Annotated in this window: 53 protein-coding genes and 1 riboswitch (1 of these 54 only partly in view); of the genes, 39 read left to right on the top strand and 14 right to left on the bottom strand. The window is 44.6% G+C overall.

Annotated features, from left to right (window positions below):
• Window positions 1-8: 8 nt before the first annotated feature.
• From uvrB to luxU, 3 genes are all read left to right on the top strand, one after another.
• Entirely contained in the window at window positions 9-2,039 is a 2,031-nt protein-coding gene (gene uvrB / locus MSG33_RS14915) for an excinuclease ABC subunit UvrB (RefSeq protein ID WP_065646646.1), read from the top strand.
• A gap of 292 nt (window positions 2,040-2,331) precedes the next feature.
• On the top strand, window positions 2,332-3,738 hold the full coding sequence (luxO, locus tag MSG33_RS14920) for a quorum-sensing sigma-54 dependent transcriptional regulator LuxO (RefSeq protein ID WP_005396653.1): 1,407 nt from the start codon (window positions 2,332-2,334) through the stop codon (window positions 3,736-3,738).
• Window positions 3,735-4,079: a quorum-sensing phosphorelay protein LuxU gene (gene luxU, locus MSG33_RS14925; protein ID WP_012841577.1), complete on the top strand. Its 345-nt coding sequence runs from the start codon at window positions 3,735-3,737 to the stop codon at window positions 4,077-4,079. The genes luxO and luxU overlap by 4 nt, the downstream gene beginning before the upstream one ends.
• 110 nt (window positions 4,080-4,189) lie before the next feature.
• Here the strand turns inward: luxU and MSG33_RS14930 are convergent, their stop codons facing one another.
• Window positions 4,190-5,086 carry a YvcK family protein gene (locus MSG33_RS14930; RefSeq protein ID WP_074191595.1) on the bottom strand — a complete coding sequence of 299 codons (897 nt, stop codon included), beginning with the start codon at window positions 5,084-5,086 and terminating at the stop codon, window positions 4,190-4,192.
• Window positions 5,087-5,261: 175 nt separating this feature from the next.
• Window positions 5,262-5,396, top strand: a riboswitch (molybdenum cofactor riboswitch).
• Between MSG33_RS14930 and moaA the strand changes: the two genes are divergently transcribed.
• From moaA to MSG33_RS14985, 11 genes are all read left to right on the top strand, one after another.
• The gene (gene moaA, locus MSG33_RS14935; RefSeq protein WP_005396649.1) at window positions 5,385-6,374 is read left to right on the top strand and encodes a GTP 3',8-cyclase MoaA; all 990 of its coding nucleotides are present in this window, start codon (window positions 5,385-5,387) and stop codon (window positions 6,372-6,374) included. Its footprint overlaps the riboswitch before it by 12 nt.
• A gap of 105 nt (window positions 6,375-6,479) precedes the next feature.
• Window positions 6,480-6,992 carry a molybdenum cofactor biosynthesis protein B gene (moaB, locus tag MSG33_RS14940; RefSeq protein WP_005396648.1) on the top strand — a complete coding sequence of 171 codons (513 nt, stop codon included), beginning with the start codon at window positions 6,480-6,482 and terminating at the stop codon, window positions 6,990-6,992.
• Between the two features lie 26 nt (window positions 6,993-7,018).
• Window positions 7,019-7,498: a cyclic pyranopterin monophosphate synthase MoaC gene (gene moaC, locus MSG33_RS14945; protein WP_005396647.1), complete on the top strand. Its 480-nt coding sequence runs from the start codon at window positions 7,019-7,021 to the stop codon at window positions 7,496-7,498.
• On the top strand, window positions 7,495-7,752 hold the full coding sequence (gene moaD / locus MSG33_RS14950) for a molybdopterin synthase sulfur carrier subunit (protein WP_005396646.1): 258 nt from the start codon (window positions 7,495-7,497) through the stop codon (window positions 7,750-7,752). The genes moaC and moaD overlap by 4 nt, the downstream gene beginning before the upstream one ends.
• Window position 7,753: 1 nt before the next feature.
• Window positions 7,754-8,209 (top strand): molybdopterin synthase catalytic subunit MoaE, encoded by a 456-nt coding sequence (gene moaE / locus MSG33_RS14955; RefSeq protein ID WP_048625774.1) that lies wholly within the window; start codon window positions 7,754-7,756, stop codon window positions 8,207-8,209.
• Window positions 8,210-8,741: 532 nt separating this feature from the next.
• Window positions 8,742-10,418, top strand: coding sequence for an ABC transporter substrate-binding protein (locus MSG33_RS14960; protein ID WP_005396644.1), 1,677 nt, complete (start codon window positions 8,742-8,744; stop codon window positions 10,416-10,418).
• A 128-nt stretch (window positions 10,419-10,546) separates the two neighbouring features.
• Window positions 10,547-11,467 (top strand): oligopeptide ABC transporter permease OppB, encoded by a 921-nt coding sequence (oppB, locus tag MSG33_RS14965; RefSeq protein ID WP_006742810.1) that lies wholly within the window; start codon window positions 10,547-10,549, stop codon window positions 11,465-11,467.
• A 15-nt stretch (window positions 11,468-11,482) separates the two neighbouring features.
• A complete protein-coding gene (oppC, locus tag MSG33_RS14970) occupies window positions 11,483-12,385 on the top strand; it encodes an oligopeptide ABC transporter permease OppC (RefSeq protein ID WP_005396642.1) in 903 nt (300 codons plus the stop codon).
• Window positions 12,386-12,412: 27 nt separating this feature from the next.
• Entirely contained in the window at window positions 12,413-13,384 is a 972-nt protein-coding gene (locus MSG33_RS14975) for an ABC transporter ATP-binding protein (RefSeq protein WP_005396641.1), read from the top strand.
• The gene (gene oppF, locus MSG33_RS14980; RefSeq protein WP_006742812.1) at window positions 13,363-14,376 is read left to right on the top strand and encodes a murein tripeptide/oligopeptide ABC transporter ATP binding protein OppF; all 1,014 of its coding nucleotides are present in this window, start codon (window positions 13,363-13,365) and stop codon (window positions 14,374-14,376) included. The genes MSG33_RS14975 and oppF overlap by 22 nt, the downstream gene beginning before the upstream one ends.
• Before the next feature lie 167 nt (window positions 14,377-14,543).
• Window positions 14,544-15,491 (top strand): glutathione S-transferase family protein, encoded by a 948-nt coding sequence (locus MSG33_RS14985; protein WP_248381363.1) that lies wholly within the window; start codon window positions 14,544-14,546, stop codon window positions 15,489-15,491.
• Window positions 15,492-15,605: 114 nt separating this feature from the next.
• Here the strand turns inward: MSG33_RS14985 and MSG33_RS14990 are convergent, their stop codons facing one another.
• Window positions 15,606-15,863: a hypothetical protein gene (locus MSG33_RS14990; RefSeq protein WP_248381364.1), complete on the bottom strand. Its 258-nt coding sequence runs from the start codon at window positions 15,861-15,863 to the stop codon at window positions 15,606-15,608.
• Complete coding sequence (locus MSG33_RS14995; RefSeq protein ID WP_248381365.1) at window positions 15,857-16,024, bottom strand: hypothetical protein; 168 nt, start codon at window positions 16,022-16,024, stop codon at window positions 15,857-15,859. Before MSG33_RS14995 ends, MSG33_RS14990 begins: the two co-directional genes overlap by 7 nt.
• A gap of 286 nt (window positions 16,025-16,310) precedes the next feature.
• Here MSG33_RS14995 and MSG33_RS15000 point away from each other — a divergent pair, with 286 nt between their 5' ends.
• Window positions 16,311-17,588, top strand: coding sequence for a DUF4010 domain-containing protein (locus tag MSG33_RS15000; protein ID WP_248381366.1), 1,278 nt, complete (start codon window positions 16,311-16,313; stop codon window positions 17,586-17,588).
• Window positions 17,589-17,699: 111 nt separating this feature from the next.
• Here MSG33_RS15000 and pta read toward each other — a convergent pair whose 3' ends face one another.
• Together pta and MSG33_RS15010 are read right to left on the bottom strand one after the other, a co-directional pair.
• Window positions 17,700-19,844, bottom strand: coding sequence for a phosphate acetyltransferase (pta, locus tag MSG33_RS15005; protein WP_005396636.1), 2,145 nt, complete (start codon window positions 19,842-19,844; stop codon window positions 17,700-17,702).
• Window positions 19,845-19,980: 136 nt separating this feature from the next.
• The gene (locus tag MSG33_RS15010) at window positions 19,981-21,177 is read right to left on the bottom strand and encodes an acetate kinase (protein WP_005396635.1); all 1,197 of its coding nucleotides are present in this window, start codon (window positions 21,175-21,177) and stop codon (window positions 19,981-19,983) included.
• Between the two features lie 346 nt (window positions 21,178-21,523).
• Between MSG33_RS15010 and yfbV the strand changes: the two genes are divergently transcribed.
• From yfbV to MSG33_RS15040, 6 genes are all read left to right on the top strand, one after another.
• The gene (yfbV, locus tag MSG33_RS15015; protein ID WP_005380809.1) at window positions 21,524-21,976 is read left to right on the top strand and encodes a terminus macrodomain insulation protein YfbV; all 453 of its coding nucleotides are present in this window, start codon (window positions 21,524-21,526) and stop codon (window positions 21,974-21,976) included.
• A 329-nt stretch (window positions 21,977-22,305) separates the two neighbouring features.
• Window positions 22,306-23,271 carry an ABC transporter substrate-binding protein gene (locus MSG33_RS15020; protein WP_248381367.1) on the top strand — a complete coding sequence of 322 codons (966 nt, stop codon included), beginning with the start codon at window positions 22,306-22,308 and terminating at the stop codon, window positions 23,269-23,271.
• 173 nt (window positions 23,272-23,444) lie between these two features.
• The gene (locus tag MSG33_RS15025; protein ID WP_005396632.1) at window positions 23,445-24,380 is read left to right on the top strand and encodes an ABC transporter permease; all 936 of its coding nucleotides are present in this window, start codon (window positions 23,445-23,447) and stop codon (window positions 24,378-24,380) included.
• On the top strand, window positions 24,377-25,171 hold the full coding sequence (locus MSG33_RS15030; protein ID WP_248381368.1) for an ABC transporter ATP-binding protein: 795 nt from the start codon (window positions 24,377-24,379) through the stop codon (window positions 25,169-25,171). Before MSG33_RS15025 ends, MSG33_RS15030 begins: the two co-directional genes overlap by 4 nt.
• A gap of 141 nt (window positions 25,172-25,312) precedes the next feature.
• On the top strand, window positions 25,313-27,139 hold the full coding sequence (gene malZ, locus MSG33_RS15035; RefSeq protein WP_248381369.1) for a maltodextrin glucosidase: 1,827 nt from the start codon (window positions 25,313-25,315) through the stop codon (window positions 27,137-27,139).
• Window positions 27,140-27,313: 174 nt separating this feature from the next.
• Entirely contained in the window at window positions 27,314-28,789 is a 1,476-nt protein-coding gene (locus tag MSG33_RS15040) for a GGDEF domain-containing protein (RefSeq protein ID WP_248381370.1), read from the top strand.
• Window positions 28,790-28,824: 35 nt separating this feature from the next.
• Here the strand turns inward: MSG33_RS15040 and dusC are convergent, their stop codons facing one another.
• Window positions 28,825-29,784: a tRNA dihydrouridine(16) synthase DusC gene (gene dusC, locus MSG33_RS15045; protein ID WP_006742820.1), complete on the bottom strand. Its 960-nt coding sequence runs from the start codon at window positions 29,782-29,784 to the stop codon at window positions 28,825-28,827.
• A 170-nt stretch (window positions 29,785-29,954) separates the two neighbouring features.
• Here dusC and MSG33_RS15050 point away from each other — a divergent pair, with 170 nt between their 5' ends.
• Window positions 29,955-30,572, top strand: a complete 618-nt coding sequence (locus MSG33_RS15050) for a YecA family protein (RefSeq protein WP_248381371.1) — start codon at window positions 29,955-29,957, stop codon at window positions 30,570-30,572.
• A 91-nt stretch (window positions 30,573-30,663) separates the two neighbouring features.
• Here the strand turns inward: MSG33_RS15050 and dsbB are convergent, their stop codons facing one another.
• Both dsbB and nhaB read right to left on the bottom strand, forming a co-directional pair.
• Window positions 30,664-31,200 carry a disulfide bond formation protein DsbB gene (gene dsbB / locus MSG33_RS15055; protein ID WP_005396949.1) on the bottom strand — a complete coding sequence of 179 codons (537 nt, stop codon included), beginning with the start codon at window positions 31,198-31,200 and terminating at the stop codon, window positions 30,664-30,666.
• An 83-nt stretch (window positions 31,201-31,283) separates the two neighbouring features.
• Window positions 31,284-32,870 (bottom strand): Na(+)/H(+) antiporter NhaB, encoded by a 1,587-nt coding sequence (gene nhaB / locus MSG33_RS15060; protein ID WP_005396952.1) that lies wholly within the window; start codon window positions 32,868-32,870, stop codon window positions 31,284-31,286.
• A gap of 639 nt (window positions 32,871-33,509) precedes the next feature.
• Here nhaB and fadR point away from each other — a divergent pair.
• Window positions 33,510-34,349: a fatty acid metabolism transcriptional regulator FadR gene (gene fadR / locus MSG33_RS15065; RefSeq protein ID WP_005396954.1), complete on the top strand. Its 840-nt coding sequence runs from the start codon at window positions 33,510-33,512 to the stop codon at window positions 34,347-34,349.
• A 119-nt stretch (window positions 34,350-34,468) separates the two neighbouring features.
• Here fadR and MSG33_RS15070 read toward each other — a convergent pair whose 3' ends face one another.
• Window positions 34,469-35,278, bottom strand: a complete 810-nt coding sequence (locus tag MSG33_RS15070; RefSeq protein ID WP_005396956.1) for a hypothetical protein — start codon at window positions 35,276-35,278, stop codon at window positions 34,469-34,471.
• Window positions 35,279-35,591: 313 nt separating this feature from the next.
• Between MSG33_RS15070 and MSG33_RS15075 the strand changes: the two genes are divergently transcribed.
• The 3 genes from MSG33_RS15075 (at window position 35,592) to MSG33_RS15085 (ending at window position 37,029) form a co-directional block, all read left to right on the top strand.
• Window positions 35,592-35,969: a hypothetical protein gene (locus MSG33_RS15075; protein WP_248381372.1), complete on the top strand. Its 378-nt coding sequence runs from the start codon at window positions 35,592-35,594 to the stop codon at window positions 35,967-35,969.
• A 468-nt stretch (window positions 35,970-36,437) separates the two neighbouring features.
• Window positions 36,438-36,605 (top strand): hypothetical protein, encoded by a 168-nt coding sequence (locus MSG33_RS15080; protein WP_248381373.1) that lies wholly within the window; start codon window positions 36,438-36,440, stop codon window positions 36,603-36,605.
• Window positions 36,606-36,675: 70 nt separating this feature from the next.
• A complete protein-coding gene (locus MSG33_RS15085; RefSeq protein WP_074191586.1) occupies window positions 36,676-37,029 on the top strand; it encodes a hypothetical protein in 354 nt (117 codons plus the stop codon).
• 482 nt (window positions 37,030-37,511) lie between these two features.
• On the opposite strand, the gene metG is transcribed toward MSG33_RS15085, so the two are convergent.
• Entirely contained in the window at window positions 37,512-39,587 is a 2,076-nt protein-coding gene (gene metG, locus MSG33_RS15090; protein ID WP_046874415.1) for a methionine--tRNA ligase, read from the bottom strand.
• 162 nt (window positions 39,588-39,749) lie between these two features.
• Between metG and apbC the strand changes: the two genes are divergently transcribed.
• The 3 genes from apbC (at window position 39,750) to MSG33_RS15105 (ending at window position 43,924) form a co-directional block, all read left to right on the top strand.
• On the top strand, window positions 39,750-40,826 hold the full coding sequence (apbC, locus tag MSG33_RS15095; protein WP_065646636.1) for an iron-sulfur cluster carrier protein ApbC: 1,077 nt from the start codon (window positions 39,750-39,752) through the stop codon (window positions 40,824-40,826).
• Window positions 40,827-41,006: 180 nt separating this feature from the next.
• Window positions 41,007-41,648: a uridine kinase gene (gene udk / locus MSG33_RS15100; RefSeq protein ID WP_005396962.1), complete on the top strand. Its 642-nt coding sequence runs from the start codon at window positions 41,007-41,009 to the stop codon at window positions 41,646-41,648.
• Between the two features lie 188 nt (window positions 41,649-41,836).
• Window positions 41,837-43,924 (top strand): AsmA family protein, encoded by a 2,088-nt coding sequence (locus MSG33_RS15105; protein WP_248381374.1) that lies wholly within the window; start codon window positions 41,837-41,839, stop codon window positions 43,922-43,924.
• Between the two features lie 62 nt (window positions 43,925-43,986).
• On the opposite strand, the gene cobO is transcribed toward MSG33_RS15105, so the two are convergent.
• Entirely contained in the window at window positions 43,987-44,592 is a 606-nt protein-coding gene (gene cobO, locus MSG33_RS15110; protein ID WP_005396966.1) for a cob(I)yrinic acid a,c-diamide adenosyltransferase, read from the bottom strand.
• Between the two features lie 117 nt (window positions 44,593-44,709).
• Between cobO and MSG33_RS15115 the strand changes: the two genes are divergently transcribed.
• Window positions 44,710-45,159, top strand: a complete 450-nt coding sequence (locus MSG33_RS15115) for a low molecular weight protein-tyrosine-phosphatase (RefSeq protein ID WP_248381375.1) — start codon at window positions 44,710-44,712, stop codon at window positions 45,157-45,159.
• Window positions 45,160-45,219: 60 nt separating this feature from the next.
• Here MSG33_RS15115 and MSG33_RS15120 read toward each other — a convergent pair whose 3' ends face one another.
• Both MSG33_RS15120 and rne read right to left on the bottom strand, forming a co-directional pair.
• Window positions 45,220-46,779, bottom strand: coding sequence for a SulP family inorganic anion transporter (locus MSG33_RS15120; RefSeq protein ID WP_005396973.1), 1,560 nt, complete (start codon window positions 46,777-46,779; stop codon window positions 45,220-45,222).
• Between the two features lie 332 nt (window positions 46,780-47,111).
• Window positions 47,112-50,177 (bottom strand): ribonuclease E, encoded by a 3,066-nt coding sequence (rne, locus tag MSG33_RS15125; protein ID WP_248381376.1) that lies wholly within the window; start codon window positions 50,175-50,177, stop codon window positions 47,112-47,114.
• Between the two features lie 639 nt (window positions 50,178-50,816).
• Here rne and rluC point away from each other — a divergent pair.
• Window positions 50,817-51,761 carry a 23S rRNA pseudouridine(955/2504/2580) synthase RluC gene (rluC, locus tag MSG33_RS15130; RefSeq protein ID WP_005396975.1) on the top strand — a complete coding sequence of 315 codons (945 nt, stop codon included), beginning with the start codon at window positions 50,817-50,819 and terminating at the stop codon, window positions 51,759-51,761.
• Between the two features lie 59 nt (window positions 51,762-51,820).
• On the opposite strand, the gene MSG33_RS15135 is transcribed toward rluC, so the two are convergent.
• Window positions 51,821-52,402 (bottom strand): nucleoside triphosphate pyrophosphatase, encoded by a 582-nt coding sequence (locus tag MSG33_RS15135; protein ID WP_005396976.1) that lies wholly within the window; start codon window positions 52,400-52,402, stop codon window positions 51,821-51,823.
• Between the two features lie 149 nt (window positions 52,403-52,551).
• On the opposite strand from MSG33_RS15135, the gene yceD reads away from it, so the two are divergent.
• The 8 genes from yceD to fabF all read left to right on the top strand — a co-directional run.
• Window positions 52,552-53,076, top strand: a complete 525-nt coding sequence (gene yceD, locus MSG33_RS15140; protein WP_005396977.1) for a 23S rRNA accumulation protein YceD — start codon at window positions 52,552-52,554, stop codon at window positions 53,074-53,076.
• A 59-nt stretch (window positions 53,077-53,135) separates the two neighbouring features.
• Complete coding sequence (gene rpmF / locus MSG33_RS15145; RefSeq protein WP_005396978.1) at window positions 53,136-53,306, top strand: 50S ribosomal protein L32; 171 nt, start codon at window positions 53,136-53,138, stop codon at window positions 53,304-53,306.
• Window positions 53,307-53,316: 10 nt separating this feature from the next.
• Window positions 53,317-54,342, top strand: a complete 1,026-nt coding sequence (gene plsX / locus MSG33_RS15150; protein WP_012841590.1) for a phosphate acyltransferase PlsX — start codon at window positions 53,317-53,319, stop codon at window positions 54,340-54,342.
• A gap of 5 nt (window positions 54,343-54,347) precedes the next feature.
• Window positions 54,348-55,298 carry a beta-ketoacyl-ACP synthase III gene (locus tag MSG33_RS15155; RefSeq protein WP_005396980.1) on the top strand — a complete coding sequence of 317 codons (951 nt, stop codon included), beginning with the start codon at window positions 54,348-54,350 and terminating at the stop codon, window positions 55,296-55,298.
• A 75-nt stretch (window positions 55,299-55,373) separates the two neighbouring features.
• Window positions 55,374-56,297 (top strand): ACP S-malonyltransferase, encoded by a 924-nt coding sequence (gene fabD / locus MSG33_RS15160; RefSeq protein ID WP_145532884.1) that lies wholly within the window; start codon window positions 55,374-55,376, stop codon window positions 56,295-56,297.
• Window positions 56,298-56,343: 46 nt separating this feature from the next.
• Complete coding sequence (gene fabG / locus MSG33_RS15165) at window positions 56,344-57,078, top strand: 3-oxoacyl-ACP reductase FabG (RefSeq protein ID WP_031780596.1); 735 nt, start codon at window positions 56,344-56,346, stop codon at window positions 57,076-57,078.
• 246 nt (window positions 57,079-57,324) lie between these two features.
• Window positions 57,325-57,558 (top strand): acyl carrier protein, encoded by a 234-nt coding sequence (gene acpP / locus MSG33_RS15170; RefSeq protein ID WP_004406112.1) that lies wholly within the window; start codon window positions 57,325-57,327, stop codon window positions 57,556-57,558.
• A gap of 93 nt (window positions 57,559-57,651) precedes the next feature.
• Window positions 57,652-57,671: the 5' portion of a beta-ketoacyl-ACP synthase II gene (gene fabF / locus MSG33_RS15175; RefSeq protein ID WP_005396984.1), read on the top strand. The gene runs 1,231 nt beyond the window's last position; 20 of the gene's 1,251 nt are visible here — the first part of the coding sequence; the start codon lies at window positions 57,652-57,654; the stop codon falls past the right edge of the window.

The raw sequence follows: 57,671 nt of genomic DNA on the forward strand, positions 1-57,671 counted from the left end.
GGAAGGGTATGAGTAAAGTCTATGAATTGGTCTCCGATTATCAGCCATCGGGTGACCAGCCGGGAGCGATCAAGCAGCTGCTTGAGGGGCTCGATGCTGGACTGGCACATCAAACACTATTGGGGGTAACGGGATCGGGTAAAACGTTCACACTAGCGAATGTTATCGCTCAAGCCCAGCGACCTGCAATATTACTTGCTCCAAACAAAACGCTCGCAGCGCAATTATATGGCGAGATGAAATCATTCTTTCCCAATAATGCGGTGGAGTACTTTGTTTCCTACTACGATTACTACCAGCCTGAAGCTTATGTCCCGACGACGGATACTTTCATTGAAAAAGACGCATCGGTTAACGCTCACATAGAGCAAATGCGCCTTTCCGCAACGAAAGCACTATTGGAACGTAAAGACGCGATTATCGTTGCGTCTGTTTCTGCTATCTATGGTTTGGGTGACCCAGAATCTTACTTGCAAATGATGTTGCATTTACGTCGTGGTGACGTGATTGATCAACGGGACATGCTACGACGTTTGGCAGAGCTACAATATTCGAGAAATGACGTGGCATTTGAGCGAGGACAGTTTCGGGTTCGTGGCGAAGTGATTGATATCTTTCCAGCGGAATCTGACCAAGACGCAGTTCGTGTCGAAATGTTTGATGATGAAATTGACTGCATCAGTGTTTTTGATCCATTGACTGGTGTGGTGAAACAGCGAGATTTACCACGCTACACCATTTATCCTAAGACGCACTACGTGACACCAAGAGATCGTATTCTTGAAGCGATTGAAAATATTAAGGTTGAATTAGAAGTACGCAAAAAACAGCTTCTAGACAACAACAAGCTACTGGAAGAACAGCGTATTAGCCAGCGGACTCAATTCGATATCGAGATGATGAATGAGTTAGGTTTTTGCTCAGGTATCGAAAACTATTCTCGCTATCTCAGCGGACGATCGGAAGGCGAGCCGCCACCGACATTGTTTGATTACTTGCCTCATGACGGTTTGTTGATCATCGATGAATCCCACGTGACTGTGCCGCAGATTGGTGCCATGTATAAAGGTGACCGCTCTCGTAAAGAAACGCTGGTGGAGTTTGGTTTTCGCTTACCTTCTGCGTTAGATAATCGTCCGCTCAAGTTTGAAGAGTTTGAAGCGTTAGCACCGCAGACGATTTTTGTCTCTGCGACGCCAGGAAATTATGAACTAGAAAAATCTTCAGGCGATGTGGCGGATCAAGTTGTTCGTCCAACAGGCTTGCTTGACCCAGAATTGGAAGTTCGCCCAGTAGCGACCCAAGTAGACGACTTGTTATCTGAAATTCGTCTCCGTTCTGCTAAAGATGAGCGAGTTCTAGTGACAACATTGACCAAACGGATGGCCGAAGATCTCACTGAGTACTTGCACGAACATGATGTTAGGGTACGTTACTTACATTCAGATATTGATACCGTAGAACGTGTGGAGATCATCCGCGATCTTCGTCTTGGCGAGTTTGACGTGCTGGTGGGAATTAACTTGCTACGAGAAGGTTTGGACATGCCTGAAGTTTCGCTGGTTGCAATATTGGATGCAGATAAAGAGGGCTTCTTGCGCTCCGAGCGTTCACTGATTCAGACCATTGGTCGTGCTGCGCGAAATCTTGAAGGTAAGGCGATCTTGTATGCTGACCGAATCACCAACTCCATGAAAAAGGCGATGGATGAAACCAACCGCCGCCGCGAGAAGCAGAAAGCGTACAACGAAGAAATGGGCATTTCGCCGCAAGCACTCAAACGAAATATCAAAGATATTATGGAATTGGGCGATATTACCAAGTCTAAACGTCAGCGTAATACTAAACAGGTACCGTTGTCGAAAGTGGCGGAGCCTTCGCAAACATACGAGGTCATGTCTCCTCAACAGTTGGAAAAAGAAATCAGTCGACTTGAGGCGGCAATGTATCAGCACGCGCAAGATTTAGAGTTTGAATTAGCGGCGCAAAAGCGTGACGAGATTGAAAAACTAAGAGCGCAGTTCATCGCAAATAGTTAAGTAAGCTTAATGATCTAGCTTAGCAAAGTGTTTTAGATTGCTTGCAAAAAAAAGAAGCCAATAGGCAGTCGGGTCTATTGGCTTGTTTTGTGAACATCTCGTTCACTAACAACGTCAGTTGGCTAGGTGACCCGAGGGGTCACTAAACTATCAGCATGGTTTATGCCATTTTTTAAATAATTGATATTATTTTTGAATTCTTTCTCTTACCCATAATTTAGCTAATGTTATTTGCAAAATGCAAAGCGTAATGCGATTATTGTTTAAAACACAACAAAATATTAGCTAGGTTATGCAACAAAAATCTGAAGGTCCTAAATCTCGTTACCTTTTAATGGTTGAGGATACCGCATCTGTTGCGGCACTGTACCGCTCATACCTGACACCGCTTGGTATAGATATCAATATTGTCGGTACAGGTAGGGATGCCATTGAAAGTCTCAACCATAGAATTCCAGATCTTATTCTGCTCGATCTTCGTCTACCAGATATGACGGGGATGGACGTTTTACACGCTGTAAAAAAGAGTCATCCAGACGTACCTATTATTTTTATGACCGCTCACGGTTCTATTGATACCGCGGTAGAAGCAATGCGTCATGGCTCTCAAGACTTTTTGATCAAACCGTGTGAAGCTGACCGCTTACGTGTCACGGTTAACAATGCGATTCGTAAAGCGACTAAGCTAAAAAACGAGGCTGATAACCCGGGAAATCAAAGTTATCAAGGCTTTATTGGCAGTAGTCAAACAATGCAACAGGTTTACCGCACGATTGATTCAGCAGCGAGCAGTAAAGCGAGTATCTTCATCACTGGTGAAAGTGGTACGGGTAAAGAGGTATGCGCCGAGGCAATCCATGCGGCAAGCAAGCGTGGTGACAAGCCTTTTATTGCGATTAACTGTGCTGCAATTCCAAAAGATTTGATTGAGAGTGAACTGTTTGGTCACGTGAAAGGTGCTTTTACCGGCGCAGCAAATGATCGTCAGGGTGCAGCGGAATTAGCGGATGGTGGCACACTTTTCCTTGATGAACTGTGTGAGATGGACTTAGATTTGCAAACCAAATTGCTGCGATTTATTCAAACCGGCACGTTCCAAAAAGTGGGCTCATCAAAAATGAAGAGCGTGGATGTTCGCTTTGTTTGTGCAACTAACCGTGATCCATGGAAAGAGGTACAAGAAGGTCGATTCCGTGAAGATTTGTACTATCGTTTGTATGTCATTCCTTTGCATTTGCCGCCTTTACGTGAACGAGGTGAAGATGTCATTGAAATTGCATACTCACTGTTAGGCTATATGTCGCACGAGGAAGGAAAAAGCTTCGTGCGTTTTGCGCCTGATGTAATCGACCGATTTAATAGCTATGAGTGGCCAGGCAACGTTCGTCAGTTACAAAACGTGCTGCGCAATATCGTTGTTCTAAACAACGGTAAAGAAATCACGTTGGATATGTTACCGCCACCGCTGAATCAACCGCTTGACCGTCCGTCTTCTGTGGCGAAATTTATTGAGCCGAAAGTGATGACTGCGTCTGAGATTATGCCGTTGTGGATGACAGAAAAAATGGCGATAGAGCAAGCGATTGAAGCGTGTGATGGCAATATCCCCCGAGCGGCGGGATACCTTGATGTCAGTCCGTCGACGATTTACCGCAAGTTACAGGCTTGGAATGGCAAGGAAGAGCGGCAAAAAGTATGAGTGTGAATGTATTAAATCAGCAAAAAATCGATGAACTGTCGATGGAGATTGGCAGTGACAATGTTCCTGTTTTACTCGATATTTTCTTGGGGGAGATGGATACCTACATCGAGAATTTATCTCAGTTTCAAGGGACAGAGCGATTGCGTTACCTAAAAGAAATCAGTCACGCGTTAAAAAGCAGCGCAGCGAGCTTTGGAGCAGACCGTCTTTGTCAATTGGCGATGTCGATAGATAAAAAAGCCAAAGCAGGTGAGTTAGCTGAAGAGTCAGACGAGTTAAAAACGATGTTCGATCTTTTGCACGAAACACGCGACGCTTACCGTGATTGGCAGCAGTAATGCGCTGTTCTAATGAGGCTCTTACACAAAACCCTTCACTTGAGTGAAGGGTTTTTTCATTGCTGACAGCGAGTAAACTTGAAGCTATCCCCTAGCTTTAGAGGGCTTTTTTAAATTGAAAGCCTTAGCTGGCTTTCAATAGCGAGCTTGAGTTTATCTCGGTCGTGACGCCAATCTCGGTTCGACGAAGCTAACGATTCCGTCACTACATTCCACTGGCTCAATACTTCTTGCTCGGTTTCCTCTGCTAGAACCACGTCTATCTTCCTACCTTGGCAGGCACGCTCACACCATTCTAATTTTTGTGCCATGGTCATTCGTCCGGCTGGGCCGTACTCCGGGCTCAAGTTGGCAACGAAAATGACTTTTGCTTTCTCATTGGCGGCAATGGCTTTGCCGAGCTCAGGCAACAGCAAAGGAGGCATGATGCTGGTTAAAAAGCTGCCAGGACCAAGAATAATAGCGTCTGCCTCTGCCAGTGCAGTTACTGCTTCTTTAGTTGCAGGGACTTCTGGTGATAGATCGAGACGGCGTAAATCGGTGTTCATCTCGTCTACATTCGTTTCTCCCGTGACCCACTTCCCATCCACGGATAACGCGGAAAGATCGGAAGGGTGTTCAGACATAGGAAGAATGTTAACGTCGACTTTTAACATGTTTCGAATCAGATTGATGGCATCTAACGGTCTGACCGATAAGTTATCGAGCGCCGTAAGCATCAAGTTACCGAGGTTATGACCATCAAGCTCGCCAGTACCTTTGAAGCGATATTCAAACATCATTGAACTGATCGACGGCTCTGTGATCAGCTGATTAATGCAGTTCCGTGTGTCGCCCCAGGCGATTCCACCTTGGCAGTGACGAATTCTTCCTGTTGAGCCACCATTGTCTGTTGTGGCGACAATGCCAGTTGCATTGCCGCCAAAATCCCGTAGTGCGGCCAACATTCGACCTAAGCCATGACCACCGCCAACAGCGACCACTTTTTTATCCGTGTAGATATTCATTACGTTCTTCTAATAATCTTGTAAAAAACGGCTACAATTTATCTCAAGGAGTGCTTGAAAGGTACTCACTTAGCGGTAAATTGTGTCTCTAGAGAGTTTTTTATCACTCAAGTCTGGATTCCAGTACAAATATTAAGTATTTTACACCGCAAAGCTATCAGAGGTTTCATATCTCTGGTTGCCATAACTCCGAGCTCACTATTGCTAAGTCCGAGGATAAGCGTTTTGAGCCAGTGGCGTACTGTCACAAGGGCATGATTGGAAATGGCCATGCCTCCCGTGTTTGGAAAGGTGTTCCGTGGCGCAACAATTCGAAGACAAATTTCATCGTAAGTTCTATTACTTGCGTCTGTCTGTGACCGACGTATGTAATTTCAAATGTACCTATTGCCTTCCTGATGGCTATAAGCCTTCGGGCAATAAAAACTCGTCTTTTTTATCTCTTCCTGAAATCAAACGGGTCGTAAAAGCGTTTGCTGATTGTGGCACGTCAAAAGTGCGCATTACTGGCGGTGAACCAAGTTTACGCAAAGATTTTACCGACATTATCCACTCAGTGGCGACGACGCCTGGTATCCAAAAAGTTGCAACGACGACCAATGGTTACCGCATGGCGAAGCAAGTCGCAGACTGGCGTGAAGCGGGCTTAACTCACATCAACGTTAGCGTGGACAGCCTTGATCCGCGCATGTTCCATCAAATCACGGGTGAAAATAAGTTCACTGAGGTGATGAATGGTATCGAGCGTGCGTTTGAAGTTGGTTATGAGCAAGTCAAAGTTAATGTGGTTTTGATGAAAGATCTTAACCATCAAGAACTGCCAGCATTTCTCAACTGGATAAAAGATCGTCCAATCCAACTGCGCTTCATCGAGTTGATGCAAACGGGTGAGATGGATGATTTATTCAATAAGCATCATGTGTCCGGCGTAGCAATTCGTAATCAGTTGATTGCGAACGGTTGGCTGCTTAAAGTGCGCTCTCATAATGACGGCCCCGCGCAAGTGTTTGTTCATCCAGATTACAAGGGTGAAATTGGTCTAATCATGCCTTATGAAAAAGACTTTTGTGAGAGCTGCAACCGACTACGCGTCTCTGCGATGGGTAAGCTGCATCTGTGTTTGTTTGGAGACCACGGTGTAGAACTGCGTGATCTATTGGAACGTGATGAGCAAGAAAGCGAGCTTATTGAACGCATCCAAGCGCAGTTACAAACTAAGTCGGTGAGCCACTTCTTGCACGATGGTAATACGGGTATGACGCCACATCTGGCGTCTATCGGCGGCTAAATCAACTCAAATTTTGTAGGGAAAGCTTATTTATAGGCTAGCTTTCCCTCGCTTTTCTAGAATCGATACCAAACGTATCAAAGTTAAAAGAGAATAGGTGAACACATGGGTCACGCTGAAAGCAAATTTCAACCTGCAAATATTGCCGTTCTAACGGTATCTGACACTCGTACCGAAGAAAACGATACCTCTGGTCGCTACCTTGTTGAACACGCTCAAGAAGCGGGTCACAATGTTGTCGATAAGCAAATTGTTATTGATGACATGTACAAAATTCGCGCAATTGTTTCTCAGTGGATTGCGGACGACAATGTTCAAGCGATCATGATTACTGGTGGTACAGGGTTCACGTCACGTGACAGCACGCCAGAAGCGCTGAAGCCTCTGTTTGATAAAGAAGTAGAAGGTTTTGGTGAGTTATTCCGCATGGTGTCTTACGAAGAAATTGGTACGTCAACGATCCAGTCGCGTGCAATTGCAGGTTTTGCTAACCATACAGTTATCTTCGCAATGCCTGGTTCAACAGGTGCGTGCCGCACTGGCTGGACGAAGATCATCAAGCAGCAGTTAGATGCAAGCCATCGCCCTTGTAACTTCATGCCGCACCTATCTGTATAACCTTTCCTAAAAGCGAAGGAAAAACAATGACTCAATTTACCCATATCAACGCGTCTGGCGAAGCTAACATGGTCGACGTGTCTGCAAAAGCTGAAACGGTTCGTGAAGCACGTGCAGAAGCATTTGTTCACATGGCCCCAGAAACCTTGCAACTGATTGTTTCCGGGCAGCATCACAAAGGTGATGTGTTCGCGACGGCTCGAATTGCTGGTATCCAAGCTGCAAAGAAAACGTGGGATTTGATTCCACTTTGTCATCCTCTGTTGCTTTCTAAAGTCGAAGTTCAGTTGGAGGCTATTGAGTCAGAAAACAAAGTTCGTATTGAATCTGTTTGTAAGCTTGCAGGTAAAACGGGCGTAGAAATGGAAGCGCTCACGGCGGCTTCTGTTGCTGCACTGACGATTTACGATATGTGTAAAGCGGTGCAAAAAGATATGGTTATCGGTCAAGTTCGTCTCCTAGAAAAGACGGGTGGAAAATCTGGACACTTCAAGGCGGAATCATGATTAAAGTACTTTTTTTTGCTCAGACTCGTGAGCTGATTGGTATCGACAGTGTCGAATTAGATGATCAATTTGAAACGGTTGAAGCGATTCGCGCGCATCTCGTGGAAGAGGGCGCTGATAAAAATGGCAAGTGGGATTTGGCTTTAGAGCCAGGAAAGCTACTTGCTGCTGTTAATCAATCTATTGTCCCACTTGACACCGAAGTAAAAGCGGGGGATGAAGTTGCATTTTTCCCACCGGTAACTGGAGGTTAAGATGGATCCTCGCGTCTCTGTACAAGTTGAAGACTTTTCCGTTGATCACGAATATCAACGTTTATCCGAAGGTACGGCTGCTGGTGCTGTCGTAACATTCATTGGTAAAGTTCGAGATATGAACCTTGGCGATAATGTTGTTGGTTTGCACTTGGAACACTACCCAGGCATGACTGAGAAGAGCTTGAGCGACATTTGCGATCAAGCTGAATCACGTTGGCCATTATTGGGCGTACGCGTGATTCATCGCGTTGGTGACATGGATAGCGGTGATCAAATCGTCTTTGTTGGTGTTTCAAGTGCACACCGTGGAGCAGCATTTGATGCTTGCGAGTTCATTATGGACTACTTGAAAACCAAAGCACCATTTTGGAAGAAAGAACGCACGACGAGTGAAGATCGTTGGATTGAGTCGCGCGATACTGATCACCAAGCTGCGCAGCGTTGGGAAAAATAGAACCCACTCCTCATTCTAGTGAAAAAAGCTAAGTGTCAATGGCACTTAGCTTTTTTTGTACTTATCTTCATAATTCTGCTCATTTGACTTCAACACAACCCGTGCTCGCTCTGGTGATATTCTTCACAATAAAAGTTTTTAGCCCAATATATAAACAATTATTTGTTAGACTTCATTTGTCATAAATGTTAAATAATGTGTAAATATCTAGCATAAGATGCTATCAAATGGTTTAAATGTAGATTAATCGAAAGTTTTGTCTGTGGAATGTCGCTTCTGGTCTCCATTTGGCTGGTGAATACTTTTTGATTAGAGTTTACTGCTAGATATGTGTGGTTTAGTCAGGATTATTGGTTTTTTTGCTACATTTTTATGGCAAATTACTTCAATGATTGCTAATGTGTGCCGCAGTCTTTGTAAGGTTTTAGGCTTTTGTGCTCAGAAAATGCACTAAAAAAATCTAAAACTCTGACCGTTCCAGGCCCTTACAAAGAAGTCATGGATGCTAACGAAAAAATTTGGAGTTTTACGCATGTATAAGAATAAAATCACGCGCGCTTTATTTATTGGTGCTGGTCTTTCTCTCGCTTTAGCTGGTTGTGGCGAAAAGCCTGCAGAGAAACAAGCTGCAGAGCCTGCTCCGGCTCCAGCCCCTGAAGCTAAATCTGATTCTAAAGAGCCAAAACTTGCTGCTGTTCAAGAATTGGTGCGTGGTAACGGTACAGAAGTTGCGACAATAGACCCTCATAAATCTCAAGGTGTTCCAGAATCCCACGTGATTCGCGATCTTCTTGAAGGCCTAGTAAACCAAGATGCGGACGGTAACACTATCCCTGGTGTTGCAGAATCTTGGGAAACTGAAGACAACAAAACATACACTTTCCACCTACGTGAAGACGCAAAATGGTCTAACGGTGATCCTGTTACTGCAGGTGATTTTGTATACAGCTTCCAACGCGCAGTCGACCCAGCAACCGCTTCTCCATACGCTTGGTACATGGAATACACCAAGATGAAGAACGCAAAAGACATTGTTGCGGGTAAAAAAGACAAGAGTGAGTTGGGTGTTAAAGCGGTTGACGACCACACGTTAGTGGTTGAGCTAGACACTGCTGTACCATACTTTGTGATGATGATGGGCCACACAACAGTGAAGCCTGTTCACCAAGCAACCGTTGAAAAGTTCGGCGATCAATGGACGAAGCCTGAGAACTTTGTAGGTAACGGTGCTTATGTTGTTGACAACTGGGTTGTAAACGAGCGTTTAGTTCTAAAACGTAACGAACAATACTGGGACAACGAAAACACGACGCTTGATCAAGTTACTTTCCTACCAATCGAAAACCAAGTAGCGGAAATGAACCGCTTCCTAGCAGGTGAAATCGACTTCACGAATGAACTGCCTACAGAGCACTTCAAGCGTTTGAAGCAAGAGCATCCAGAAGACGTGTCTGTATCGGGTAACTTATGTACTTACTACTACATCTTCAACACGAAGAAAAAGCCGTTTGATGATGTTCGCGTACGTAAAGCGATTTCTTATGCGATTGACCGTAATATCGTGACTGATGCGATCCTAGCACAAGGTCAAAAGCCAGCTTATTTCCTAACGCCTGAAATCACGGCGGGTTTCAACCCAGAAATCCCTGCATACGGCAAAATGACGCAAGAAGAGCGTAACGCTGAAGCGGCGCGTCTATTGGAAGAAGCGGGTTACGGCGCAGACAACCCTCTTGAATTTAACCTTCTATACAACACGTCAGAGAACCACAAGAAACTTGCGGTTGCACTGGGTTCAATGTGGAAGAAGACGCTTGGTCTAGACGTTACGCTAGAAAACCAAGAGTGGAAAACTTACCTATCTACCAAAGATTCTGGCAACTTTGAGGTTGCTCGTGCAGGTTGGTGTGGCGACTACAACGAAGCTTCATCTTTCCTAACGCTGATGATGAGTAATAACACTACTGGTGGTATTCACTACGACAGCAAAGAGTACGATGCAATCATGAACAAAGCATTTGCTTCAACTTCTGACGAAGAGCGTCAAGCGCTTTACCTAGAAGCAGAGAAGTTGATGGCAAAAGATATGCCAATCGCACCTATCTACCAGTACGTGAAATCACGTCTACTATCACCGAAAGTTGGTGGCTTCCCAGTCAATAACGCGGAAGACAAGATTTACTCTAAAGATCTCTACATCACAGAGTAATTCGTAACTCGATAGAACTATAAAAATGAGGCTCTACATGTGAGAAATTGCATGTAGCGCCTATCTTTAGTCCAAAAGAATTGGACGACTTCTTTAATTTAACTGTCACAGACTGAAAGAGTGAGTTTATGCTTAAATTCATCGCAAAAAGGATATTTGAGGCGATCCCAACAATGTTGGTTTTGATCACCGTATCTTTCTTTCTTATGCGCTTTGCACCGGGAAACCCTTTCTCGACAGAGCGTCCATTGCCACCCGAAGTTATGGCAAATATCGAAGCTAAATATGGCTTGGATAAACCTGTATTTGAACAATACACCACGTATTTGACCAATGTTATCCAAGGGGATTTCGGGCCGTCATTTAAATACCTTGATTACTCGGTTAACGAGCTGATCGCGGTAGCCTTACCGGTTTCGGCTAAAGTGGGCTTCATCGCCTTTATCTTTACCCTGATTATGGGGGTTACCGTCGGTACCATTGCTGCGCTCAAGCAGAATACTTGGATTGATTACACCATCATGTCGACAGCGATGCTCGGCGTGGTAATGCCTTCTTTTGTATTGGCACCTGCGCTTATCTATCTATTCTCGCTTCACTGGAATATCTTCCCTGCGGGCGGTTGGCAAGATGGTAGCTGGCAGTATTTAGTGCTTCCTGTCATTGGTATGTCACTACTGTATGTTGCAACCTTCGCTCGTATTACGCGTGGTTCGATGATCGAAACCCTAAACAGTAACTTTATTCGTACGGCTCGTGCTAAAGGTCTAAGCTACCGTTACATTATCATCAAGCACGCTCTTAAGCCGGCACTTCTCCCTGTTGTTTCTTACATGGGTCCTGCTTTCGTAGGTATCATCACCGGTTCTGTTGTTATCGAAACCATTTTTGGTCTACCAGGTATTGGTAAGCTATTCGTTAATGCTGCGTTTAACCGTGACTACTCGCTAGTAATGGGTGTAACCATCCTGATTGGTTTCCTATTCATTTTATTCAACGCGATTGTAGATATTCTACTTGCAATGATTGACCCGAAAATTCGCTACTAACAGGGACGTTTGGTTATGTTAACGAAAAAAGAAAACCTAGAAGCGATTGAGAAGTTCTCCGAAAACTTGGAGATTGAAGGTCGCAGTCTTTGGCAAGATGCTCGTATCCGTTTTATGCGCAACAAAGCGGCAATGGTGAGCTTATTCCTTCTTGTTCTAATGACGTTGGCGGTGATTATTCTGCCAATGATCGCACCGCACACCTTTGATGATACTGACTGGTACGCGATGCACGTTGCACCGAATGCTGACCATTGGTTTGGTACTGACAGCCTAGGCCGTGACTTATACGTGCGCACGCTAATCGGCGGTCGTATTTCGTTGATGGTGGGGGTCATGGGTGCCTTTGTAGCCGTACTGATTGGTACGCTCTATGGCGCAGCATCTGGTTTTATCGGCGGTAAAGTTGACCGTGTGATGATGCGTATTCTAGAAATTTTATACGCGGTACCGTTTATGTTCCTAGTTATCGTACTTGTGACATTCTTCGGTCGTAACATCATGCTGATCTTTGTCGCGATTGGTGCTATCGCATGGCTAGATATGGCGCGTATTGTACGTGGTCAGACACTCAGCTTACGTAGCAAGGAGTTCATCGAAGCTGCACACGTGTGTGGTGTTAGCAACTGGAAAATTATCACTCGTCATATCGTGCCGAACGTACTGGGTATTGTAGCGGTATACTCCACGCTGCTTATCCCAAGTATGATTCTAACTGAATCATTTCTATCATTCCTTGGTCTTGGTGTTCAGGAACCAATGACAAGTTGGGGCGCTCTTCTACAAGAAGGTGCACAGACAATGGAAGTAGCAATCTGGCAGCTGGCATTCCCAGCAGTGTTCATGGTTGTGACGCTATTCTGCTTCAACTACGTTGGTGACGGCCTGCGCGATGCGCTGGATCCAAAAGACAGATAATTAAAAGATAAGATTAAGGAAGCAATGATGAGCTTATTAGATGTCAAAGATCTGCGCGTCGAATTCACCACGCAAGATGGTATAGTAACCGCAGTAAACGATTTGAACTTCTCTCTCAACCAAGGCGAAACCTTAGGTATCGTTGGAGAATCGGGATCAGGTAAATCTCAAACCGTATTCGCAATCATGGGCCTGTTGGCTAAGAACGGTATTATTTCTGGTAGCGCAAAGTTTGAAGGCAAAGAAATCCTAAACTTACCAGAAAAAGAACTGAACAAAGTGCGTGCGGAACAGATCGCAATGATCTTCCAAGACCCAATGACATCACTGAACCCTTACATGAAAGTAAGTGATCAGTTGATGGAAGTGCTTATGCTGCACAAAGGCATGGGCAAAGCGGAAGCATTTGAAGAATCAGTACGCATGCTGGAAGCGGTGAAAATCCCTGAAGCGCGTAAGCGTATCACGATGTACCCGCATGAGTTTTCAGGCGGTATGCGTCAGCGTGTAATGATCGCGATGGCGTTGTTATGTCGTCCTAAACTGCTTATTGCCGATGAGCCAACAACAGCACTTGATGTGACGGTTCAAGCACAGATAATGGACCTGCTTAATGAGCTTAAAGACGAGTTCAACACTGCGATCATCATGATCACGCACGACCTTGGTGTTGTTGCAGGTTCGTGTGACAAAGTGCTGGTGATGTATGCAGGTCGTACGATGGAGTACGGCAACGTAAACGAAATCTTCTATAATCCAAGCCACCCTTATGCAGAGGGTCTGCTGAAGGCGATTCCTCGCCTTGATACGGAAGGTGAAATTCTGCCAACCATTCCTGGTAATCCACCAAACTTGCTTCGTCTACCACCGGGCTGCCCTTATCAAGAGCGTTGTCACCGAGTGATGGATCGTTGTAAGCGTGAAGCGCCAATTCTGACTCCATTTGGTGATGGCCGTCAGCGCGCATGTTTTTCTGAATGGGAGGCTTGGAACAAATGAACGCAGTAGATAAAAAGCTAATTCTGGACATTTCAGAGCTGAAAGTTCACTTCAGCATTGCGTCAAAATCGGCATGGCCTTGGTCAAAGCCTTCAAGCCTAAAAGCGGTTGATGGGGTGAACGTTCGACTATACGAAGGGGAAACACTTGGTGTAGTAGGCGAGTCAGGTTGTGGTAAATCGACGTTTGCGCGCGCCATCATCGGTCTTGTTGAAGCGACGGATGGCGAAGTAGTTTGGTTGGGTCAAGATCTAACTAAGATGAAAGACGTCCAACGTCGTGAAACGCGTAAAGAAATCCAAATGATTTTCCAAGATCCTTTGGCATCTCTTAACCCACGTATGACGGTTGGCGACATTATTGCTGAGCCTCTTGAAACGTTCTACCCAGAACTGTCTAAGCAGGAAGTGAAAGACCGCGTTAAAGAAATGATGGCGAAAGTGGGTCTACTACCAAATGTGATCAACCGTTATCCGCATGAATTCTCGGGTGGTCAATGCCAGCGTATCGGTATTGCGCGTGCGCTTATCCTTAAGCCTAAGATGATCATCTGTGATGAACCCGTATCGGCGCTTGATGTATCTATTCAAGCTCAGGTTGTTAACCTGCTTAAAGAGATTCAAAAAGAACTAGGCCTTTCTCTGGTATTCATTGCGCATGATTTGTCAGTGGTTAAACACATCTCAGATCGTGTTTTGGTCATGTACTTGGGTAATGCTGTCGAGCTCGGTGAGGCGGAGGCGCTGTTTGCTGATCCTAAGCACCCATATACACGCGCATTGATGTCAGCGGTTCCGATTCCGGACCCGAACATTGAACGCAGTAAGAAAATCCAAATGCTGGAAGGCGACCTTCCTTCGCCGATCAGCCCACCATCGGGTTGTGTGTTCCGCACTCGTTGCCCACAAGCAACCGAAGAGTGTGCGAAGACAAAGCCAACGATTCAAGGCAACGACGTTCACGCGGTATCTTGTTTGCACGTCAGTGTATAAATTCAGCCTGTGACGGGCTTAAGCGCGACACCTTCATCGGGTCGCGCTTTTTTTATGCATCTGATTTATACATTCGAATTTCTTGAACATGATGTCCTAAGTTCAGTGATTTTCTGTTTGATAGGAAACGCTAATATAGACATAAACAGAATGAGAGGAGCGCAATCATGGGTAAGTTAGTCGAAGGTGTTTGGCATGACGTCTGGTATGACACAAAATCAAATGGTGGCAAATTTGTGCGTGAAGATGCCGGATTCCGTAACTGGGTTAAAAACGAACCTGATGCGGAGTTTAAACCAGAGTCTGGTCGATACCATTTGTATGTCTCTCTTGCTTGTCCTTGGGCACACCGAACGCTCATCTTCCGCAAGCTGAAAGGCTTAGAGCCCCATATTGATGTCACGGTTGTTTGCCCTGATATGTTAAGCCAAGGCTGGCAAATGGGGCTTCCTGAGCCACTATTTGGTCACACTCGTATGCACCAAATCTACACGCAGGCCAAACCAGATTACACAGGCCGTGTAACTGTGCCTGTGCTTTGGGATAAAAAGACCAATACGATAGTGTCGAATGAGTCGTCAGAAATTATTCGTATGTTTAACTCGGAGTTCAATGCGTTAACAGGAAACCACGATGACTATTATCCAGAACAGCTAAAGCATGTTATTGACGAGTGGAACGATTTTGTTTATCCAAACGTCAATAATGGAGTGTATCGCTGTGGTTTTGCGACCACGCAAGAGGCATATGAAGAAGCATTCGATTCTTTATTTGCTGCGCTAGATAAAATCGATTCGCACCTAGCGACGCATCGTTATTTAGCGGGGAATACTATTACTGAGGCTGATTGGCGTTTGTTTACGACTCTGATCCGTTTCGATGTCGTGTATGTGGGCCACTTCAAATGTAACAAGCAGCGCATCGCAGACTACGAAAATATTCAAGGATACTTAAAAGAGCTGTATCAAGTCGAAGGCGTCGAAGAAACCACGGATTTCTACCATATTAAACGTCACTACTATTTCAGCCACACCGGGATTAACCCGACGCAAGTCGTACCCAAAGGGCCTGATTTAGACTTAAACTCTCCTCATGGAAGAGAAATAATTAGCTAGTTTGCTGCCTCCATCAGAAATGAACAAGTACTTAACGGTAAGCAATGTCGTTAAGTACTTTTATGCCAACTAAATACTAGGAGTAGGAGAGTGACTTTTAAGTGTGCGCTCGTCTTACTTAGCGCGCACGACGTCCATCACTAATTTTCCGTCGACTTTTACAGGTCCATCTTCTTTGGCTCCGAGTGTATATTCAAATACGCCAGTCTTCATTCCCCCGTTTTCTCCGTGGACCATTAGCATCAGCATGTCGCCAGACTCAACCGGTTCCATCAAAATTGCATTCACGTTCTCATTCTGTCCCATCTTTAGTGGGGCATAGCCGATAACAGGGCCAGGCTTCATTGATTCGTCTGTTCGGTGGACTACCATCCATTGTCGTCAGCATGAGCCATTTTTGCGGTTACCGTTCCTCCGGACATATCTTGATCAACGCCTTTAATGCTTGGGGCAGAAAAGCTGAATGAAGAAAAACTGAACAGAATTGCAGCTAAACCAAGCTTTAGCAGTGAGTTGTTGATGGAGTTGTTCATATGTATTCCTTACTTATGTGTGAGTTTGCGTAATTGCAGTCCATCTTCGTTACGTAGTTCTAGTAAGAAAGTTCAGTTGAAATGTAAATAATGCTGATAAATTGAACAGGGAGGATCGCTTCGTTCTATTACGTTTTGGTGGTAGATAAAAGAATAATGAAATTATAAGACGCAATGGTAAGCAGGGAACCGGGGCCATTTTCTGATTATCCTCTCATCGTCACAGCTTCTTACCCATATTCAAATAAACTAATGATATAACAACCGCTTTTTAACGGGGTGATGCATGGATATCAATGAGTTTGTCAGTGGCGAGCATCTAATTTGGAATCTGCTTATTGCTCTATTACTAGGGGCAATTGTTGGCACCCAACGTGGCTGGGTGATGCGCAATAGCGTAGAAGGCAGTCGTGTAGCAGGCATTCGTACTTTTTCTTTAGTCGGTTTACTCGGTGGTTTAGTTGGCATTCTCGCCAACATCTATACACCTTTACTCATTGGTTTTGCGCTTATCGCTTTAGTCATCCTCACTTGCATCGCTTTTGTTATACAGCAGAAAAAGAGCGGAGATGTGAGCATCACTGGCGTGGTTAGTATCATGGTGGTGTTTGTTCTGGGTAACCTTGCCGTGTCGGGTGAGGCTGTTTTAGCTGCAGCAGCGGCCGTCATAACCGCTGTGGTGCTCGATAACAAAAGAGAGCTACATCAAGCACTACAAAAACTGCAAGAGTATGAGTTAGACGCAGCACTGCGTTTATTACTTATCTCGATAGTCATGTTACCACTGTTACCAAATCAATCTTACGGCCCTTGGCGTGCACTTAACCCGTATGAGATTTGGTGGATGGTTGTGCTGATCGCTAGTATCTCTTTTGTCGGTTATTTTGCGATAAAGATCGGCGGGGCGAAGCGAGGTATTTTGTTTACGTCTGTATTTGCGGGGCTTAGCTCTTCGACAGCATTAACATTGCAGTTTTCCCATCTTTCTCGTGAGCAAGCGAGCATCAGCCCGTTACTCGCTAGTGGTATTCTTTTGAGCTGCGGAACCATGTTCCCTCGTTTACTTATCGTACTGTCTGTTATCAATCCACAATTAGTGAAACTGCTTTGGCCAATTGTGATGGCGATGATGGTTGCGCTGTACATTCCGGCATGGTGGATTTGGCGCAGAAGTGAAGTTGAGCAGATTGAGCAATCAAATAAGCAAACGAACCCTCTTGCTTTGCAGTCGGCACTGTTCTTTGGCCTCGTGTTGGCGGTGATTATGCTGCTTGCTCATGCTTTGTCTGACTGGTTCGGCAACGCGGGTGTGTTGATCCTTTCTGCTTTATCAGGGATTACTGACGTTGATGCGATCTCGTTAACCCTCGGACGTCAAAGTACGCAAACATTAAGCGTGACCACTGCTGCGTTAGGCATTTTGATCGCCGCTTCGGTTAATACCATTGTGAAAATGGGGATGGTCATCGCGATAGGGGATAAGAAGCTTTGGCACCGAATCGCACCAGTGATGACAGGTGGTGTTGTGGTTGGGGCTGGGGTATTTATGGCGCTGTATTCGTAAGAGCGTATTAGTACTATTGCTCATAGCCTCTTTGCTGTGTGGCCAACAAGAGAAAAAGCCCTCGACGAATCGAGGGCTTTGGATAGTTGTCCAACTAGATGTCAGAAGCGATTATTTAGCTTCTTGGTCTGCTTGGATTGCTGTTAGAGCGATTGTGTACACGATATCGTCTACTAGCGCGCCACGAGACAAGTCGTTTACAGGCTTGCGCATACCTTGCAACATTGGACCGATAGAAACTAGGTCAGCTGAACGTTGTACCGCTTTGTAAGTCGTGTTACCCGTGTTTAGGTCTGGGAATACGAATACTGTCGCTTTACCTGCTACTGGAGAGTTAGGCGCTTTAGACGCTGCCACGTTTTCCATGATAGCTGCGTCGTACTGTAGAGGACCGTCGATCACTAGATCAGGACGCTTCTCTTTCGCGATGCGAGTTGCTTCACGTACTTTATCAACGTCTGCACCCTTACCAGATTCACCAGTAGAGTAAGAGATCATAGCAACGCGAGGGTCGATACCGAATGCTGCTGCAGAGTCAGCAGATTGGATAGCGATTTCAGCAAGCTGTTCAGCAGTTGGATCTGGGTTGATCGCACAGTCACCGTAAACCAGTACTTGATCAGGCAGAAGCATGAAGAATACTGAAGATACGATAGACGCATTTGGTGCAGTCTTGATGATTTGGAACGGAGGAACGATAGTGTTCGCCGTAGTATGAACAGCACCAGAAACTAGGCCGTCAACTTCGTCGTTCTCAAGCATCATTGTGCCTAGGAATACTGAATCTTGTAGCTTCTCACGAGCCACAACTTCAGTCATGCCCTTCGCACCGCGCAGCTCAACTAGACGAGCAACGTAGTTTTCACGAACAGCATCGGCATCGATGATGGTTACGCCAGTACCTAGCTCAACGCCTTGTTGAGCTGCTACGCGACGGATTTCATCTGGGTTACCTAGAAGCACACAGTCTGCAATGCCGCGTTCAGCACAGATTGCTGCCGCTTTAACAGTACGTGGTTCGTCACCTTCTGGAAGAACGATACGCTTGCCTGCTTTACGAGCAAGTTCAGTTAGTTGGTAACGGAACGCTGGTGGGCTTAGACGACGAGACTTCTGAGTACCTTCAGTCATTGACTCGATCCAGTTACCGTCGATGTGACCAGCAACGTGCTCGTTGATGAACTCGATACGCTCTTTATCGTCTGCAGGTACTTCGATGCTGAAGCTCTGTAGGTTTAGAGATGTCTGCCAAGTGTTACCTTGTGCTTTGAAGATAGGTAGACCAGTGTCGAACGCTGGTTTACATAGACCTTCGATTTCGCGAGGGATGTCGTAACCGCCAGTTAGCAGTACAGCACCAATATCCACACCGTTCATTGCAGCAAGAGAAGCAGCAACGATAACATCAGGACGGTCTGCAGAAGTAACAAGTAGAGAGCCAGGTTTGAAATGCTCAATCATGTTTGGCAGAGAACGTGCACAGAAAGTGATGCTCTTGATGCGACGAGTGTTGATGTCACCTTCGTTGATGATATCTGCTTTCAGGTGCTTAGCCATGTCGATTGCACGAGTCGCAATCAGATCAATGCTCCATGGCACACAACCTAGTACACGAATTGGAGAAGTGTTGAAAATTTCCATCACTTTCAATTCGTTTTGTTTCGCGCTGTCTGCATCGTCAAAGATTTCAGATAGGTCAGGGCGAGTACGGCCAGCTTCGTCAACAGGAGCGTTTAGCTTGTTGATGATAACGCCAGAGATGTTTTTGTTCTTAGTGCCGCCGAAGTTAGAACATGCTACTTCGATACGCTCTTTCAGTTGCGCAGGGTTATCAGTACCTGGAGTCGCAACTAGCACGATTTCTGCACCAAGTGTTGCTGCGATTTCCGCGTTTACTTGGTTTGCAAATGGGTGCTTACGAGTAGGTACAAGACCTTCGATTAGCGTAACGTCTGCGTCTTTGTTGATTTGGTTGTAACGTTCAACAACGGTTTCTAACAGCTCGTCCATGTTGTCGTTACCGATTAGGCTTTCAGCAACAGACATCGCCATTGGTTCACCGATCTTCATATCGCTGTTGTGGCCAACGATAGTTGAAGTCAGATCTGGCTGATCACCACCTGAACGTGGCTGACAGATTGGCTTGTAGAAAGAAACTTTAACGCCTTTACGCTCCATAGCGCGAAGAACACCCATGCTAACGCTTGTTAGGCCAACGCCTGCGCTAGTAGGGATAAGCATAATAGTACGAGACATTCGTAGAGTACCTTTAGCTATTTGGGGGATAAAAGCTCAACTCTTATTCCATGAAGCTCGAAGAATAGGAGTTGAGCCCCTAAGAAATTCGTTTGAATGAAAATCTGGCTAGCCGAGTGGCTAGCCAGTAATTCAATTAAAGACCTGTCAGGCGTGCAGTGTCTTCAGCGATGACTAGCTCTTCGTTAGTAGAGATAACCATTGCAGGGATACGGCTGTTTTCAGTCGTGATAACGCCTTCGCCGCCGAAGCGAGCTTTAAGGTTAGCTTCGCTATCTACTTCGATACCGAAGATGCCAAGACGGTTTAGAACCATTTCACGGATAGGGCCAGAGTTCTCGCCGATACCGCCAGTGAAAGTGATTGCGTCTAGACGACCGTCCATTGAAGCAGTGTAGCCAGCTACGTACTTAGCTAGACGGTGGCAGAACACGTCCATTGCGCGTGTTGCTTCTTCTTTCTCACCGTAGTTGTCTTCAACGAAACGACAATCAGAAGTCACTTCAGTTAGACCTTGAAGACCAGACTCTTTAGTTAGCATCGTGTTGATTTGATCAACAGAGTAACCTAGAGCGTCGTGCAGGTGGAAGATGATCGCAGGGTCGATGTCGCCACAGCGAGTACCCATTACTAGACCTTCAAGTGGAGTAAGACCCATAGAAGTGTCTACAGATTGACCGTTCTTGATTGCACATACAGACGCGCCGTTACCTAGGTGACAGTTGATGATGTTTACTTCTTCAACTGGTTTGTTTAGTAGGCCAGCAACTTCACGAGTGATGAACAAGTGAGAAGTACCGTGCATACCGTAACGACGGATACCGTGTTCTTTGTATAGGTTGTATGGAAGAGCGTATAGGTAAGACTCTTCAGGCATAGTTTGGTGGAACGCAGTGTCAAATACAGCAACGTTTTTCAGCTCTGGGAAGTTTTTCTTAGCCGCTTCGATACCGATGATGTGGGCAGGGTTATGAAGAGGTGCAAATGTTGCAGCGTCTTGAATACCTTTTAGAACTTCATCAGTGATTAGTGCAGATTGAGTGAACTGCTCGCCGCCGTGAACGATACGGTGACCGATTGCGCCTAGGTTAGCTTTAAGCTCTGGCTTAGAAGCAAGAATAGTTTCTACCATAAACGCTAGTGCTTCTTCGTGAGCTGCACCATTGCCTAGTTGAGCTTCGTGCTTGCCATCAAGTTTCCACTTGATGCGAGCTTCAGGAAGGTGAAGACACTCAGCAAGACCTGATAAGTGCTCGTCGCCGTTCTCGGCATCAACAACGGCAAATTTAAGAGAAGAACTACCGCAGTTTAAAACTAAAACTAGCTTAGACATGTATGACTACCTGTTATTCGTCTGATAAAAAATCAGTTAAAGAATGAAAAATTAATCACAAGAATAGCCGATACCCAGAAGGCTGCGTACTAATCCTGGTCAAAAATTGTTCTAATTCCATATAAAGAAATAGTGATGAACCCATCCATCACTATGATGCGATCCGTGCAGATAGATATCTCGGAGTTGCTTAAATTGTAAATAACAGCAACAATGAGATTGAGGGTCTGCAAAGGATAGCGATAATAAGCAATGATAACAAAAAAAATTTGAAAGAATATTAACTTTCATCAATTTTTTGTACCTTCAGTTGAAATGTTCAACTATTTTTTAGTGAGAGAGCGGTATGAGTAATAAAGTCGGATTGATCCATAGCCTGAAAGATGGCCAGAATTACATGGAGATCTGGCCGGTTCGTAAAGAGCTAAGCGCCATATTTCCGGAACAGCGTATCATTAAGGCGACTCGCTTTGGCATTAAAGTCATGCCAGCCGTCGCTGCGATCAGCGTACTCACTCAAATGGCATTCAACAATTACCACGCGTTACCTCAGTCTATTGTTGTCGCCTTGTTTGCGATTAGCTTGCCACTCCAAGGGATTTGGTGGCTTGGTGCTCGATCCAACACGAAATTGCCGCCTTCTCTGGCGTCTTGGTATCGGGAGCTGCATCAAAAAATTGTGGAAACAGGTTTTGCACTAGAGCCTGTTAAAGCTCGCCCTCGTTATAAAGAGCTTGCGATAATACTGAACCGAGCGTTTCGCCAGCTCGATAAGTCGTCACTAGAGCGTTGGTTCTAATTTAAATTGTTTGAAATGGAGTGTGCACTAGCCGCTCCATTTTTGATCCTGCCTCTATTACCTACTTTGACGGTCGTTGATGAAGCGAGCGAAGCTTTGTTTACCAAAGATTCTTTCCGGATGAAGAAGTCCCCCGATCACAAATGTTGCTTTAGTGTTAAATCTTTCTTTTCTTTACTAAGACTTAGTAGTAATAATAAAAACAAGATGCGCAAGAAGTGCACAGTTATACGAACACAACATTACCCCCTTCAAACATTTGAATTCACGAGTCGATATTCATGTTGAATGCTCGCGAAACAAGGACGAAGTCACATCAAGGAGTTATGATGAAAACGAAACGTTTATTAGCCACTGCCGTTCTATCTGCTACTGCTATTTTCTCTTCTGCCAATGTACTGGCCGCCACTGCAACCGTTGCAGTTTCACAAATTGTCGAACACCCCGCGTTAGACGCGACGCGTCAAGGATTGCTTGATGGTTTAAAAGCGAAAGGCTACGAAGAAGGCAAAAATCTAGAATTTGATTATAAGACCGCACAGGGTAACCCTGCGATTGCAGTGCAAATTGCCCGTCAGTACGTCGGCGAAAATCCTGATGTGTTAGTGGGTATCGCGACGCCTTCGGCACAAGCCTTGGTGTCGGCAACGCGCTCTATTCCTGTTGTCTTTACTGCGGTAACAGATCCGGTCGGTGCGAAATTGGTTAAGTCGATGGAACAACCAGGCAAAAACGTAACTGGCCTGTCTGATCTTTCACCCGTTGCTCAGCATGTCGACCTCATCCAAGAAATTCTCCCTCAGGTGAAAAGCATCGGGGTTGTATTTAATCCCGGTGAAGCTAATGCCGTGACTTTGGTTGAACTGCTAAAAGAAAGCGCAGAAGCAAAAGGCATACAAGTGGTTGAAGCGACCGCACTAAAAAGTGCTGATGTTCAGTCTGCGACTCAAGCGATTGCAGCGAAATCAGACATTCTTTACGCCCCAACAGACAATACAGTTGCAAGTGCGATTGAAGGGATGATTGTGGCAGCGATTCAAGCGAAAAAACCTGTCTTTGGTGGTGCGACGTCATATGTCGAAAAAGGAGCAATTGCAGGCTTAGGTTTTGACTACTACCAGGTTGGTGTGCAAACCGCTGATTACGTGGCGGCGATTCTTGATGGTCAAGAACCAGGCAAATTGGATGTAAAAGTCGCGACGGGATCTGACCTCGTAATTAATGAAAGCGCGGCATCTAAGCTCGGTATCAAGCTGCCAAGTTCTGTGGTTGAACGTGCGACAAGCATGCAATAAGTAACGCTTTTTTGGGTTAAGCCTGTCACATTGGTTGGTAGATGCTTGCCCCAAAATTGATACTCGCCGGACTTCTCGTGCAGAGCACTCTGCTAAAGAAGAAGGGAGTATACGTTAGAAGTCTTAAGTTCAGGTTGGTATTAGCCAGCCTGAACATGCAGAAAGGAGCAGTTATGTCTGCATTTGCTTTTTTTGGCGCACTCGAAATTGGCTTAATTTATGGCCTAGTTGCCTTGGGTGTGTATCTTACGTTTCGTGTTCTCGATTTCCCCGATTTGAGTGTGGATGGCAGCTTTCCAATGGGAGCGGCGGTGGCTGCAACGGCGATTGTCGCAGGTATTAATCCTTGGCTTGCGACAATAATGGCGATGATAGCCGGTAGTATGACGGGTTGGATAACCGCTTTTCTGGCTGTTCGATGTGGTATTTTGCACCTGTTAGCTTCCATTCTTACCATGATCGCGGCATTTTCAATCAATATTCGTATTATGGGCAAACCTAATATGGCGTTGCTTGGAGAGGATACGATTCTCACGCCGTTTGAAGCCTTGGGCGATCCGATGTTCATTCGTCCTCTGGTTGTTGGGGTCTTAGTTCTTTTGTCCGCTTTCTTTGTGATTCGCTTGCTCAACAGCGACTTTGGTCTTGGTTTACGAGCCACGGGCGTGAATGCGCGTATGGTTTCTGCGCAAGGGGCGAGCACTGGTTTTTATACCTACTTTGGGTTGGCTTTATCCAACGGTTTTGTCGGATTCGCAGGCGCGTTGTTTGCACAAACGAACAGCTTTGCAGATGTGACCTCTGGCGTGGGCACCATTGTGGTTGGTTTGGCTGCTGTGATTTTGGGCCAGACCCTTATTCCCGGGCGAAAAATTTGGGTTGCGGTATTTGCTGTCATCATCGGTTCGGTACTTTATCGTCTTGCAGTGGCTTTCGCTTTGAGCTCTGGCATGTTTGGTTTACAAGCTTCAGACCTCAACCTGGTTACCGCAGTATTGGTGGCTGTGGCGCTTATTGCTCCAAAGCTAAAACAGAGCATGAGAGCGAAACAACGCGTTACTGATGCTAAACAAGCGGCATCAAAAAATGGTTCTGGGGAGGCGTTATGATTGAACTTAATAACATTCAGGTCACGTTCAACCCTGGGACGATTTTAGAAAATCGTGCATTGAAAGGCGTCTCTTTAGAGGTTCCAGAGCATCAATTTCTTACCGTGATTGGTTCTAATGGCGCAGGAAAATCGACGTTGCTTGGTGCGGTGACAGGTGAGACGCCGATGATAGGTGGTCAGGTGATCATTGATGGCAAAGACGTCACCAAGCAGACGGTAGCCCAGCGTGCGACGCAATGCGCACGAGTGTTTCAAGATCCATTGGCCGGAACCTGTGGAGAGCTAACGATAGAAGAGAACATGGCTTTAGCGTACATGCGTGGTAAAAAACGCAGTTGGGGTTTGGCGCTTTCAACTAAACGTCGCAAGCTGTTCCAAGAGCGAATTAGCATCCTAGGGCTTGGCTTAGAAGATCGTCTGGGCGATAGCATTGGCTTACTGTCCGGTGGACAACGACAAGCTGTTAGCCTTGTGATGGCGACGTTATCGGAGAGTAAGTTGTTACTGCTTGATGAACACACGGCTGCGCTTGATCCTCGTATGGCGGCGTTTGTTATCGACTTAACTAAACGTATTGTCGATGAGTTCGATTTAACCGTGATGATGGTGACGCATTCGATGAAAGACGCATTAGCATGTGGCGATAGGACCGTAATGCTTCACCAAGGTAAAATTGTGCTTGATGTGGCTGGAGAGCAGCGCGCTAACATGCAGGTACCAGACTTGTTGGATATGTTCTCCAAAGTGCGTGGTGAAGAGCTTGCAGATGACAGTCTCTTGTTGAACTAAGCGGTATCCGACAAGTCACTACGCCTACTAAGTGTGATCCTCCTTGGGAAAATTGGCTTATATGTCAACTCGCAAGGAGGATTTCTTGTCTCTCATTCTTCAATAACATAGTGGCATATCCGATGACGAGGAGTGCCCATAATGAACCTGCCATTTATTTTTCATAGTCAAACCATTGATGGTTTAGCTTTTAATCACGAGCAAGTCACAGTCAGACTGAAAACCGAGACATTGGATTTTGATTCCGTATATGTGCGTCTTGAGCCGGACAATGAAGAATGTCTGGTCGACATGACTCAAGTAGGAACTGCTGGGGAATTGTTACTATGGGAAGCATCGTTCCGCCCAAATCGAGATCGAGATGTCACACATTATGTGTTTAAGCTTCTCAAAGATGGACAACAATACTGGCTCGATGCACGAGGCATACAAAAGCGTATTCCACCCAAAGAGTTCCACTTTAAGTTGAATGTAAACCATCAACCACCAAGCTGGGTCCAGGAGCAAGTGTTCTATCAAATATTTCCTGACCGTTTTTCTGCTAGTAAAAGTGAATCTGACATTCGTAAAGCTTATGTTCAGCATGATTCAGAAGCGATCATTAAATCGTGGGGAGAAGCGGTAGGCTCTCACCAAAATACCGGGGCACGTGAATTCTTTGGCGGCGACCTCAAAGGTGTGGAACAAAAGTTGGACTATCTTGAACAGCTCGGCGTTACTGCGCTTTATTTTAATCCGATCTTTTCTTCACCAAGTAATCATAAATACGACACCACCGATTACTTCACTGTTGATCCTATGTTTGGAACCAATGCTCAGTTTGCGGAACTGTGTGAGAAGATTCGCGGTAAGAATATGAAGATTGTCTTAGACGCGGTGTTTAACCACACGTCAGTCCATCATTCTTGGTTTGATATCCAACAAAAAGGAGAGGGGGCGTATGGTCATCCGCAGTCAAAGTTCCGCGATTACTACTTTTTCGAAGACGAAACCAATCATTATATCGGTTGGAAGGGTATTGGTAACTTACCGGTTCTGAACTTCGAAAATGAACAAGTGCGTGACTATATCTATCAAAGCGAAGCATCTGTCATTAAGCACTGGCTTAAGCCTCCATACTCAGTCGATGGTTGGCGATTTGATGTTATTCATATGCTTGGCGAAGGAGAGGGTGCGAAAAACAATGCTCATTATGTTGAAGCGTTTCGCCATGCGACGAAGTCAGTCAATCCGAATGCCTATGTGCTAGGTGAACACTTTTTTGAAGCAACACAGTGGCTGCAAGGTGACCAAGAGGATGGGGCGATGAACTACTACGGTTTTGCTCATCCAGTTCGAGCTTTTATCGCGCAGCAAGATATTATGTATGAACCAATCAACATTGATGGTTTGGAGTTTAAAGCATGGTTGGACGAAGCCAGAGCAAAAATTCCATTTTCGAATCAGCTATCGCAGCTAAATCAACTCGATAGTCATGATACTGCTCGTTTTATCACACTGGTTGATGGTGATAAGCGTAAAATGAACATCGCACTTGCTCTGCTCATGACATACGTCGGTACACCTTGTATTTACTATGGGAGTGAAGTCGGACTAGAGGGAGGGCTGGACCCGGATAATCGTCGCTGTTTCCCTTGGAATGAAATCGAAAACTCAGCATGGCTGTCGATTTACAAGCAATGGATTTCGATACGTAAACAGTACAAGTCTTTACAGTCTGGTAGTATTCAATGGCTGCATTGCGATACCAACGAGCTGGCTTATGCGCGCGTACTTGGAAGTGAAGCGATCGTTGTTGTGATGAATCTAAGTGGCGATGAGTGTTCAATTGACTTGCCTCTGTGGCAACTTGGTTTGGAGGCTGCCCACCTTTCGTCATTGCTGGATGGACGCGAACTTATTGATTATAAGAGTCATATCTCTGTCAATATGTCGGCACAGAGCTGCAAATTATGGCGACTAAAGTGACACCACACTCTATATTGATTAAACTCCTTTAATATATAAACGGTCTCAAACAGCGCGCACTCATTTGTTTGGTCTCTTGTTATCTGGTGCTGTATTGCATGCGTCACCAGATAACGAGTATCAATTTAACAGCTGTCATAAGAGACTATTGACCTTTCATATGCATGGTACTCAATGGTAAACCAAAGGCGATTTAGCCTCTCATTTGTCATCTTTTTTCCTCTGGCACTATTTGTAGTGATTTTACTCGTTACAACGAAAAATTACTATGATGCGGTTAACCGTTATATTGATTCAGAGTATGCACGTATTGATCGTGCCATGTCCCGTGGTATTAAAGTTCTCACCGCCTTAGATTACAGCTTTACTAATTATACGAATTACGCTAACCCATTGTCTGAAGAGCACAATTCTTTAGTCAAAAAGGGGATTTGTTATATTTGGCCGATAGACGTTTTGTTGCTAGAGAGTGTCTATAGTGAGGGGTTACCTGCGGTTGATCTTGATTACATGATAGTGGGCGATGAAAGCTTATGTCAGCAAGGTTCAACGATTAACCAATCAGCTGAACAAAAGGCGGGTTTTGCACCGTCATTGTCTTTTCTGCACGATATTGAATCCCACATCGTTGGTATTCATTACATCGATAAGCGTGGTTACGTTATTTCGTCTCCTGACACGTACGCGAAAAACTTCACTAGAGAGCTTTGGTCAACGCTAAAAGCGCGCCCATTTTGGCAAAAAACCGCACAAGATAAAGTGAACATCACCTTGGCCGGACCTGGGCCGACGTTGGATTCGATGGAAGGTCAAACCATTAGTTTGACAGTGCCTGTTTACGAAAAAGGGAGGCATCAAGGAGTGCTGTCCATTGATTTTGATGTCAATGCGTTGATGGCTTCGTCGCTAGGTCTTGTTGGTAAGTTTCATTTGGTTTCCAATTTACAATCCATTCCTTCAAACAGTACACGGATCAAACCAGTCGAGTTAGAGCGATTGAGTGCGAATCACAGCATGTACTACGAGTACAACCTTTGGGATGAAGCTAAGAACCTAGCGGTTTTCGAAAAATACAGCCTTATTGTTGCGCTCTCTATTTACGTTTTGAGCACAGTCGTATTGTTCTATGTGAATATGCATAGTGAGCGTCGTTATTTCAAAGATCTCGCCGCCAGAGATCCGATGACGAGTTTGTTGAACCGTCGAGGAATGCAAACCGTGTGGCGCAATAAGATGACGAAAAAACAGGTTGCATTAGCAGTGTTCGATATTGATAACTTCAAGAAGATCAATGATACCTATGGTCATGATGTCGGCGATTCTGCGATTCAGCTAGTTGCAAAATGTATACGTGAAAATATTCGCCACACCGATGTCGCCTCAAGATTTGGTGGTGAAGAGTTCGTGTTGGCCATTTACGACGAAGACTCGGAAGGCATTAAGCTAATTCTAGAGCGGGTAAAAAAAGCCATAGACGAACGCTCGACACGCGTGACTAAAGAAGGTTTTACGATCTCTGGCGGTGTGGTGTTCAGTAAAGAGAACCGAGTGGAAAGCTTTGATGAGTTATTTAAAGCGGCGGATGAAAAGTTATATCAAGCCAAGAGTACAGGCAAAAATAAGATTTGCTACGAAGACCTAAGCGCTTAAAGGGCGAGCAGTTCGCCCTTTGCAATACTCGGGTTTTATGCAACCTGAGAATTTAACTCATCACGATAACGTTGAATATGCTCAACAATCGGCGCGGCTTTGTTAAACGTTCGGATTTCTCTGAATAGATCTTTTGCTTCAGGATAGGCCTGACGTAAGTAAGAGAACCATTGTTTTACGCGATTTGGATAGTACAAACCTTTGTCGCCTTTCATCTCAAACTTGGAGTAGTAGATCAGTAGCTCAACCACTTCGGGCCATGACATTGGCTGGTGGTTGTGTTTTACCATATTGCCCAAGTTAGGGATATTGAAAGCGCCGCGGCACACCATCAAAGAGTCAACGCCAGTCGTTTCAATGCAACGTTGACCATCTTCATAATTCCAAATTTCGCCATTCGCAATAAGCGGAATATCAAAACGTTCGCGAATTTGGTTGATGTAATCCCATTTTATCTCAGACGCTTTGTAACCACCCTGCTTAGTCCGAGCGTGAACGGTGAGTTCATTTGCACCAGCAGATTGAATGGCATCAACAATTTCAAAGCAATCTTCAGGGTTTTCCCAGCCAAGACGAATTTTTGCGGTCACAGGAATAGCCTCTGGAACGGCTTCTCGACATGCCTTAACCACACGGTGAATTAGCTCAGGGTGCTGAAGTAGAGCAGCACCGCCCTTACTTTTATTGACCATTTTGGCTGGGCAACCAAAATTTATATCGATGCCTCTAGCGCCAAGGCTTGCCGCTTTAATTGCGTTCTCAGCCATCCAGTTTGGTTCTTGTCCTAACAATTGCACATGTACTGGCACACCTGATGCGGTTTGAGAACCTTGCAACAGCTCCGGGCATAAACGGTGAAATACATGATCGGGCAATAACTGGTCGATGACTCGAACAAATTCCGTAACACATAGGTCATAGTCGTTTATCTCGGTCAGGATTTGGCGCATCAAATGGTCTAAAACGCCTTCCATTGGGCCTAGTACAACTCGCATAGTTTGCCTAATACAGTTTGGTGATAAAAAGGAGGGCGATTGTAGCGATGTAAGCTAAGTTTGTCATTAAAAGACTCAAAGCACTCAATACAGTCAAACTCGCAACTCCCGGTTACGTGCTTTTATGCTCTGAGGTATAATGCCGCCAAATTTATGGGAAACCAGATGTCATGCAATACACATTGATTGAGAAAGGCGAAATTCACATCGATGAATCTTGCCTATTTATCGAAGGCGCAGTGCTCGCTGCGAATCTGACGACAAAACCACTCGCTCCTGAAAAGTGGTTAGAGCCGCTATTAGGTGAAGAATTCAAAGCGATTCAACCGGCAGTAGAAGAGCAAATTCACAAGCAGCACAACCGAATTCAACGAAACGAATATTCCGTGCTAGAGCTAGCAGGCAAGAAACCTGAACAACTTGCTGATTTTGCCGAAGGCTTTATGTCTGTTTGGCCAATGATTGAAGAACAATGGCAAGACGTTGAGCTCAATGATGGATTGCAGCGTATGCTACAAGCATTACTGACCACTTTGATGCTGGCTATCGATGAGTCGGCAACGCAGCAACAGATGCGCGACGCCGGTATTGAAACGCCTCCAGCTCTTGCAGACTTGATCGACCAGCTTGATTTGATGGTCGGTGAAGTGGCGTTAGGTGCGGATGAGTTGATGGTAGGCAATAAGGCTCAAAGCCTAAACCCATTCAAAGGTATCGGGCGCAATGATCCTTGTCCTTGTGAGAGCGGCAAAAAGTTCAAGCAGTGTTGTGGTCAATCACGTGGTTGAGTTAACGTGGTTAAGTTAAATAGCCGCGATGTTTACTCAGTAAAAAGCCGACCATCTGGTCGGCTTTTTTCGTTATCATTTCTCTGAAGGATTAACGAATCGGATTAGTGCGTCTTGCTGGGAAGAATTGTGCGATCACAATTAATGCTAAAGCAATTAAATTGCCAGCGAAAATAACTACTAACCATTGTGGCATTGATAAATCGAGGAATTGCCAAACAATCTTCGAGCAATCGCCGTATGCTTCGAACATCCAAGGAACCCACTGATTAAGCGGAGCCCAACTAGGGAATGTTACGAATAAATCACAAGTCGCGAATGGTGATGGGTTAAACTGATAATCAACGTGCTGCTGAGCAAGCAACAGTCCTTTGTAAGAGCTTAATCCCCAGCCAATCAAACCTAGCCAACGGAAAACTGGGTTATTTGGTGCCATAAGACCAACGATTGCAGCGACACCCACTCCCATCATCGCGACTCGTTCGTAGATACACATGACACATGGTGCAAGCATCATGACGTGCTGAAAATAGAGGGCACATGCTTCAAAGAAAACGACGAATAGCAGAAGCAGCAGCCACGATAAGCGTCCCTTCGAAAACTGGTTAAGTGAATTTAAAATAGTCACGTTTTTGTTCCTGTCTGAAATAGAAAAAGCTCTGAATACTCAGAGCTTTTTAACGTGGATAAGTTTCCTAATCAACTCAAATTTTAGTGACCGCCGGAGACTACGGGAGTCAGATCACCACTATGAGGTAAAATCCAGCCTGCATCGTAGAAAGAAGCCGTTGCAGGCTCTAGGAAGAACATAATGCCCATTAGCCCGACAATCGCAAGAACGATGGTGTAAGGCAGCGCCATGATAACCATTCGACCGTAAGACAGACGAATTAATGGAGCGAGAGCCGAGGTGAGTAGGAATAGGAATGCCGCTTGACCGTTTGGCGTAGCAACAGATGGTAGGTTAGTACCAGTGTTGATAGCAACTGCCAGTAAGTCGAACTGCTCGCGAGTAATGAGACCTTCAATGAGTGCTGTTTTTACTTCATTGATGTAAACCGTACCGACGAATACGTTATCCGACACCATTGATAGTAAGCCATTCGCGACATAGAACAGAGCTAACTGAGTGCCTTTATCTTCAACGGCAAGCACCGCGTCGATAACTGGTTTAAACAACTCTTGGTCGATGATTACCGCAACGATAGAGAAAAATACCGCAAGTAGTGCAGTGAAAGGCAGAGCCTCTTCAAACGCTTTACCCATGGAATGCTCTTCAATGACGCCAGTGAAAGCCGTCGCTAAGATGATCACTGAAAGACCAATTAAGCCTACCGCTGCCAAATGCAAGGCTAATGCCACGATCAACCAAACAGCAATAAGTCCTTGAACCCATAGTTTTGCAACATCTTGATTGGTACGCGTTTTGCGCTCTTCATTGTCAAAGTCAACGAGGATTTGACGAACGTTGTTAGGAAGCTTTGCACCGTAGCCAAACACTTTAAGCTTTTCGACTAGAGCACAAGTAATGAGACCGCAGAAAAATACGGGTAGCGTCACTGGAGACATACGGATTAGGAATTCACCAAATAACCAACCCGCTTGGTCTGCAATAATTAAGTTTTGAGGTTCACCTACCATAGTGGTTACGCCACCTAACGCAGTACCTACACCAGCGTGCATCAACAATGAGCGTAAAAAGGCGCGGTAGTTTTCTAAGTCATCACGCGTTAGCTCAGTGATCGTGTCATCTTGTGTGTGGTCATGGTCACCAATCGGGTTACCTGACGCCACTTTGTGGTAGATAGAGTAGAAACCGATCGCCACACTGATAACAACGGCGATAACCGTCAAAGCATCCAAAAACGCAGATAAAAATGCTGCGGCAAAGCAAAACGCAAGTGATAGAAGGGTTTTGGAGCGAATACCAAGTAAAATTTTGGTAAAAATGAATAGCAATAAATGCTTCATGAAGTAGATGCCCGCAACCATAAATACCAGAAGCAGTAATACTTCAATATTTGCCACCAACTCGTGCTTAACTTGCGCAGGGCTAGTCATGCCGATAGCGATGGCTTCAATAGCAAGTAAACCACCAGGTTGTAATGGGTAGCATTTTAATGCCATTGCAAGCGTGAAAATAAATTCAGCAACCAGCAACCACCCAGCAACAAATGGGTTTATTAGGAAGAATACAATCGGGTTAATTATTAAGAAGGCTATAATGGCAACTTTGTACCAATCAGGCGCTTTACCAAGAAAGTTCTTGATAAAAGCGTTTCCGAGCGATATCGGCATGATAATTCTCTTTATAACAAAATTATGAATAGACACTACAATAGTGCTTAAGTATCTGTTTGTTAGACTTATTAACTAGTCTTTTAAAACAATAACTTAGTAAAACAACAATCCTTTGTTTATTGCAGTCTTGCCAAGTTACTTCCCCTGAACTCAAGCACCGCTCACTTTCGACCGCAAACTCTACACTCAGGCATTTATTAGTCAATAACAAAACGTGATGCTACCGACTAAAATGACTTTTTAAATGTAATAACGCGATCAAAACGGCGTTACTATATCATGAAAGGCTCAAAAAAATCCTCTTGGATTTTAAATGACGGTCAGTGACGAGAAAAGGCAAATTAAGAAAGAATATTAACTGTGATATACAAAGTAATTTTTCATATTTTGAATATAAAATTGTGACGCAGTTGTCTTTATTTCTCCGCAATTTGTGAGCTGTTTAATTAAACGAAAATTCAGATTTTACCGCTTTCACTCGCACGTCAGACCGTCCTAGATTGACATAACATATAGAGTATTAACTCTATATTGTAGAATCGTTTCAATTATTGATCGTAAATTTTCTCAAACCGTTAAGTAGTGGTATGATGAGTAGTATCGACCCTCAGAAATCAATATTGGATAAAAAGTAGAATGGTCATAAAGGCGAAAAGCCCTGCGGGATTCGCAGAAAAATATATTATCGAGAGCATTTGGAACGGCCGTTTTCCTCCTGGCTCTATTTTACCTGCTGAACGCGAGCTGTCTGAGCTAATTGGTGTTACTCGAACGACTTTACGAGAGGTTCTTCAACGACTAGCCCGTGATGGTTGGTTAACAATCCAACACGGTAAACCAACGAAGGTAAACCAATTTATGGAGACCTCTGGTCTGCATATTTTGGATACGTTGATGACGTTGGACGTAGATAACGCAACAAACATTGTAGAAGATTTGCTTGCAGCACGTACCAACATCAGCCCTATCTTTATGCGTTATGCATTTAAAGCAAATAAAGAGAACTCTGAGCGCACGATCAAGAATGTAATTGAATCTTGTGAAGCTTTAATGAATGCTGCTTCTTGGGACGATTTCATCGCTTCTTCACCTTATGCTGAGAAAGTCTTACAGAACGTGAAAGAAGACAACGAGAAAGATGAAGCGAAGCGTCAAGAAATCTTGATTGCTAAAACGTTCAACTTTTACGACTACATGTTGTTCCAACGCCTAGCATTCCATTCAGGGAATCAGATTTACGGTTTGATTTTTAATGGCTTGAAGAAGCTCTATGATCGCGTTGGTAGCTATTATTTCTCAAACCCAGCTTCTCGTGAGCTAGCGCTGAAGTTTTACCATCAGTTGCTAGAAACTTGTGAAAGTGGTCAGCGTGAACAACTGCCAGTTGTGATTCGTCACTATGGTATGGAAAGCGCGCTAATCTGGAATGAGATGAAAAAGCAATTACCAACGAACTTCACAGAAGATGACAGCTAAGCGCTAAGAAGTTAGATGAATGAAAAACCGCAGAACCTAAGGTCTGCGGTTTTTTTGTTTTTACCAATAGATACCAGTTACGTTCCTGTTGTGACAATTGGCACGGTACTGTATAGAGCTTATCTTGCTACAGAGAGTTTGGGCAACGGTAGATACAATGCTTCAACGATGTCTGAAAGGACGTGGTCGTAAGTATTGAAGATGGTCAACGATAAGTCTGATGTGACTCCATAAAGCTCAGCTTCTGTTAAATCGACATGACTTCCTGTCACATAGTTATTTAATATCTGTATTGAGCGTGTGGAAGCAGGAGAAACGATACTAAGCGGAGCGATAACTGCTAATTGATTTAGCTTACGTGTCATAACCGATGCGTAATTTTTGAAACGCTCATTCCCCCCTTGCTCTCCCAAGTCTTGAATGCTAATTCTCAATTGAGTCAGGGTTTCTAAGCTATCCATGATGTTTTGCCAGTTCATGTGGTACTCATTATGTAGATCATCTCGTTGTTCTACCGCTAACCAAGCAATCGTGACTTCATCCATCAAGAACAAGCAATGACGAATTAACTTACCATGCTCCATCTGGTTCCTTGCAACACTGTGATCGTTCCATTGTTCAAGCAGTTTTCCTACTTTGATCTGCAGCACGCGATACATGGGTTTATTTTCAAAGCGTGAGGTTTCGACCAAAAGATGCAGTTTGTTGGTGAGATCGTTATGAAGGACTTCTAATTCTTGTTCGTTATTTTGTTGAAATTGAAGTGAGTAGTGCGTCGCAGCTCGATGGCGTCTCAGCAGATGAACAACATCTCGCAATAATGTTAACAGCTGATATTTACGCGCGTGTTGCTGCTCTCGTTTAGAAGATAAGTGATATATTCCGGCTAAAATAGCGATAGATAATAATGTGGAAATCAAAACAAACATAACCAACTCCTTGTTAGTGTTTGGACCTAACAAGGAAGGTTTGCAGTTTTGATGCCAAACAAAAATTAAATTAAAACAATTAGTTATATTAAATGTTCTTTTGGGACGGTCGTTATTGGTGCATGGATTCACCAAATTTGTGAATATGGTTGATTATTCGGTGTCGATGCTTGGTGTACGCGTTATTCTTTGTGAGTTACATATTGCTTACTTTTTGTAGTCTGATTCAAGTCACAATGTTTAGAAATTAAAATACTCGGACACTTTATATGATACAAGTTGTCTATTTTGTTGATTGTTCGAGGTAATTAATTTGTCTAATAAATTCGACCTATGCTTCAGTACTCACTCAAAGATAACGCTCCCTATCGATACAAATGATGAGGATAAGTACCTTCAGTTTCGTAAGGACAACCCACATATATTTGGTAGTTTTATTCCCGCAGGTACTCCTTTCATACTGAACGAAGGCTCTGTGATCAACATAGCTAAGTTGCGTAGCGAGAGACCTGATATAGCTTGTGCTCTTGATACTGTAAAAAGTTGGTCACAAGAAACCAAAAGAAATGTAGCCAATCTAACAAGTGAGTTTGGCGATGAAAACTTACAAGCGGTAGCCCTCCTCTATGAAAAAGAGATTAAGCCTTTTTTAGATGCTACTAATCATACTATGGGGGGGGGAAATCGATGAGTATACTGCAGTAGGTGCTGCCGCTACGGCGGTTAATGAAAAGCAAGTCAGATTGAGTAATTTCGGGAAAGCTTTGCTCAAATATCAAAACGCCTTATTAGATGTACGGAAAGCCTCACGAAGTGGTGCGCAGAAAAAGGAGCTTGTGAAGCTTGGATATAGAGTTAAAGAAGCTCATAGTTCTTTGAATGCAAAATTTACAAAAGAGCTTGCCCATTATGCAGGGCGAATTAAAAGTAGCCGCGGTAACATTTGGAGCAACCCGAATAGGGCAGTCAATATCGCGCGAAGCGGTAGGGATATAACTTAGTTACATTTAACACCTATAGCTAACATCCGCTCAATTCGAGTTCTTGAACAAAGCTCTAGTATTGTAGGTAAAAAGATCATCATGATTGATGCTGGTGTTCGCTTTAACAATGTTCGAAATGCCAAGAATAACGGAGAAAATTGGCAAAAAGAGCGGCAATGGAAGTTGCTGGGTTTGGTGCGAGCAACGCTGCTGGCGTTTGGACCACATCCAAAGTGATTGCATCTGGAATGGGAATCGCTTTAGCTGCTGGCCCATTTGGAGTAGTCGTATTAATAGGTGTTGGTTTAGGGGCTGGTTATGCGGCTGCAAAAATGGGTGATTGATTTGGGCAAGGTTTAGCAGAAAAAACCTATGAAACTAGCTCTAAAGTAAATTGGTTTTAAAGGAGTAATTGTGTTTTGTTTCGATCTTATAGTGATGATTGTTGGTTGGACATGGTTACTGAGCACATTGGTTTTTATTCGTGTATCAGCAAAGCGGATTGAGACAAAAATATTGCAGGATGGTCATGATCCAATTGGCTGGGACAGAAATGGGTGGGGTTTTAGATTTCCCATGTACGCCTCAGTGTTGATGCGAGGTAAACCTGCGAAAGTATCGCTGGTAGAAGACAAACTTATTCTAAAGTACGCGACAGTCTTTGACCGAGTGCTTGCGTATATTGTTACAATAAGCTTCGTGATGGCACTTGCTTTGGGAGCAGTAATGGGGTTGGGGCCTGAAGAGTACAGAGTGAAAACCAGTTAAGCGCAGGGCTCTGTAGAACGGTGAATACAAGTCTAGTTGAAAAGCCAAATCCTGATAAAGGGAGCAACGTGTCTTATTTTGATATTGCAAATATGATTATCGGATGTACTTGGTTAGTTAGTACTTTGCTTTTCATTCGTGTATCGGTAAAGCTGATTGAGAAAAAAATGTTGCGGGATGGTCATGACCCTATTGGTTGGGACAGAAATGGGTGGGGTTTTAGATTTCCCATGTACGCATCAGTATTGATACGAGGAAAGCCAGTCAAATTATCACTAGTGGATGACCAACTAATACTAAAATACGCAACAACGTTTGATAGAATACTTGCGTATGTTGTAAGCATCAGTTTTGTACTTTTCCTTGTGTGTGGCGCGACCATTACTTGGGGACCGGAAGAGTATAGGTTGCATTAAGTAATTTTATCTTGTTGTAGAAAGGCTTAACTGAAATAGTTAAGCCTTTCTATTATGCGAAGAGCATTACATTACACGCATCCCTGGTTGAGCACCTTCGTGTGGCTCAAGGATCCATAGATCGCTACCACCAGGGCCTGCCGCTAGGATCATACCTTCAGACATACCAAACTTCATCTTACGAGGTTTTAGGTTTGCTACCATTACCGTTAGTTTGCCTTCTAGCTCTTCAGGTTTGTACGCTGACTTGATGCCAGAGAACACTTGACGAGTTTCACCACCGATGTCCAGTTGGAACTTAAGCAGTTTGTTTGCTTTTGGCACTTCTTCACAAGAGATGATACGAGCGATACGCATATCTACTGCTGCAAAAGCGTCGAACTCAATCTCTTCAGCGATTGGCTCTTTGTCTAGCTCAGTTTGGCTAGCCTTGTTCTTTTCCGCTTCTGCTTTCTCTTTCGCCGCCATTTCTGCCGCCGCATCTTCTTTAGATGCTTCGATCATCGCTTCAACATTCTTCGGATCGATACGGTTGAACAGTGCTTTGAACTTAGTGATCTCGTGGCCTGTTAGTGGCGCAGCGATGTTTTCCCAAGTCAGCTCTTGGTTTAGGAATGCTTCAGTACGTGCAGCAAGTGCAGGCATCACTGGTTTCAGGTAAGTCATCAGTACACGGAACAGGTTGATACCGACAGAACAGATGTCTTGTAGCTCCTGATCTTTGCCTTCTTCTTTTGCTACAACCCACGGTGCTTTTTCATCAACGTATTGGTTAGCTTTGTCTGCCAGTGCAGTGATTTCACGGATTGCACGACCAAATTCACGTGTTTCGTAAAGCTCAGCGATACGGTCAGCCGCAGCAACAAATTCGTTGTAAAGCTCAGGCTCTGCAAAGTTGTCAGACAGTTTGCCTTCAAAACGTTTTGCGATGAAACCTGCGTTACGAGATGCCAGGTTAACGATCTTGTTAACAACGTCAGCGTTTACGCGCTGAGTGAAGTCTTCAAGGTTAAGATCTAGATCGTCGATACGGCTGTTTAGCTTCGCCGCGTAGTAGTAACGTAGACACTCAGGGTCTAGGTGCTCTAGGTAAGTGCTCGCTTTGACGAAAGTACCTTTAGACTTCGACATTTTCGCGCCGTTTACCGTTACGTAGCCGTGTACGAATACGTTGTTTGGTTTACGGAAGCCAGAACCTTCTAGCATTGCTGGCCAGAATAGACTGTGGAAGTAAACGATGTCTTTACCGATGAAGTGGTACAGTTCTGCTGAGCTGTCTTTTTTCCAGTACTCGTCGAAATCTAGGTCGTCACGCTTGTCACATAGGTTTTTGAAAGAGCCCATGTAGCCGATAGGGGCGTCTAGCCATACGTAGAAGAATTTGTTCTTCTCTCCTGGGATTTCGAAGCCAAAGTATGGCGCATCACGTGAGATATCCCATTGCTGCAAACCAGATTCGAACCATTCTTGCATCTTGTTCGCGGTTTCAGCTTGTAGCGAGCCAGAGCGAGTCCACTCTTTTAGCATGCTTTCAAACTGAGGCAGGTCGAAGAAGAAGTGCTCAGAATCTTTCATTACTGGCGTCGCACCAGAAACCGCAGATTTAGGATTGATCAGTTCTGTTGGGCTGTAAGTCTCGCCACAGTTGTCACAGTTGTCACCGTACTGGTCTTCTGACTTACATTTTGGACACGTACCTTTTACGAAACGGTCCGGTAAGAACATCTCTTTTTCTGGGTCGAACAGCTGAGAGATAGTGCGGCTAGAGATAAAGCCGTTTTTCTTCAGCTCAAGATAAATGTGTGACGCTAGCTCACGGTTCTCATCTGAGTGTGTGCTGTGGTAGTTATCAAAGCTGATATCAAAGCCAGCAAAGTCTTTCTGGTGCTCTTCGCTAACTGCGGCAATCATTTCTTCAGGAGTAATACCCATCTGTTGCGCTTTAAGCATGATTGGCGTGCCATGAGCATCGTCAGCACAGATGAAGTTTACAGTGTTGCCGCGTAGGCGTTGGTAACGAACCCAAATGTCCGCTTGGATATGCTCAAGCATATGGCCAAGGTGGATCGAACCGTTAGCGTACGGAAGGGCACAAGTTACCAGCATTTTCCTTGACGGAAAGTTTCTTGGATCGTTTGCCATACTTAATATTCGCTTTTCTTGATAGGTATAAATAAATTTTGATGGATAATACTACCCCATGAACTCACTAACTCCAAGGTGTCAAACTGCGGAATGCCTTAGTTTTTTTGGGGTTCTGGTTGAGGCAGGACGGTGTTAGCATGACATCTAAAAGGAGGACTTATGCATCAGTTCACTTCAAAACAAGATTTTTGTCACTGGTTTAACCAATTCCAGCATCCACAGTTGGTGGAAAATTGGGCAGATATTCATGGCGCAATTTCGATTACGGCACAAGGTTCTGTTGAGATAACGTTGCCATTCGCAAGTAATGAGCTTCAAACCATATTGCATGACTGGATTAAACAGCAACAAACCGCAGATAAAGTGGCTGAATTCCCATTCAATATTCGCCTTGGAGTTAAAGCATTAGAAACTCAAGTGGCCAATCCGGTTAAAGGTGTTAAGAACATCATTGCCGTTAGTTCTGCGAAAGGTGGGGTCGGTAAATCAACGACTGCGGTTAACTTAGCATTGGCGATTGCTCAATCTGGGGCGAAAGTGGGATTGTTGGATGCGGATATCTACGGACCTTCCGTCCCTATGATGTTAGGGCAAGAAGATGCAAAACCAGAAGTTCGTGATGGTAAGTGGATGGAGCCCATTTTCGCTCACGGCATCTATACTCACTCTATCGGCTATTTGGTGGACAAATCAGAAGCGGCAATATGGCGCGGTCCAATGGCTTCAAAAGCGTTGTCGCAGTTATTAACGGAAACAGACTGGCCCGATTTAGATTATTTGGTGATTGATATGCCGCCAGGTACGGGGGATATACAGTTGACGTTGTCACAACAGATTCCGGTGACAGGTAGTGTGTTAGTCACGACACCGCAAGACTTGGCGCTTGCCGATGCAAGAAAGGGAGCGGCAATGTTTAACAAAGTCCATGTCCCGGTTATCGGTGTTGTGGAAAACATGAGTTATCACATTTGTAGTCAATGTGGCGCGAAAGAGCATATTTTTGGCATGGGTGGTGCAGAAAAAATGTCGCAAGAGTTTGGCTTAGCACTGCTAGGACAAATTCCGCTTCATATCTCTATGCGAGAAGATATTGACGCTGGCGTGCCAACAGTAGCAAGGCGCCCAGAAAGTGAGCATGCAGGGTATTACAAGCAGCTTGCCGATCGCGTATGTAGCACGATGTTTTGGCAAGGCAAAGCAAAACCAGATGCGATTAGCTTTACAATGGTGAACTAAGTTTACTATGCCTATTGGTTGATAATTGCACATTTTAACGTTTGCTCGGAGGTTAATCCTCTGAGCAGGCAGAAACTTATGACTAAACCCTAATTCCAGCTAGTAACTATGGGGTGAACTCCCTATAATCAGGCAGTTTATCTTTTTATGTGACTAGAAATCATCATCGGGTGCAAACTAATGTCTGATAATAATCAATGCGTCATCGTAGGTATTGCTGGCGCTTCTGCTTCTGGAAAAAGTCTGATCGCGAGCACTATTTATAATGAGCTTCGCGCGAAAGTAGGCGATCATCAAATCGGTGTCATCACGGAAGATTGCTACTACAACGACCAAAGCCACCTAAGCATGGAAGAGCGAGTAAAGACGAACTACGATCACCCGAGTGCGTTGGACCACGACCTACTGTGTGAGCACCTTGAAAAATTGGTACGTGGTGAAGCAGTAGAAGTACCTGAGTACAGCTACACTGAACACACAAGAACAAGTAACACGACTACAATGACGCCTAAAAAGGTGATCATTCTAGAAGGCATCCTTCTTCTTACTGACCCTCGTCTTCGTGATTTGATGCACGCGACAGTATTTATGGATACACCGTTAGATATTTGTTTGCTTCGTCGTGTTAAGCGTGACGTGGAAGAACGAGGCCGAACTATGGAATCTGTTCTCAAGCAGTACCAACAAACAGTACGTCCGATGTTCATGCAGTTTATCGAACCTTCTAAGCAATATGCGGACATTATTGTTCCTCGCGGTGGTAAAAACCGTATCGCAATCGATGTATTAAAAGCTCACATTGCAAGACTTTTGAAAGCTTAAGCCTTTAGACGGCTATATCGCTTTATTTTTAAGAGAAGAAGTGGCACCTTAAGTGCCACTTCTTTTTTTGTTTTTAAATTAGTCAGTTGCAGGTTAAAACTAGACATTTTTCACGCTTTTGTGGAACTGTCAGCGGTAAATGGAGTCTGCGCTTATAATTGTAAAAACACTCGAGCAAGGAAAAACAAATGAAGAAACTGCTCTTAATTCTAGCAATACCGATTGTGGTCATTTTGGTCGCAATTTTAGCGTTAACCATCTTCGTCAATCCTAATCAGTTTAAGCCCCTTATTGTTGAGCAAGCGCAAAAGCAAACCGGTTTAGAACTAGTGATTGAAGGAGATATCAGTTGGCAATTTTTCCCATCGATCGGCTTTGAGTTGGGACATACAGAATTGCGAAACCCACAAGGCTTTAGTAAACCCAATTTATTCAAAGTTGATACCGTTGGTGTAGATATCTCTGTCATGCCACTTTTTAGTCAACAGCTTGAAATTGGAAACGTCACGCTTGATGGGGCTGAGTTCTACATTGAAACCAAGAAAGATGGCAGCAAGAATATTGATGCATTGACGAAAGCCCAAACACAACAAGCAGAGCAAGCGAGCGATACTGCGCCTACGCAAAATGGTGAAACGCAGCCTTCTGGCTCTGATTGGAGCATTAATCTTGCTGGTGTTACGGTTTCTAATGGTTCATTAGAAATGCAGGATAAGCAAGCCGGTAGTTACACCAAACTTTATGATATTTCATTAAACCTTTCCGAATTCGCTTTTGACAACTGGACAACGGCTGATTTTGGCGTGAAGGGCGAAATGAATGACCAAAAGTTCACCGCGAAAGGTCAGGCCGACTTTAAGCTAGAAAAAGGTTTGGCAAACTACGCGCTAAAGAACATCAACTTCGATGCGACATACACTGACCCTGCCAATAAGATTGAATCGGCAACGATCGGTTTAGATACATTTGAATTCGATAAAGTAAATAACCTGACTTATGCCTTGAAGGGCGACGCTGGTGGTATGAAGTTAGATATGCAGGGTGCTGGTCAACTTGGTGTAGACAAGGCTATCAGCAAAGTGCAGTTGGATAAGTTAACTCTTAAATCGACTTTTGAGGGTGATGCATTACCTCAGTCACCTATGAAAGTCGACATGGTGTCTGATCTGTCTTTCGACCTGACGAAAAACCACCTGAGTTTTGTCCTAGAGAAGTTAACAGCGAATGCTATCGCCTTAGATGGTAAGGCTGATGTGACACTCGGTGATATTCCTAAAGTACGTTTTGCTCTCCATAGCCCCAATATCGATCTTGATGAGTTCTTAGGGTTAGATAAGCAAGCTGCCGAAGGTAATAAGCCTGCTTCTGGTGGCGAAAGTGCTCCTGCCGGACCTGAGGTTGAACCTGATTTGTCTGCGTTGAAAACGTTAGATGTAAAGGGTGACATTACCATCGACAAATTCAAAGCGGCAAATGCGAAGATGGAAGCGGTAAAAACGAGCTTCACTGTAAATCGTGGCGTGTTTGAGCTTACATCATTTAGTTCGAAGTTGTACCAAGGCTCAATCTCAGCGACAGCGAAGTTAGATGCACGCCAATCACCAGCGACTTACAGTGTTAAAAAGTCAATCAAAGGCGTGAAAGTTCAACCGCTACTTATAGATGTTGCTGAGAACGACAAACTAGAAGGGACAGGTAACATTGATGTGAATGTTACAGGTAAGAGTCTCACGCCTACCGGTATCAAGAAGAATCTTTCTGGTACGGTTGTTATCAATTTTGCTGATGGTGCGGTGAATGGCATCAACGTTGCTCAGTTGATTCGTGAAAACTACGCGAAATTTAAAGGGCAAAAAGTCGAAGGCACCAATGAAGCTAAGAAAACAGACTTCAGTGCGATGATGGCGACATTGAAACTCAACAAAGGTGTTGTATCAACGGATAATATGCAAGCTCAGTCTCCATTGTTACGTGTTCGTGGTAAAGGTACCGCAAACTACATCAATGAAACAGTCGACTTTACTATCAGCACGTCAGTTGTAGGCAGCCTAGAAGGCCAGGGCGGTAAAGATATAGATGAGTTGAAAGACATCACGATTCCAATCAATGTGTCTGGTAAGTGGGCAGAGCCTAAATTCAAGCTCGTATTCGATGATGTTCTGAAGCAGAAAGCTCAGAAAGAAATCGATCGTGGCGTAGAGAAGCTAACGGACAAAATCAAAGACGAAAAAACCAAAGAAGCAGTCGATGGTTTGATAAAGAATCTATTCAATTAGATTCGAGCCAAAGCAAAAAGGGTTGGCATTAGCCAACCCTTTTTTAATTCTGCTGGTGAGCTTTACCAGTCGACACCTTTCAGCGCTTTGACGCCTGACTCAAATGCATGCTTTACATTCTTCACTTCAGAAACGGTATCAGCCATTTCAATCAGAGTGCGATGAGCGCCACGACCAGTAATGACAACCGACTGCATTTTAGGGCGGTTGTTCAGCGCTTCAACGACCTCGTCTAAATCAATGTAGCCGTAGCTCACCATGTACGTCAGCTCGTCAAAAAGAACCACATCGATAGATTCATCTTTGAGCATGCGCTTACATTCTTGCCATACGCCTTGCGCTGCTTCGGTATCAGCGGCTTTGTTTTGAGTTTCCCATGTAAAGCCGGTCGCCATTACTTGGAATTCAACGCCGAGTTTCTCAAGTAGGTTGCGCTCACCATTATCCCAAGTACCTTTAATAAACTGCGCGACAGCACAATTCAAACCATGACCCACTGCGCGTGCTATCGTACCGAACCCTGATGTCGATTTACCTTTACCATTTCCGGTAATTATCAGTAGCAGACCTTTTTCCTCTTGAGCAGCAGCAATTTTTGCGTCTACCTGTTCTTTGACTTTTTGTTGGCGAGCCTTATGGCGTGCTTCTTTATTTTCTTCGATAGACATAATACTTCCTTAATTCCTTTTTGTGCTTTGCCCAAGCTGATTTGGGTTCATTGATTTATCTCGCTATGATAGACCAACATATCGTGAAGAAAAACCACCGATAATTCAGGGAATAAAATGAAGAAAATACTTGTTGTTTGTATGGGAAACATTTGTCGGTCACCAACCGGAGAAGCAGTGTTAAGAGCGAAAGCTCAAGAGTTGGGTATTGCCGTGGAGGTTGATTCGGCAGGTGCGATTGGCTACCACGCAGGAAACCCACCGGATTCAAGGGCAATGGCCGCAGGAAAGCAGCGAGGTTACTCTTTTAAAGGAATGCGTGCGCGTCAAGTTACCATTGATGACTTTGACAAGTTTGACCTGATATTAGCCGCAGATAAAGCAAATTTAGCCGATTTATTGGATATTTGTCCGTTGAAGTATCGACACAAAGTATCGTTATTTTTAAGTCATTCTGGGTCAGATTACGATGAAGTCCCAGACCCATATTACGGTGGAAAAGATGGCTTTGAACTGGTGCTTGATTTAATCGAAGAGGCATCAGAGGAGATTTTGAAGAAGCTATAATCGCCGGGCTTAAAGATAATAGGAAAAGGGATGAGCTGAGCCCATCCCTTTTTATTTGTATTAACCCGCTAAAATGTCGGTTGCCACTTTGTAGCTTGGGTCTTCCTTCACATTGATTTCAACCAAGCTGCCCGCTTTATCTAAAAGCTTGCGGCAATCTGGACTTAGGTGGCGAAGGTGCAGCGTTTTACCTTGAGAGTTGTAACGCTCTGCTAGTGTTTCAATCGCTTCAATTGCGGAGTGATCCGTCACGCGAGAGTCTGCAAAATCGACAATCACATCTTTTGGATCTTCAGGCGCGTTAAACAACTCCAAGAAGTTAGCGGCAGAACCAAAGAAAATAGGACCGTGAATCTTGTACTCTTTTGAACCTTCCTCGTTTAAGCATGTGTCGGCATAGATGTGCTTAGCGTGTTGCCATGCAAACATTAATGCAGAAACAATAACACCAACCGCTACGGCAACGGCTAGGTCAGTAAGAACAGTAACAACGGTCACAAGAACAATAACGAAGAAGTCTTGCTTCGGTACGCGACGCGCTAGTTTAAATGTTGCCCATTCGAATGTACCAATTACAACCATGAACATCACACCAACCAGAGCAGCGAGTGGGATCATTTCAATTAACGAAGAAGCGAATAAGATAAACATCAATAGAGCGATAGCAGCAACGATACCAGATAGACGACCGCGACCACCTGAGTTTACGTTGATCATCGACTGACCAATCATTGCACAACCACCCATAGCACCAAACACAGAACAGGTCATGTTTGCCATACCTTGACCGATACATTCGCGGTTAGATTGACCACGAGTGTTCGTCATCTCATCTAAAACTGTCAGCGTTAGCAGAGATTCAATTAGACCAATGGCCGCTAGAATGATCGCGTATGGAAGAATGATTTGTAGAGTTTCTAGCGTAAATGGCACCGCCGGAATAGAGAAGGTCGGCAGTGAACCTGCGAGTGTTGCCGCTTCATCACCAGACATTGTACGCAAGAAGTCAACAACAGTGCGAGTTTCCAGATCCAAACCAACCACTAAAGCAGTCACCGTTACGATTGCAACAAGTGAAGAGGGTACAGCCGTTGTGATTTTTGGTAGAAAGTGAATGATTGCCATAGTTAGCGCAACCAAACCAAGCATTAGCAGCATTTGGTCTTGTGGTAGCCAAGTAAGCATGCCGTTGATATCTGGCGCTTTAAACTGACCCAACTGAGCTAGGAAGATAACAATAGCCAGACCGTTCACAAAACCAATCATCACAGGGTGAGGCACGATACGGATGAACTTACCCAATTTAAACATACCAGCGGCAATTTGAAGAATACCAGCGAGCATGATGGCTGCGAATAGGTACTGGACACCGTGAGTCGCGACAAGCGAAACCATTACGACTGCCATGGCTCCAGTTGCACCAGAGATCATGCCGGGACGACCACCGAAAATGGAAGTAATAAGACCAACGATGAATGCAGCGTAAAGACCGACCATCGGATCTACGCCTGCGACGAACGCAAATGCGACAGCTTCAGGAACCAATGCTAGCGCAACGGTTAAGCCTGATAGCACATCATTTTTTACGGAGTGCTTAGAAAATTGGGGAAATTCGAACATGTTTGTTTTTAAGTTCTCTTTGCAATGAGTTAAACCCGACACATATTCGTATTTGCACAAGCCACTGAGTGGTTGATTTCTAATCAAACATTGCAGTGTAAACCGTAGTATTAAAAGAGCAGCATCAGAATGGTGTCGAAAACTTGAGTCGGCGCATGCTACCGAAAAGTGTGATTAAGTTCAAGAATGATACGAATAATGGCGTACAAATGTGATCACGAATTGGTATTTATATGAACAATTTATTGGGCAGATATGAAGATAAAAAAGGCTACCAGATGGTAGCCTTTAATTTATTTATGCAGTTAAGCAGTTGAACGTAATGATTTAACCTAGTTAAAGTTAGGCTTTGTCATCTCTGCCGATGCGCGGTTTTTAGCCACTTGGCTACCCGCACCTTTAGCTTGGTAACGTTCGGTTTTGAACGGTGCTGCTGCAACAGTGATTTCGCGTAGCTCTTGAGGGCCAGGTGCTTTTGTCATCGGTGCGCTAGCGTTTAGCTTAGCCGCAACTTTGATGGCTTCGACTTTAGGCTCTGGTTTAGCTACTGGCGCTTCGGCTGCAATCTCTTTTGCTGCTTCAACCACAGGCTCTTCAGCTGGTGCCGTTTCTACAATGGCATCAACCGGTTCAGTCGCAGGAGTTTCAACGATAGGCTCTACCGAAGCTGTTTCTACTACTGCCGATTCAGTTTTTTCTGCGATTACTGCTTCCACAACAGGTGCTTCTACTACAGGAGCTTCCACTTTCGCTTCAACTGTTTCTTGAATCTTTGATTCAACAACTGGCGCTTCTGCTACAACAGGTTGCTCGCGGCGAATAATCACTTTACCCATAGCCATCTCTGGACAAGCAAAACCACCTTGCATTGTAGGTACTGCTGCTACTGTTTCTTCCTTAACTTGCTCTTCTTTCTTAGGTGCAGGTTTCGGAATGTAGCGTGGCATTACTTTACCCATAGCCATCTCAGGAGAAGCTACACCACCTTTACGCAGGCGGAACGGGTTAGGACGGCGATCGCGACCACGGCGACGGCGCTGGCCACTTGCACGCAGGTGACGTGGCGAACGACGGTTACGACGTTGCTTAGACTCTGCTTGCTTGTTGTCTTGTTGTGCTTCTACCGCTGCTTCTGTTGGCTTCTCAACTTTGGTTTCAACCGTTTCTTGAGTCTTAACCGCCGTTTCTTCTGCTTTCTTCTCAACCGCTTCTTGGTCTTTAACGCGTACAGACTTGTTCAGTTTGCGACGTTGGCGACGCTCCTTCACTTTTTCTGCTTTCGCGTTTTGTTGCTTTGGTTTGCTCTCTTCTGGTTTTGTTTCAGTTCGAGCTTCCGCCGCTAGCTGCAGGCCTTTTTCCGCTACTTTTGCATTTGCTTTTTGCTCTTGGGCTTTGTCTGCTTGTTGAGCTTTAGGCTTACGCTTTTGGTTGCGGTTTTGCTGTTTATTGGTTTGTTGTTGAGCTTCGTTTTGTTCATTCGCTTGCTCATCACGAGGCTTACGACGACGTCGGTTATCACGATTGTCGCGGTTCTCACGATTATCGCGTTGGTTGTTATTGCGACGACGATCATTGCGATCACGTTTGTTGCGTCGATTATCGCGATTTGGCTTTTTCTCTTCCTGAGGTTTCGGTTCTTCTTTTACTTCTTCAGAACCGCCGAATAGGAAACTACCAAGTGCTTTAAACAAACGGCTGAACAGTCCAGGTTTTTCTTCTTGTTCAACTTTCTGTTCTTTCTTCTTCGCCTCAGGGGCAGGTTTAGCTGCTGGTGCAGGTGCCGTTTGAGAAGGAGCCGCAAAGCCTTTAAGAACAGGTTCTTCGATTCGTTTAGGTTTTACGTCAACTTCCGCTGGCTCTTTACCTTCCGCTTCTTTCATTGCTTCCAGTTTTTTAGGAAGTAGGTAAGAAATCAGATCGAACTCTTCACCTTCACGAACACGGATAACTTCGAAGTGCGGCGTTTCCATGTCAGAGTTTGGAACAACCGTAATCTTCACTTCTTGAATGCGTTCGATATGGTTAACTGAACGACGTTTTTCGTTCAACAAGTAAGAAGCGATTGGCACAGGTACAACTGCGAGAACTTGCGCTGTATTGTCTTTCAGTGCTTCCTCTTCGATTAAACGAAGCACAGAAAGTGCTAGAGATTCGTTGTCGCGAACGACTCCAGTACCGCTACAGCGAGGACAGATGTGGTGGCTTGCTTCTGCTAGAGAAGGGCTTAAACGTTGACGTGACATCTCCAACAAACCAAAGCGAGAAATACGACCGATTTGTACACGAGCGCGATCAAGACGAACGGCTTCACGTAGACGGTTTTCTACTTCTCGTTGGTGGCGAACAGGTGTCATATCGATAAAGTCGATAACCACTAAGCCACCCAAGTCACGTAGACGTAACTGGCGAGCAATTTCGTCGGCTGCTTCTAGGTTCGTGTTTAGAGCTGTTTCTTCAATATCGCCGCCCTTGGTTGCACGAGCAGAGTTGATATCGATAGACGTTAGTGCTTCGGTTGGGTCAATAACAATAGAACCACCAGATGGCAGACGCACTTCACGTTGGAAAGCTGATTCAATTTGGCTTTCGATTTGGTAGTGGCTGAATAGTGGAACTTCGCCTTCATATTTCTTAACGCGGTTAAGGAAATCAGGGCGCACCAATTGAATGTGCTCTTTTGCACGTTCGTAGATGGTGTTGCTGTCAATTAAGATTTCGCCAATATCACGACGCAAATAGTCACGGATTGCACGAACGATAACGTTACTTTCTTGGTGGATTAAGAATGGAGCAGGGTTAGAGTCCGCTGCACCTTTGATTGCACCCCAGTGGTTAAGTAGTACATTCAAATCCCACTCAAGTTCTTCAGCACTCTTGCCAACGCCAGCAGTACGTACGATTAGGCCCATGCCCTGAGGCAGTTCCAAAGTACTTAATGCGGCTTTTAGTTGAGTACGCTCGTCACCTTCGATTCGGCGAGAAATACCGCCAGCACGAGGGTTGTTAGGCATAAGAACAAGGTAACTACCAGCAAGAGAAATGAAAGTAGTAAGAGCTGCGCCCTTGCTTCCACGTTCTTCTTTTTCCACTTGAACGATAACTTCTTGGCCTTCCGTTAGCACTTCTTTGATGCTTGGACGACCTTGGTAGGTGTAACCTTCAGGGAAATATTCGCGGGCAATTTCTTTGAGAGGGAGGAAACCGTGACGCTCGGCGCCGTAATCAACAAATGCGGCTTCTAAGCTTGGTTCGATACGTGTGATACGTCCTTTGTAGATATTCGCTTTTTTAGATTCATGACCTGGACTCTCGATATCAAGATCGAAAAGTCGCTGGCCATCAACCAGAGCGACACGCAACTCTTCTTTTTGAGTTGCGTTAATTAACATTCTTTTCATTGAAAATTCTCGTTGTCTTTTCTTTTATATCTTTCTTGTCGACTTGCCACTGTTTTTTCGCTCTTTCACGGTGCCTGATCCCATGGCTTGTATTTTGCAGCCTCCCGGCTGGAAGGGGATGCTCTCGGGCACTTCAGTCATCACAAGCCTCTTGTGGTTTCTGTTGGAAACGTAGACTTGTGACCCGCTATTTGGGCGGTAGGTACTCAACGTGAATATGCGAGGAGTAGGGTGGCAAGAGTGTTGAATTCGATGTGTCTCACGCCAATGCTGCACTCGACCTTCAACGATCTACTCACATTGCTTGAGGATAAATGATTGGTAATGAATAAAATGTAACCAAACCTTCCTTAGCAGCTGTGAACTATAGCAGTGCGCGTGGCTATCAGCAATCTGCTTTCACGCAAACGATAGAAAATTTGCCGCTAAACTCAAAATTTCTAATTTATAACTGGCTGTTTCATAAGCAATTGAGATGTGTAAACTGATCAAGACAGAAAACAAATTGAGAACTCGATTGAGAGTTTTAATAATTTAAACAAAAGCTTGGCGAAATTTAGACCAGTTTGTACTATCAAGTGTTTCTTTTACGACAAGAATAATGTGAAGTCGCGCGAAATTGAGTTTACAATACCGCCCATGAGCGAAATAAGAACAAAAGTCCAGTTCGTCGACATTGACGAAGATATGGCGGGTCAGCGCATTGATAATTTTTTGCGCAACCAATTAAAAGACATCCCTAAAAGCATGATTTACCGAATCGTGCGTAAGGGCGAAGTACGTGTAAATAAAAAGCGTATAAAAGCAGAGTACAAGTTAAAAGCAGGCGATCTCGTTCGTATTCCACCGGTGACAGTCGAGAAAAAAGATGACGATGTCGCGCCAAGTACGAAACTAAACAAAGTCGCAGAGTTGGAAGATATGATCATCTTCGAAGATGATCATATGTTGATTCTAAACAAACCATCTGGTACCGCTGTGCATGGTGGCAGTGGCTTAAAGTTTGGCGCGATTGAAGCGCTTAGAGCTCTGCGTCCTCAAGCTCGCTTTCTTGAACTTGTGCATCGTATTGACCGTGATACTTCAGGTATCTTGTTGGTTGCTAAGAAGCGTTCTGCACTTCGTCACTTGCAAGCCCAGTTTCGTGAAAAGACAGTGAAGAAGTTTTACTTAGCTCTTGTCATGGGACAATGGAAAAGCAGTTGTAAGGTTGTGAACGCGCCACTGCTTAAAAACGAAGTGAACAGTATTGTTCGTGTTAACCCTAACGGTAAGCCGTCTGAAACGCGTTTTAAGATTTTGGAAAAGTTTGAACAAGCAACATTGATTCAAGCGAGTCCGATTACTGGTCGAACTCACCAAATCCGAGTTCATACACAATATACGGGCCACCCAATCGCTTGGGATGATCGCTACGGTGACCGCCGCTTTGATGCTTACACAGGTCAAGTTGGTTTAGATCGTTTGTTCCTACACGCGGCAAACATCAAGTTCCAACACCCATCAAATGATGAGTGGATGGAAATAAACGCACCGATGGAACCGAAGCTAGAAAAAGTGTTGGCGGGTTTAAGAAACGCGTAACCATGTTTTCCTCGTGGACATAAAAAGGGAGCCTGTGGCTCCCTTTTATAGTCTTTGGATTAAAGGACATCGAGTCCCTGAACATGCAACATATCAATCAAATCAATCAGTGGTAGCCCGACAAGTGTATTCGGATCTTTCCCCACTAATTTGTTAAACAAACAAATTCCCATTCCTTCGCTTTTAAAGCTGCCTGCGCAGTAAAAAGGTTCCTCCCTGTCGACGTAGCGCTCGATTTGTTCAAGCGTCAAATCTCTAAAGTGTACTTCGAAAGAATCAAAGCCGACTTCTGTATGGTTTGTGACGGTGTTATGTACCGCAAGACCAGTATAGAAAGTGATGACTTTTCCACTTTGAGACAAAAGTTGATTTATTGCGTTGTCTCTATTTAAAGGTTTGCCAACGATTTCACCATTAATGACACAAACCTGGTCACTGCCGATAACTAAACTTGCTTTATCCGTCTGGCAAGATGTTGCTTTCTCTTGGGCCAATCTTTGCACCAGTTCAAGAGGCGTTTCCTGGTCAAACGGTGTTTCATCGCAATCAGGTGATAAACAAATGAACGGTAGTGAAAGCTTTTCAAGCAGTTGTTTACGAAAAGGGGAGGTTGAGGCTAAAACCAGTTGGTAATTTTTCATTTTGAATTACAATTCGTGGGAGCATTTCCGATAGGATAATCGATCAAAAATGATTCTGGCTAATGCTCTGTATGTTAAGCGTAAAAAAGTACAACTTTTTTGCCTTTTTCTTTGACTAATTTTGATTTGGAAGATAATATTCGCGCCCTATGCAAAAGGTAAAAATACCGCGAACGGTTGACCCAGCAAAAGCTGCACAGAAACGATTGGATTACGATGGCATCATCCAAGCTAGTCTTTTCAAGCGCTTAGCGGAAACAACTGAAGGCGTAAAACGCGACGCAGAAGTCTCATTGTCATTTGGGATGGATGAACAGCGACTTGTTGTTATCTCTGGTAAAGCTAACATCGAAGTCGATTTAGAGTGTCAGCGTTGTAATGAGGTATTCGCACATGAGTGCGAAGTTGAATTCCTTTCTACTCCTTACTACGGTGAGAAAACGGAACAGGAAGCACCAGAAATTTATGATTTGGTAGATCTAAATGAATATGGTGAATTAGACCTTATACAACTGGTTGAAGACGAGTTCATCTTAGCATTACCTCAAATTGCGATGCACGATGAAGCGGATTGTAGCGTTGATTCAAATAACATGGTTTTTGGTGAGATTCCTGAAGAAATTGAGGAAGAAAAACCGAATCCATTCGACGTTTTGAAAAGTCTGAAAAAGTAATAGGTGTGGTAACCGATTCTTCTTCAGGTTTTTAACCCAATAGTATAGGAGTAGGGTCAATGGCCGTACAGAAAAACCGTAAAACTCGTTCTAAGCGCGGTATGCGTCGTTCACACGATGCGCTAACTACAGCTGCTCTATCTGTAGACGCGACTTCTGGTGAAACTCACCTACGCCACAACGTAACTGCTGAAGGTTACTACCGTGGTCAAAAGGTTATCAACAAGTAAGGTTGAACCTTTGCAAAGTATTACCGTTGCACTTGATGCAATGGGCGGGGATTTCGGTCCACGCGTAACAGTGCCTGCCGCCGTGCAGGCACTGTCTCATTTCCCAGAGCTAAAAGTGATTCTTATAGGTGATCAATCTCTGATCACGTCTCAATTATCTCAACTCGGTACCTCGACCAGTTCCCGCTTGACTATTCTTCATAGTGAGAAAGTTATCTCGAACTCAGAAAAACCTTCATTGGCACTACGTAATAGCCAAAATAGTTCCATGCGTATGGCTATCGATTTGGTTTCTGAGCAGAAGGCGGATGCTTGTGTTAGTGGTGGCAACACCGGTGCATTAATGGCACTATCGCGTTTCATTCTTAAGTTACTTCCTGGTATTGAACGTCCTGCTTTAGTTTCAGCTTTACCGACGATTACTGGAAAGCGTACTTGGATGCTAGATCTAGGTGCGAATGTATCGTGCGATGCTGATAGTTTGTTCCAATTTGCTGTAATGGGCAGTGCACTAGCAGAAGAACACTTAGGTTGTCCTCCTCGCGTTGCTGTACTCAATATTGGCGCAGAAGAGATTAAAGGTAACGATTTAGTCAAACGTTGCGCAGAAATGCTTTCTCAGACCGACGCGATTAACTTTGTTGGTTATATTGAAGGTAATCAAATTTTGCATGATGTTGCAGACGTCATTGTATGTGATGGGTTTGTCGGCAACGTATGCTTAAAAGCCAGTGAGGGAACAGCTCAACTTTTTATCGAAAAAATTAAAACCAGTATGATGGCGTCAACGATAAAGGGTTGGATTGCTAGAAAGTTGTTTTCTCGGCTATTTAATGAACTAAAAACACTGAACCCCGACCAGTATAACGGCGCAAGTTTGCTAGGATTGCGCGGCATTGTCATAAAAAGCCATGGAAGTGCGGATGTATCTGCGATTGTCAATGCACTTGGCGAGGCAGTACACGAGGTCAAACGACAAGTACCAAGCCGTATTAGCGATCGTTTGGAAGCGGTTTTACTCGAGAGGCATTATTAGTCTTCATGTATAGCAAAATTTTAGGTACTGGCAGCTACCTGCCATCTCAGGTGCGTACAAACGCAGATCTAGAGAAAATGGTAGATACAAGTGATGAGTGGATCGTTGCTCGCACGGGTATTAAAGAGCGTCGAATTGCTGCAGAAAATGAGACTGTAGCGGACATGGCATTCTACGCAGCTGAAAACGCTATCGATATGGCGGGTATTGATAAAAACGATATCGACCTGATTATCGTAGCCACAACGAGCAGTAGCCATACTTTCCCTTCATCTGCGTGTCAGGTGCAGGCAAAGCTTGGCATTAAAGGTTGTCCAGCTTTTGACTTAGCCGCTGCTTGTTCTGGTTTTGTGTACGCATTATCTGTTGCAGACCAACATATTAAATCGGGTATGTGTAAAAACGTACTTGTTATTGGTTCAGATGCTTTGTCTAAAACGTGTGATCCGACAGACCGTTCAACCATTATCCTATTTGGTGATGGTGCTGGAGCCGTTGTCGTAGGCGCTAGCCAAGAGCCAGGTATTATTTCTACCCACATATACTCGGATGGTCAATTCGGTGAGCTACTAAGCCTACCTGTACCTGAGCGTGGTCAAGATGCTGACAAATGGCTTCATATGGCAGGTAACGAAGTATTCAAAGTCGCTGTCACTCAGTTATCGAAACTAGTAAAAGATACGCTTGAAGCCAACAACATGCATAAGTCTGAACTAGACTGGCTAGTACCGCATCAAGCGAACTATCGAATTATTTCGGCAACAGCGAAAAAGCTTTCAATGTCTTTGGACCAAGTCGTAGTGACATTAGACCGACACGGGAACACTTCTGCGGCGACAGTACCGTCTGCGCTGGATGAAGCTGTGCGCGATGGTCGCATTAAACGCGGGCAGACGTTATTGCTAGAGGCGTTTGGTGGTGGTTTCACTTGGGGCTCTGCTCTGGTGAAGTTCTAAGTTTCACGAGAATTCAAAATTTAAGGTGCACTTGTTGCATCTTATTTCTTTTTACTTTGCTTAAAGGAAAACAACATGAGCAAGTTTGCTATCGTATTTCCAGGTCAAGGTTCTCAAGCTGTAGGTATGCTTGCAGAACTAGGCGAACAATATGACGTAGTAAAACAAACATTTGCAGAAGCATCTGACGCACTAGGTTACGATCTATGGGCGCTTGTTCAAAATGGACCTGCAGAAGATTTAAACGAGACTTTCCGCACTCAACCAGCTTTGCTAGCTTCATCTGTTGCAATCTGGCGTGTATGGCAGGAGCTCGGTTTAGAGCAACCAGCAAACCTAGCCGGTCACAGCCTAGGTGAGTACTCAGCACTTGTATGTGCGGGTGTTATTGATTTTAAAGAAGCAATCAAGCTGGTTGAATTACGTGGTCAACTTATGCAAGAAGCAGTACCAGCTGGTACTGGCGCAATGTACGCGATTATCGGTTTGGCTGATGACGCGATTGCAAAAGCGTGTGAAGACGCAGCGCAAGGCGAAGTGGTCTCTCCAGTAAACTTTAACTCGCCTGGTCAGGTAGTTATCGCGGGTAGCAAAGACGCAGTAGAGCGTGCGGGAGCGCTATGTAAAGAAGCTGGTGCGAAACGTGCGCTTCCTCTTCCTGTTTCAGTTCCATCACACTGTGCGCTTATGAAGCCAGCAGCGGAAAAACTTGCAGTAGCTCTTGAGTCTATCGAATTTAACTCACCACAGCTTCCAGTTATCAACAACGTTGATGTGGTCGCTGAGACAGATCCTGCAAAAATCAAAGATGCGCTTGTTCGTCAGCTACATAGCCCAGTTCGCTGGACTGAAACAGTCGAGCTTATGCACGAGCAAGGGGTAGAACAGCTTCTTGAGCTTGGTCCTGGTAAGGTTTTAACAGGTCTAACAAAACGTATCGTGAAAACGCTAACTGCAGCAGCAGTGAATGATGTTGCGTCGCTAGACGCGGCGAAGTAATCCATCAAGCGATAAAACTTGCGATAAGAAAAGGAAACACAACATGATGAATCTAGAAGGTAAGATCGCGCTAGTTACCGGCGCAAGCCGTGGTATTGGCCGCGCGATCGCGGAACTTCTTGTAGAGCGCGGTGCGACGGTTATCGGTACGGCTACTTCTGAAAGTGGAGCAGCTGCTATCAGCGAGTATCTTGGTGATAACGGTAAAGGTCTAGCTCTTAACGTGACCGATGTCGAGTCTATCGAAGCGACACTAAAAACGATCAACGAAGAATTTGGTGTGATCGATATTCTGGTGAATAACGCTGGTATTACTCGTGACAACCTATTGATGCGTATGAAAGATGATGAGTGGAACGACATCATCGATACCAACCTAACGCCTATCTACCGCATGTCTAAAGCGGTTTTACGCGGCATGATGAAAAAACGTGCGGGTCGTATCATCAACGTAGGCTCGGTTGTTGGTACCATGGGTAACGCAGGTCAAACTAACTACGCAGCAGCGAAAGCGGGCGTGATTGGTTTTACTAAATCAATGGCTCGTGAAGTTGCGTCTCGTGGTGTAACAGTGAACACTGTTGCCCCTGGTTTCATCGAAACTGACATGACAAAGGCACTAAATGATGAGCAACGTGCGGCAACGTTGTCGAACGTGCCAGCTGGTCGTTTAGGTGACCCACGTGAAATTGCATCAGCAGTAGTTTTCCTTGCTTCTCCTGAAGCAGCGTACATTACTGGTGAAACTTTGCATGTAAATGGTGGCATGTACATGGTTTAATGAGACAGTTTGTGCAAAATAAGCTATTTTACATTGTGAAAAATAGCCTATAGTTGCAGTTAACTGTCATGAACTTGTCATGCTTATGCGCAAGATTTGTGCATGATTTAAGTCAAAAATGTATTGAAATTCGGTTAAATTCGCTAATTTTGTGGTTTGACCAGCAAGGACCCCCTTGCAACTTTCAATAGTTCGAATAAACTACGGAATCATCGCATTAGGCGAAATCTGTAAAGGAAAAGAAAAATGAGCAACATCGAAGAACGCGTAAAGAAAATCATTGTTGAACAGCTAGGTGTAGACGAAGCAGAAGTTAAAAACGAAGCTTCTTTCGTTGACGATCTAGGTGCTGATTCTCTAGACACTGTAGAACTAGTTATGGCTCTAGAAGAGGAATTCGACACTGAGATTCCTGACGAAGAAGCTGAGAAGATCACTACTGTTCAAGCTGCAATCGACTACGTAAACAGCGCTCAGTAATTAGCTCTCCCAGGCGGTCTCCTAGACCGCCTGTGTTCTTTCTAACTTCTTCTATCCTCTCATAGAAATATTCAATTCCCGGAGAATTATATCGTGTCCAAGCGTCGTGTAGT

It is taken from the genome of Vibrio sp. 1CM7H, from assembly GCF_023161645.1.
In the GTDB taxonomy this organism is placed as follows: domain Bacteria; phylum Pseudomonadota; class Gammaproteobacteria; order Enterobacterales; family Vibrionaceae; genus Vibrio; species Vibrio diabolicus.

Excerpts from the sequence above, each read along its gene's own strand:
- malZ (WP_248381369.1), top strand. The coding sequence starts at position 25,313 with ATGAACCTGCCATTTATTTTTCATAGTCAAACCATTGATGGTTTAGCT.
- MSG33_RS14985 (WP_248381363.1), top strand. The coding sequence starts at position 14,544 with ATGGGTAAGTTAGTCGAAGGTGTTTGGCATGACGTCTGGTATGACACA.
- metG (WP_046874415.1), bottom strand. The coding sequence starts at position 39,587 with ATGGCAAACGATCCAAGAAACTTTCCGTCAAGGAAAATGCTGGTAACT.
- oppC (WP_005396642.1), top strand. The coding sequence starts at position 11,483 with ATGTTAACGAAAAAAGAAAACCTAGAAGCGATTGAGAAGTTCTCCGAA.
- MSG33_RS15135 (WP_005396976.1), bottom strand. The coding sequence starts at position 52,402 with ATGAAAAATTACCAACTGGTTTTAGCCTCAACCTCCCCTTTTCGTAAA.
- MSG33_RS15020 (WP_248381367.1), top strand. The coding sequence starts at position 22,306 with ATGAAAACGAAACGTTTATTAGCCACTGCCGTTCTATCTGCTACTGCT.
- fadR (WP_005396954.1), top strand. The coding sequence starts at position 33,510 with ATGGTCATAAAGGCGAAAAGCCCTGCGGGATTCGCAGAAAAATATATT.
- MSG33_RS15000 (WP_248381366.1), top strand. The coding sequence starts at position 16,311 with ATGGATATCAATGAGTTTGTCAGTGGCGAGCATCTAATTTGGAATCTG.
- moaB (WP_005396648.1), top strand. The coding sequence starts at position 6,480 with ATGGGTCACGCTGAAAGCAAATTTCAACCTGCAAATATTGCCGTTCTA.
- MSG33_RS15115 (WP_248381375.1), top strand. The coding sequence starts at position 44,710 with ATGAAGAAAATACTTGTTGTTTGTATGGGAAACATTTGTCGGTCACCA.
- MSG33_RS14990 (WP_248381364.1), bottom strand. The coding sequence starts at position 15,863 with ATGGTAGTCCACCGAACAGACGAATCAATGAAGCCTGGCCCTGTTATC.
- MSG33_RS14960 (WP_005396644.1), top strand. The coding sequence starts at position 8,742 with ATGTATAAGAATAAAATCACGCGCGCTTTATTTATTGGTGCTGGTCTT.
- uvrB (WP_065646646.1), top strand. The coding sequence starts at position 9 with ATGAGTAAAGTCTATGAATTGGTCTCCGATTATCAGCCATCGGGTGAC.
- yfbV (WP_005380809.1), top strand. The coding sequence starts at position 21,524 with ATGAGTAATAAAGTCGGATTGATCCATAGCCTGAAAGATGGCCAGAAT.
- acpP (WP_004406112.1), top strand. The coding sequence starts at position 57,325 with ATGAGCAACATCGAAGAACGCGTAAAGAAAATCATTGTTGAACAGCTA.
- luxU (WP_012841577.1), top strand. The coding sequence starts at position 3,735 with ATGAGTGTGAATGTATTAAATCAGCAAAAAATCGATGAACTGTCGATG.
- MSG33_RS15105 (WP_248381374.1), top strand. The coding sequence starts at position 41,837 with ATGAAGAAACTGCTCTTAATTCTAGCAATACCGATTGTGGTCATTTTG.
- MSG33_RS15025 (WP_005396632.1), top strand. The coding sequence starts at position 23,445 with ATGTCTGCATTTGCTTTTTTTGGCGCACTCGAAATTGGCTTAATTTAT.
- moaC (WP_005396647.1), top strand. The coding sequence starts at position 7,019 with ATGACTCAATTTACCCATATCAACGCGTCTGGCGAAGCTAACATGGTC.
- MSG33_RS15030 (WP_248381368.1), top strand. The coding sequence starts at position 24,377 with ATGATTGAACTTAATAACATTCAGGTCACGTTCAACCCTGGGACGATT.
- MSG33_RS15155 (WP_005396980.1), top strand. The coding sequence starts at position 54,348 with ATGTATAGCAAAATTTTAGGTACTGGCAGCTACCTGCCATCTCAGGTG.
- MSG33_RS15070 (WP_005396956.1), bottom strand. The coding sequence starts at position 35,278 with ATGTTTGTTTTGATTTCCACATTATTATCTATCGCTATTTTAGCCGGA.
- cobO (WP_005396966.1), bottom strand. The coding sequence starts at position 44,592 with ATGTCTATCGAAGAAAATAAAGAAGCACGCCATAAGGCTCGCCAACAA.
- moaD (WP_005396646.1), top strand. The coding sequence starts at position 7,495 with ATGATTAAAGTACTTTTTTTTGCTCAGACTCGTGAGCTGATTGGTATC.
- rne (WP_248381376.1), bottom strand. The coding sequence starts at position 50,177 with ATGAAAAGAATGTTAATTAACGCAACTCAAAAAGAAGAGTTGCGTGTC.
- MSG33_RS14930 (WP_074191595.1), bottom strand. The coding sequence starts at position 5,086 with ATGAATATCTACACGGATAAAAAAGTGGTCGCTGTTGGCGGTGGTCAT.
- udk (WP_005396962.1), top strand. The coding sequence starts at position 41,007 with ATGTCTGATAATAATCAATGCGTCATCGTAGGTATTGCTGGCGCTTCT.
- MSG33_RS15120 (WP_005396973.1), bottom strand. The coding sequence starts at position 46,779 with ATGTTCGAATTTCCCCAATTTTCTAAGCACTCCGTAAAAAATGATGTG.
- nhaB (WP_005396952.1), bottom strand. The coding sequence starts at position 32,870 with ATGCCGATATCGCTCGGAAACGCTTTTATCAAGAACTTTCTTGGTAAA.
- fabD (WP_145532884.1), top strand. The coding sequence starts at position 55,374 with ATGAGCAAGTTTGCTATCGTATTTCCAGGTCAAGGTTCTCAAGCTGTA.
- rpmF (WP_005396978.1), top strand. The coding sequence starts at position 53,136 with ATGGCCGTACAGAAAAACCGTAAAACTCGTTCTAAGCGCGGTATGCGT.
- moaE (WP_048625774.1), top strand. The coding sequence starts at position 7,754 with ATGGATCCTCGCGTCTCTGTACAAGTTGAAGACTTTTCCGTTGATCAC.
- oppB (WP_006742810.1), top strand. The coding sequence starts at position 10,547 with ATGCTTAAATTCATCGCAAAAAGGATATTTGAGGCGATCCCAACAATG.
- luxO (WP_005396653.1), top strand. The coding sequence starts at position 2,332 with ATGCAACAAAAATCTGAAGGTCCTAAATCTCGTTACCTTTTAATGGTT.
- dusC (WP_006742820.1), bottom strand. The coding sequence starts at position 29,784 with ATGCGAGTTGTACTAGGCCCAATGGAAGGCGTTTTAGACCATTTGATG.
- MSG33_RS15040 (WP_248381370.1), top strand. The coding sequence starts at position 27,314 with ATGGTAAACCAAAGGCGATTTAGCCTCTCATTTGTCATCTTTTTTCCT.
- MSG33_RS15050 (WP_248381371.1), top strand. The coding sequence starts at position 29,955 with ATGCAATACACATTGATTGAGAAAGGCGAAATTCACATCGATGAATCT.
- pta (WP_005396636.1), bottom strand. The coding sequence starts at position 19,844 with ATGTCTCGTACTATTATGCTTATCCCTACTAGCGCAGGCGTTGGCCTA.
- fabG (WP_031780596.1), top strand. The coding sequence starts at position 56,344 with ATGAATCTAGAAGGTAAGATCGCGCTAGTTACCGGCGCAAGCCGTGGT.
- yceD (WP_005396977.1), top strand. The coding sequence starts at position 52,552 with ATGCAAAAGGTAAAAATACCGCGAACGGTTGACCCAGCAAAAGCTGCA.
- MSG33_RS14995 (WP_248381365.1), bottom strand. The coding sequence starts at position 16,024 with ATGAACAACTCCATCAACAACTCACTGCTAAAGCTTGGTTTAGCTGCA.
- MSG33_RS14975 (WP_005396641.1), top strand. The coding sequence starts at position 12,413 with ATGAGCTTATTAGATGTCAAAGATCTGCGCGTCGAATTCACCACGCAA.
- oppF (WP_006742812.1), top strand. The coding sequence starts at position 13,363 with ATGGGAGGCTTGGAACAAATGAACGCAGTAGATAAAAAGCTAATTCTG.
- apbC (WP_065646636.1), top strand. The coding sequence starts at position 39,750 with ATGCATCAGTTCACTTCAAAACAAGATTTTTGTCACTGGTTTAACCAA.
- MSG33_RS15080 (WP_248381373.1), top strand. The coding sequence starts at position 36,438 with ATGGAAGTTGCTGGGTTTGGTGCGAGCAACGCTGCTGGCGTTTGGACC.
- MSG33_RS15010 (WP_005396635.1), bottom strand. The coding sequence starts at position 21,177 with ATGTCTAAGCTAGTTTTAGTTTTAAACTGCGGTAGTTCTTCTCTTAAA.
- rluC (WP_005396975.1), top strand. The coding sequence starts at position 50,817 with ATGAGCGAAATAAGAACAAAAGTCCAGTTCGTCGACATTGACGAAGAT.